This is a genomic window from Agromyces sp. NPDC055658 (genome assembly GCF_053618155.1).
Genome location: NZ_JBSHHD010000029.1, coordinates 1 through 53664, shown reverse-complemented (window position 1 = coordinate 53664; position 53664 = coordinate 1). Strand labels below are relative to the sequence as shown.

Annotated in this window: 54 protein-coding genes; 7 read left to right on the top strand and 47 right to left on the bottom strand. The window is 71.5% G+C overall.

Translation table 11 applies throughout. The features are described from left to right. The 21 genes from ACWGPE_RS14165 to pyrR form a co-directional block, all read right to left on the bottom strand. A partial coding sequence (locus tag ACWGPE_RS14165) for a Trp biosynthesis-associated membrane protein (protein WP_452048928.1) occupies nucleotides 1-486 on the bottom strand: 486 nt, incomplete at its 3' end. Beyond that, nucleotides 483-2006 carry an anthranilate synthase component I gene (locus tag ACWGPE_RS14160; protein WP_231430912.1) on the bottom strand — a complete coding sequence of 508 codons (1524 nt, stop codon included), beginning with the start codon at nucleotides 2004-2006 and terminating at the stop codon, nucleotides 483-485. The genes ACWGPE_RS14160 and ACWGPE_RS14165, both read right to left, overlap by 4 nt. A 42-nt stretch (nucleotides 2007-2048) precedes the next feature. Further along, nucleotides 2049-2438: a phosphoribosyl-AMP cyclohydrolase gene (gene hisI / locus ACWGPE_RS14155; RefSeq protein WP_231430911.1), complete on the bottom strand. Its 390-nt coding sequence runs from the start codon at nucleotides 2436-2438 to the stop codon at nucleotides 2049-2051. Next, nucleotides 2435-3196, bottom strand: a complete 762-nt coding sequence (gene hisF / locus ACWGPE_RS14150) for an imidazole glycerol phosphate synthase subunit HisF (protein WP_231430910.1) — start codon at nucleotides 3194-3196, stop codon at nucleotides 2435-2437. Before hisF ends, hisI begins: the two co-directional genes overlap by 4 nt. 9 nt (nucleotides 3197-3205) lie before the next feature. Further along, the gene (gene hisG, locus ACWGPE_RS14145; RefSeq protein WP_231430909.1) at nucleotides 3206-4048 is read right to left on the bottom strand and encodes an ATP phosphoribosyltransferase; all 843 of its coding nucleotides are present in this window, start codon (nucleotides 4046-4048) and stop codon (nucleotides 3206-3208) included. A 43-nt stretch (nucleotides 4049-4091) separates the two neighbouring features. After that, the gene (locus ACWGPE_RS14140; protein ID WP_157424159.1) at nucleotides 4092-4355 is read right to left on the bottom strand and encodes a phosphoribosyl-ATP diphosphatase; all 264 of its coding nucleotides are present in this window, start codon (nucleotides 4353-4355) and stop codon (nucleotides 4092-4094) included. A 29-nt stretch (nucleotides 4356-4384) separates the two neighbouring features. Next, on the bottom strand, nucleotides 4385-5044 hold the full coding sequence (rpe, locus tag ACWGPE_RS14135) for a ribulose-phosphate 3-epimerase (RefSeq protein WP_231430908.1): 660 nt from the start codon (nucleotides 5042-5044) through the stop codon (nucleotides 4385-4387). Nucleotides 5045-5111: 67 nt separating this feature from the next. Beyond that, complete coding sequence (locus ACWGPE_RS14130; protein WP_374201115.1) at nucleotides 5112-6527, bottom strand: RsmB/NOP family class I SAM-dependent RNA methyltransferase; 1416 nt, start codon at nucleotides 6525-6527, stop codon at nucleotides 5112-5114. A 43-nt stretch (nucleotides 6528-6570) separates the two neighbouring features. Next, nucleotides 6571-7503, bottom strand: a complete 933-nt coding sequence (fmt, locus tag ACWGPE_RS14125) for a methionyl-tRNA formyltransferase (RefSeq protein WP_452048930.1) — start codon at nucleotides 7501-7503, stop codon at nucleotides 6571-6573. A 58-nt stretch (nucleotides 7504-7561) separates the two neighbouring features. Continuing rightward, nucleotides 7562-9520 carry a primosomal protein N' family DNA-binding protein gene (locus tag ACWGPE_RS14120; protein ID WP_231430907.1) on the bottom strand — a complete coding sequence of 653 codons (1959 nt, stop codon included), beginning with the start codon at nucleotides 9518-9520 and terminating at the stop codon, nucleotides 7562-7564. A 1-nt stretch (nucleotide 9521) separates the two neighbouring features. Beyond that, complete coding sequence (gene metK, locus ACWGPE_RS14115; protein ID WP_231430906.1) at nucleotides 9522-10715, bottom strand: methionine adenosyltransferase; 1194 nt, start codon at nucleotides 10713-10715, stop codon at nucleotides 9522-9524. Further along, nucleotides 10712-11953: a bifunctional phosphopantothenoylcysteine decarboxylase/phosphopantothenate--cysteine ligase CoaBC gene (gene coaBC, locus ACWGPE_RS14110; protein WP_452048927.1), complete on the bottom strand. Its 1242-nt coding sequence runs from the start codon at nucleotides 11951-11953 to the stop codon at nucleotides 10712-10714. Before coaBC ends, metK begins: the two co-directional genes overlap by 4 nt. A gap of 13 nt (nucleotides 11954-11966) precedes the next feature. After that, nucleotides 11967-12224 (bottom strand): DNA-directed RNA polymerase subunit omega, encoded by a 258-nt coding sequence (rpoZ, locus tag ACWGPE_RS14105; RefSeq protein ID WP_231430904.1) that lies wholly within the window; start codon nucleotides 12222-12224, stop codon nucleotides 11967-11969. Nucleotides 12225-12300: 76 nt separating this feature from the next. Beyond that, nucleotides 12301-13221, bottom strand: a complete 921-nt coding sequence (gmk, locus tag ACWGPE_RS14100) for a guanylate kinase (RefSeq protein WP_231430903.1) — start codon at nucleotides 13219-13221, stop codon at nucleotides 12301-12303. After that, nucleotides 13214-14095, bottom strand: a complete 882-nt coding sequence (gene pyrF, locus ACWGPE_RS14095; protein WP_231430902.1) for an orotidine-5'-phosphate decarboxylase — start codon at nucleotides 14093-14095, stop codon at nucleotides 13214-13216. Before pyrF ends, gmk begins: the two co-directional genes overlap by 8 nt. Beyond that, nucleotides 14092-17382 (bottom strand): carbamoyl-phosphate synthase large subunit, encoded by a 3291-nt coding sequence (gene carB / locus ACWGPE_RS14090; RefSeq protein ID WP_452048926.1) that lies wholly within the window; start codon nucleotides 17380-17382, stop codon nucleotides 14092-14094. Before carB ends, pyrF begins: the two co-directional genes overlap by 4 nt. Continuing rightward, a complete protein-coding gene (carA, locus tag ACWGPE_RS14085) occupies nucleotides 17382-18554 on the bottom strand; it encodes a glutamine-hydrolyzing carbamoyl-phosphate synthase small subunit (protein WP_275506919.1) in 1173 nt (390 codons plus the stop codon). The genes carB and carA overlap by 1 nt, the downstream gene beginning before the upstream one ends. 13 nt (nucleotides 18555-18567) lie before the next feature. Further along, nucleotides 18568-19119, bottom strand: coding sequence for a PH-like domain-containing protein (locus ACWGPE_RS14080; RefSeq protein ID WP_231430899.1), 552 nt, complete (start codon nucleotides 19117-19119; stop codon nucleotides 18568-18570). Next, nucleotides 19112-20455, bottom strand: a complete 1344-nt coding sequence (locus ACWGPE_RS14075; RefSeq protein ID WP_231430898.1) for a dihydroorotase — start codon at nucleotides 20453-20455, stop codon at nucleotides 19112-19114. Before ACWGPE_RS14075 ends, ACWGPE_RS14080 begins: the two co-directional genes overlap by 8 nt. Next, the gene (locus tag ACWGPE_RS14070; RefSeq protein ID WP_452048925.1) at nucleotides 20455-21405 is read right to left on the bottom strand and encodes an aspartate carbamoyltransferase catalytic subunit; all 951 of its coding nucleotides are present in this window, start codon (nucleotides 21403-21405) and stop codon (nucleotides 20455-20457) included. The genes ACWGPE_RS14075 and ACWGPE_RS14070 overlap by 1 nt, the downstream gene beginning before the upstream one ends. Beyond that, entirely contained in the window at nucleotides 21402-21953 is a 552-nt protein-coding gene (gene pyrR, locus ACWGPE_RS14065) for a bifunctional pyr operon transcriptional regulator/uracil phosphoribosyltransferase PyrR (RefSeq protein ID WP_231430896.1), read from the bottom strand. Before pyrR ends, ACWGPE_RS14070 begins: the two co-directional genes overlap by 4 nt. A gap of 149 nt (nucleotides 21954-22102) precedes the next feature. On the opposite strand from pyrR, the gene ACWGPE_RS14060 reads away from it, so the two are divergent. Beyond that, nucleotides 22103-22810: a hypothetical protein gene (locus ACWGPE_RS14060; protein ID WP_452048924.1), complete on the top strand. Its 708-nt coding sequence runs from the start codon at nucleotides 22103-22105 to the stop codon at nucleotides 22808-22810. On the opposite strand, the gene ACWGPE_RS14055 is transcribed toward ACWGPE_RS14060, so the two are convergent. Then, nucleotides 22785-23300 carry a DoxX family membrane protein gene (locus tag ACWGPE_RS14055; RefSeq protein WP_452048923.1) on the bottom strand — a complete coding sequence of 172 codons (516 nt, stop codon included), beginning with the start codon at nucleotides 23298-23300 and terminating at the stop codon, nucleotides 22785-22787. The genes ACWGPE_RS14060 and ACWGPE_RS14055 overlap by 26 nt on opposite strands. A 200-nt stretch (nucleotides 23301-23500) precedes the next feature. Here ACWGPE_RS14055 and ACWGPE_RS14050 point away from each other — a divergent pair, with 200 nt between their 5' ends. Then, nucleotides 23501-23896: a hypothetical protein gene (locus ACWGPE_RS14050; protein WP_452048922.1), complete on the top strand. Its 396-nt coding sequence runs from the start codon at nucleotides 23501-23503 to the stop codon at nucleotides 23894-23896. 27 nt (nucleotides 23897-23923) lie between these two features. Continuing rightward, entirely contained in the window at nucleotides 23924-24370 is a 447-nt protein-coding gene (locus ACWGPE_RS14045; RefSeq protein ID WP_452048921.1) for a hypothetical protein, read from the top strand. Between the two features lie 148 nt (nucleotides 24371-24518). Here ACWGPE_RS14045 and nusB read toward each other — a convergent pair whose 3' ends face one another. Both nusB and efp read right to left on the bottom strand, forming a co-directional pair. Next, nucleotides 24519-24932: a transcription antitermination factor NusB gene (gene nusB / locus ACWGPE_RS14040; protein WP_231430892.1), complete on the bottom strand. Its 414-nt coding sequence runs from the start codon at nucleotides 24930-24932 to the stop codon at nucleotides 24519-24521. After that, complete coding sequence (efp, locus tag ACWGPE_RS14035; RefSeq protein WP_231430891.1) at nucleotides 24932-25495, bottom strand: elongation factor P; 564 nt, start codon at nucleotides 25493-25495, stop codon at nucleotides 24932-24934. The genes nusB and efp overlap by 1 nt, the downstream gene beginning before the upstream one ends. A gap of 160 nt (nucleotides 25496-25655) precedes the next feature. Here efp and ACWGPE_RS14030 point away from each other — a divergent pair, with 160 nt between their 5' ends. Beyond that, on the top strand, nucleotides 25656-26111 hold the full coding sequence (locus ACWGPE_RS14030) for a luciferase domain-containing protein (RefSeq protein WP_376930250.1): 456 nt from the start codon (nucleotides 25656-25658) through the stop codon (nucleotides 26109-26111). A 26-nt stretch (nucleotides 26112-26137) separates the two neighbouring features. Here ACWGPE_RS14030 and aroQ read toward each other — a convergent pair whose 3' ends face one another. The 12 genes from aroQ to ACWGPE_RS13970 form a co-directional block, all read right to left on the bottom strand. Next, complete coding sequence (aroQ, locus tag ACWGPE_RS14025; RefSeq protein WP_452048920.1) at nucleotides 26138-26593, bottom strand: type II 3-dehydroquinate dehydratase; 456 nt, start codon at nucleotides 26591-26593, stop codon at nucleotides 26138-26140. A gap of 114 nt (nucleotides 26594-26707) precedes the next feature. Next, nucleotides 26708-28285 carry an MFS transporter gene (locus ACWGPE_RS14020; RefSeq protein ID WP_231430888.1) on the bottom strand — a complete coding sequence of 526 codons (1578 nt, stop codon included), beginning with the start codon at nucleotides 28283-28285 and terminating at the stop codon, nucleotides 26708-26710. A gap of 95 nt (nucleotides 28286-28380) precedes the next feature. Further along, on the bottom strand, nucleotides 28381-29466 hold the full coding sequence (gene aroB, locus ACWGPE_RS14015) for a 3-dehydroquinate synthase (protein ID WP_452048919.1): 1086 nt from the start codon (nucleotides 29464-29466) through the stop codon (nucleotides 28381-28383). Next, complete coding sequence (locus ACWGPE_RS14010; protein ID WP_275506913.1) at nucleotides 29463-29981, bottom strand: shikimate kinase; 519 nt, start codon at nucleotides 29979-29981, stop codon at nucleotides 29463-29465. The genes aroB and ACWGPE_RS14010 overlap by 4 nt, the downstream gene beginning before the upstream one ends. Beyond that, complete coding sequence (gene aroC / locus ACWGPE_RS14005) at nucleotides 29974-31191, bottom strand: chorismate synthase (protein ID WP_231430885.1); 1218 nt, start codon at nucleotides 31189-31191, stop codon at nucleotides 29974-29976. The genes ACWGPE_RS14010 and aroC overlap by 8 nt, the downstream gene beginning before the upstream one ends. Nucleotides 31192-31212: 21 nt before the next feature. Further along, entirely contained in the window at nucleotides 31213-32067 is an 855-nt protein-coding gene (locus ACWGPE_RS14000) for a shikimate dehydrogenase (protein WP_452048918.1), read from the bottom strand. After that, complete coding sequence (mltG, locus tag ACWGPE_RS13995) at nucleotides 32060-33643, bottom strand: endolytic transglycosylase MltG (protein WP_376930254.1); 1584 nt, start codon at nucleotides 33641-33643, stop codon at nucleotides 32060-32062. The genes ACWGPE_RS14000 and mltG overlap by 8 nt, the downstream gene beginning before the upstream one ends. Before the next feature lie 278 nt (nucleotides 33644-33921). Next, nucleotides 33922-34395, bottom strand: a complete 474-nt coding sequence (gene ruvX / locus ACWGPE_RS13990) for a Holliday junction resolvase RuvX (RefSeq protein WP_452048917.1) — start codon at nucleotides 34393-34395, stop codon at nucleotides 33922-33924. 7 nt (nucleotides 34396-34402) lie between these two features. After that, on the bottom strand, nucleotides 34403-37060 hold the full coding sequence (alaS, locus tag ACWGPE_RS13985) for an alanine--tRNA ligase (RefSeq protein WP_452048916.1): 2658 nt from the start codon (nucleotides 37058-37060) through the stop codon (nucleotides 34403-34405). A 59-nt stretch (nucleotides 37061-37119) separates the two neighbouring features. Further along, entirely contained in the window at nucleotides 37120-37320 is a 201-nt protein-coding gene (locus ACWGPE_RS13980) for a hypothetical protein (protein ID WP_231430880.1), read from the bottom strand. Nucleotides 37321-37462: 142 nt separating this feature from the next. After that, nucleotides 37463-38086 (bottom strand): 30S ribosomal protein S4, encoded by a 624-nt coding sequence (rpsD, locus tag ACWGPE_RS13975; RefSeq protein ID WP_231430879.1) that lies wholly within the window; start codon nucleotides 38084-38086, stop codon nucleotides 37463-37465. Nucleotides 38087-38319: 233 nt separating this feature from the next. Continuing rightward, a complete protein-coding gene (locus ACWGPE_RS13970; RefSeq protein ID WP_452048915.1) occupies nucleotides 38320-39708 on the bottom strand; it encodes a replication-associated recombination protein A in 1389 nt (462 codons plus the stop codon). Here ACWGPE_RS13970 and ACWGPE_RS13965 point away from each other — a divergent pair. From ACWGPE_RS13965 to ACWGPE_RS13955, 3 genes are all read left to right on the top strand, one after another. Further along, nucleotides 39707-40624 (top strand): peptidylprolyl isomerase, encoded by a 918-nt coding sequence (locus ACWGPE_RS13965; protein WP_308191644.1) that lies wholly within the window; start codon nucleotides 39707-39709, stop codon nucleotides 40622-40624. The two genes, ACWGPE_RS13970 and ACWGPE_RS13965, sit on opposite strands and share 2 nt — an antisense overlap. Before the next feature lie 241 nt (nucleotides 40625-40865). After that, on the top strand, nucleotides 40866-42098 hold the full coding sequence (locus ACWGPE_RS13960) for a DUF349 domain-containing protein (protein WP_231430877.1): 1233 nt from the start codon (nucleotides 40866-40868) through the stop codon (nucleotides 42096-42098). A gap of 97 nt (nucleotides 42099-42195) precedes the next feature. Continuing rightward, nucleotides 42196-42813, top strand: coding sequence for a hypothetical protein (locus ACWGPE_RS13955; protein ID WP_275506908.1), 618 nt, complete (start codon nucleotides 42196-42198; stop codon nucleotides 42811-42813). Nucleotides 42814-42835: 22 nt separating this feature from the next. On the opposite strand, the gene ACWGPE_RS13950 is transcribed toward ACWGPE_RS13955, so the two are convergent. The 11 genes from ACWGPE_RS13950 to pdxT form a co-directional block, all read right to left on the bottom strand. Then, nucleotides 42836-45088 carry a RelA/SpoT family protein gene (locus ACWGPE_RS13950; RefSeq protein WP_275506907.1) on the bottom strand — a complete coding sequence of 751 codons (2253 nt, stop codon included), beginning with the start codon at nucleotides 45086-45088 and terminating at the stop codon, nucleotides 42836-42838. 76 nt (nucleotides 45089-45164) lie between these two features. Then, nucleotides 45165-46184: a protein translocase subunit SecF gene (gene secF, locus ACWGPE_RS13945; protein ID WP_231430875.1), complete on the bottom strand. Its 1020-nt coding sequence runs from the start codon at nucleotides 46182-46184 to the stop codon at nucleotides 45165-45167. Continuing rightward, the gene (gene secD / locus ACWGPE_RS13940) at nucleotides 46184-47806 is read right to left on the bottom strand and encodes a protein translocase subunit SecD (RefSeq protein ID WP_231432322.1); all 1623 of its coding nucleotides are present in this window, start codon (nucleotides 47804-47806) and stop codon (nucleotides 46184-46186) included. The genes secF and secD overlap by 1 nt, the downstream gene beginning before the upstream one ends. Nucleotides 47807-47998: 192 nt before the next feature. Beyond that, the gene (gene yajC, locus ACWGPE_RS13935) at nucleotides 47999-48409 is read right to left on the bottom strand and encodes a preprotein translocase subunit YajC (RefSeq protein ID WP_231430874.1); all 411 of its coding nucleotides are present in this window, start codon (nucleotides 48407-48409) and stop codon (nucleotides 47999-48001) included. A 72-nt stretch (nucleotides 48410-48481) separates the two neighbouring features. After that, entirely contained in the window at nucleotides 48482-49549 is a 1068-nt protein-coding gene (ruvB, locus tag ACWGPE_RS13930) for a Holliday junction branch migration DNA helicase RuvB (RefSeq protein WP_231430873.1), read from the bottom strand. Further along, nucleotides 49546-50169: a Holliday junction branch migration protein RuvA gene (gene ruvA / locus ACWGPE_RS13925; RefSeq protein WP_231430872.1), complete on the bottom strand. Its 624-nt coding sequence runs from the start codon at nucleotides 50167-50169 to the stop codon at nucleotides 49546-49548. The genes ruvB and ruvA overlap by 4 nt, the downstream gene beginning before the upstream one ends. Further along, entirely contained in the window at nucleotides 50166-50795 is a 630-nt protein-coding gene (ruvC, locus tag ACWGPE_RS13920; RefSeq protein WP_231430871.1) for a crossover junction endodeoxyribonuclease RuvC, read from the bottom strand. The genes ruvA and ruvC overlap by 4 nt, the downstream gene beginning before the upstream one ends. 10 nt (nucleotides 50796-50805) lie before the next feature. Further along, nucleotides 50806-51561, bottom strand: coding sequence for a YebC/PmpR family DNA-binding transcriptional regulator (locus ACWGPE_RS13915; RefSeq protein WP_231430870.1), 756 nt, complete (start codon nucleotides 51559-51561; stop codon nucleotides 50806-50808). A 111-nt stretch (nucleotides 51562-51672) separates the two neighbouring features. Beyond that, nucleotides 51673-52209 carry a DUF1697 domain-containing protein gene (locus ACWGPE_RS13910; RefSeq protein ID WP_231430869.1) on the bottom strand — a complete coding sequence of 179 codons (537 nt, stop codon included), beginning with the start codon at nucleotides 52207-52209 and terminating at the stop codon, nucleotides 51673-51675. 70 nt (nucleotides 52210-52279) lie between these two features. Further along, a complete protein-coding gene (locus ACWGPE_RS13905; protein ID WP_275506906.1) occupies nucleotides 52280-52993 on the bottom strand; it encodes a hemerythrin domain-containing protein in 714 nt (237 codons plus the stop codon). A gap of 73 nt (nucleotides 52994-53066) precedes the next feature. Continuing rightward, nucleotides 53067-53639 (bottom strand): pyridoxal 5'-phosphate synthase glutaminase subunit PdxT, encoded by a 573-nt coding sequence (gene pdxT / locus ACWGPE_RS13900; RefSeq protein ID WP_452048929.1) that lies wholly within the window; start codon nucleotides 53637-53639, stop codon nucleotides 53067-53069. Between the last annotated feature and the right edge of the window lie 25 nt (nucleotides 53640-53664).

The following is a 53664-nucleotide window of genomic DNA, read 5'->3' as shown; positions in this document are numbered from 1 at the left end:
CCAGCGGGGCCCTGTGGCCAGCACTAGTCCGCCGCGGGCGGCCACTACCACGCCGCCGACGACGGCGACGGCGGGCCAGGCGGTCGCCACGGCGGCGCCCACGAGCTCGGCCGTCGGTCCGTCGCCGGCGACGCCCGTCGCCTCGGTGACCGACGCCGAGACGGCGGCCACGGGGTCGGCGAGTGCGAGCCAGGCGGCGAGCACGAGGCATCCGCCCAGCACGATCTCGAGCACGCCGAGCACGACCCTGATCGCGGGACCGGCGAGGGCGAGCGCCGCGGCGAGGGCGAGGCCGGCGAGGCCGAGCGCGGCCAGCGCCGGGGAGGCGACGCTGCCGGGTACCGCGATGACCTCGGCGTTCACGTGCGCGCCGGTGCCGCTCGCGAGGACGAGGCCGAACCAGGTCTGGCTCCATGCCAGCAGGGCGAGGCCCGATCCGACCACGGAGGCGATGATCGCGGGGAGCTTCATGCGGGCGCGGCTCACGACTCCACCCTCCGCATCGCGTTGGCGACGGCGACGGCCCGAAGCGGCGCGGCCGCCTTGTTGCGCGACTCCTCGAACTCGCTCGCGGGGTCGGAGTCCGCGACGAGGCCCGCACCCGCCTGCACGCGGGCGACACCCCCCGAGATCGCCGCCGTGCGGATCGCGATCGCGAGGTCGGCGTCGCCGCCGAATCCGAAGTACCCGACCACTCCCCCGTACAGTCCGCGCTGGGCGGGTTCGAGCTCGTCGATGATCTCGAGCGCCCGCGGCTTCGGCGCGCCGGAGAGGGTGCCGGCGGGGAACGTCGCCCGGAACACCTCGATCGCGTTCACACCGGGCTCGAGGTCGCCCTCCACCGAGGACACGAGGTGCATGATGTGGCTGAACCGCTCGACCCGCATGAACTCGGTCACCTCGACCGAGCCGGCTGCGCAGACCTTCGCGAGGTCGTTGCGCGCGAGGTCGACGAGCATGAGGTGCTCGGCCTGCTCCTTCGGGTCGGCGACGAGCGCCGCCTCGAGGTCGGCGTCCTCCTCGGGGGTCGCACCGCGGGGCTTGGATCCCGCGATCGGGTGCGTGAAGACGCGTCCGTGCTGCACCTTGACGAGGGCCTCGGGCGACGACCCGACGATCCAGTAGGGCTCGCCCGCTGCATCCTCGAGGTGGAGGTAGTACATGTAGGGGCTCGGGTTGAGGCTGCGCAGCACCCGGTAGACGTCGAGCGCCGGCGCGGTCGCCTCGTGCTCGAATCGCTGGGAGATGACGACCTGGAAGACGTCGCCGTCGCGGATGAAGTCCTTCGACCGGTCCACCGCCGCCAGGAAGTCGGCCTCTGCGGTGCGATGCGTCGGCGTCGCGGCCCGGGCGAGGTCGATCTCGGCCAGCCACGCCTCCGCCGGGGTGGCGAGGCCCCGCTGCATGCGGTCGAGGCGCTCCTGCGCGTCGTCCCACAGCTCGCGGGCGTCGGCGCCGGTGTCGTTCAGCACCGAGGCGATGAGCTGCACGGTGCCCGTGCGGTGGTCGATGACCACGAGCTCGGCGACGAACGCGAACGCCTGCCCAGGGATCGAGGACTCGGCCGGCGGCCGGTCGGGCAGGTGCTCGATCTGGCGCACCGCCTCCCAGCCGATGAAGCCGACGAGGCCGCCGGTCAGCGGCGGCGCGCCCGGAACGTCCTCCGTGCGCCAGCGCTCGAACAGCGCCTCGAGCGCCGCGAGCGGCGGCAGCCGGGATGCCTCGCCGAGCGCCCGCTCCGCCGACAGCCCGTGGTCGTGCCATTCGACGCGGTCGTCGTGCTCGGTGATGACGCCGTACGACGAGACGCCGACGAACGAGTAGCGCGACCAGATGCCGCCCTGCTCCGCGGACTCGAGCAGGAAGGTGCCCGGGCGCCCCTCGGCGAGCTTGCGGTAGATGCCGACCGGGGTCTCGCCGTCGGCGAAGAGCTCGCGCACGACGGGCACCACCCGACGGCCGGCGAGCAGGCCCGAGAACTCGTCGAAGGTCGTCGTGGCGGTCATCGTGTCTCCTCGTCGCGTGTGTCGGTCGGGGTGGCCGGTCCGTCAGCCGACAGGCGCCGGATCATCGGGAAGCCGCCCCTGCACGACGTCGATCGGGTCGCCGTCGAAGCAGGTGCGGGTGCCCGTGTGGCAGGCCGCACCGATCTGCTCGACCTTCACGAGCAGGGTGTCTGCGTCGCAGTCGAGCGCGGCCGAGCGCACGTACTGGGCGTGGCCCGACGTGTCGCCCTTGCGCCAGTACTCCTGGCGCGAGCGCGACCAGAACGTGACCCGGCCCTCCGTGAGCGTGCGGCGCAGCGCCTCGCGGTCCATCCAGCCGAGCATGAGCATCTCGCCGGTGTCCCACTGCTGGATCACGGCGGGCAGGAGCCCCTGATCATTGAAGACGGCACGTTCGAGCGCCTGCTCCGCGGTCGACGGGTTCTCGTTCATCGCACGATCCTTCCGTCGGCCGCGAGCGCCTGCTTGACCTCGCCGATCGTCAGCTCGCCGTTGTGGAAGACCGAGGCCGCGAGCACCGCGTCGGCGCCCGCTGCGATCGCGGGCGGGAAGTCGGCGACGCGACCCGCGCCGCCGGAGGCGATGACGGGCACCGTCGACAGCTCGTGCATGAGGGCGGTGAGCTCGAGGTCGAAGCCCTGCTTCGTGCCGTCGGCGTCGATCGAGTTCACGAGCAGCTCGCCGGCGCCGAGCCCGATCGCACGCCGGGCCCACTCGAGCGCGTCGAGGTCGGTCTCGGTGCGGCCGCCGTGGGTCGTCACGACGAAGCCCGACTCGGTGCGTTCGGATCGCTTGACGTCGAGCGACAGCACGCAGACCTGCGCGCCGAAGCGGTCGGCGATCTCGGCCACGAGCGCGGGCCGGGCGATCGCCGCGCTGTTCACGCCGATCTTGTCGGCGCCGTGGCCGAGCAGCCGCGCGACGTCGTCGGTCGAGCGCACGCCGCCGCCGACGGTGAGCGGGATGAACACCTGCTCGGCGACGCGCTGCACCATGTCGTAGGTCGTCGACCGGTCGTCGACCGTCGCGGTCACGTCGAGGAACGTCAGCTCGTCGGCGCCCTGTTCGGCATAGCGGGCGGCGAGCTCGACGGGGTCTCCGGCATCGCGCAGGTTCTGGAAGTTGACGCCCTTCACGACGCGGCCGGCGGCGACGTCGAGGCACGGGATCACGCGGACGGCGAGGCTCATGCGCTCACCTCACAACCGTGCCGCGTGGATGGCGCTCACGAGGATCGCACGAGCGCCGAGGGCGTAGAGCTCGTCCATCACGTGGTTCATGTCGACGCGCGGGATCATGACGCGCACGGCGACCCACTCGGGGTCGTGCAGGGGCGACACCGTCGGCGACTCGAAGCCGGGCGCCGCAGCGGTCGCCTGCTCGAGGTGCTCGACCGGCACGTCGTAGTCGAGGAGAACGTACTGCCGGGCGACGAGGACGCCCTGGAGGCGCCGCAGCAGCGTCGCCGCGCCGGGCTTGTCGACGCCCGAGCCGATGAGCACCGCCTCGGACTCGAGGATGACGGGCCCGAAGATCTCGAGCCCGGCCTGACGCAGGGTCGCACCCGTCGACACGACGTCGGCGACCGCGTCGGCCACGCCGAGCCGCACGGCCGACTCGACCGCGCCGTCGAGCTTCACGAGCTTCGACGGGGTGACGCCCCGGCCCGTGAGGAAGGCGCCGACGAGGCCGGGATAGCTCGTCGCGACGCGGACGCCCTCGAGGTCGCCGAGCTCGGCGAACCGGCCGGCCGGGCCTGCGAACCGGAAGGTCGAGTCGCCGAAACCGAGCGGGGCGATCTCCGAGGCATCCGACCCGGAGTCGAGCAGGAGGTCGCGACCGGTGATGCCGACGTCGAGCGCGCCCGACCCGACGTAGGTCGCGATGTCGCGCGGCCGCAGGTAGAAGAACTCCACCCCGTTCCGCGGGTCGGCGGTGTGCAGGTCGCGCTGGTCCCGGCGACCGGTGTACCCGGCCTCCCACAGCATCTGCGCGGCGGTCTCGGCGAGCGAACCCTTGTTGGGCACGGCGATTCTGAGCATGTCTGAGCTTTCGTGTCGACGGAACTGATCGGGCATGGCGCGATCAGAGATGTCGGTACACGTCGGCCGGCGAGAGCCCCTTCGCGAGCATGAGCACCTGCAGGTGGTAGAGCAGCTGCGAGATCTCTTCGGCCGTCTCGGCGTCGCTCTGGTACTCGGCGGCCATCCACACCTCGGCGGCCTCTTCGACGATCTTCTTGCCGATGGCGTGCACGCCGGCGTCGAGCTCGCGCACGGTGCCGGAACCCTCTGGGCGGGTGCGGGCCTTGTCGCTCAGCTCGACGAAGAGTTCGTCGAAGGTCTTCACGCTCACAGACTACCGGTGGCGGCGAGGGGTCAGTGCGCGTGGGTCGCTGCGGCGGCCCGCAGGGCGGCGATCTGGTCCTCGGGGATGCCGCGGAACACCGCCGAGCCGGCGACGAACGTGTCGGCCCCCGCCTCGGCCGCGATGCCGATCGTGTCGACCGTGACGCCGCCGTCGACCTGCAGCCACACGTCGAGGCCGCGAGCGCGAACGGCGTCGGCCACGCGCCGCAGCTTCGGCATGGTCTCGGGCATGAACGACTGCCCGCCGAACCCCGGCTCGACCGTCATCACGAGCACCTGGTCGAACTCGTGCAGGACCTCGAGGAAGGGCTCGGCCTCGGTCCCGGGCTTCAGTGCGATGCCGGCTCGGGCCCCGATCTCGCGCAGGCGGCGAGCGACGGCGACGGGATCGCTCGCGGCCTCGACATGGAACGTCACACTCGCAGCGCCCAGCTCCGCGTAGCCGGGCGCCCAGCGGTCGGGATCGTCGATCATGAGGTGCACGTCGAGCGGGATCGGGCTCGTCGCCTGGATGCGCTCGACCATCTGCGGACCGAACGTGAGGTTCGGCACGAAGTGGTTGTCCATGACGTCGACGTGCACCAGGTCGGCGGTCGCGATGCGGGTGAGCTCGTGCTCGATGTTCGCGAAGTCGGCGGCCAGGATGCTCGGGTTGATGCGCGTCGTCATGGGCAGCAGCCTAGCCAGCGGCGGGATGCCTCGTGCCGGCGCCGACCTCGGCCGCGTGGTGCCGCCCTCAGGCGCTGCGGCGGACGAGCGCGATGAACATGGCGTCGGTGCCGTGCCGGTGCGGCCACAGCTGCACGGTCTCGGCGTCGCCGGCGAGATCGAGCTGCTCGCGCGCGACCGACTGCAGCACCGCGCGCGTGTCGAGCTGCTCGAGCTCGGGGTGGCGCTGCAGCCCCGCGCGGAGGGTGCCGCGCGTCTCGGCGGTGTGCGGCGAGCAGGTGACGTAGGCGAGGACGCCGCCGGGTGCGAGCAGGCGCACGGCATGGTCGAACAGCTCGCCCTGGAGCCTCGTGAGCTCGGGCACGTCGGCGGGCTGCTTGCGCCAGCGTGCTTCCGGCCGGCGCCGGAGCGCGCCGAGTCCGGTGCACGGCGCATCGAGCAGGATGCGATCGAAGCCGCCCTCCGCACCGAGTGCGACGGCCGCGGTCTCGCGTCCGTCGCCGACGGAGACGTGGACCTCGAGCGGGACGCCGGCGATCGCGCGGCGCACGAGTTCTGCCCGGGCGGGCACGAGTTCGTTGGCGACGAGCGTCGCATCGGCGGCGAGCGCCTCCGCCGCGAGGATCGCGGTCTTGCCCCCGGGGCCGGCGCAGAGATCGAGCCAACGCTCCCCCGGACGGACCGGCGCCGCCCTCGTGAGGGCGAGTGCTGCGAGCTGCGACCCTTCGTCCTGCACGCGGACGCGGCCCTCGTGCGCGGCGACGAGGGCGAGCGGCCGGTCGGCCGTGAAGCCGATCGGCGAGAAACGGTTCGGGGTGCCGAGCGCCGCGGCATCCTCGTCGCCGAGACCCGGCAGGGCGACGAGGTTCACCCGCGGAGCGGCGTTGTCGGCCTCGAGCAGGTCATCGAGTTCGTCGGCGCGACCTTCGCCGTCGAGCGCGGCGCGCAGGGCGCGCACGACCCACTCGGGGTGGGAGGCGAGCACGGCCGTGCGGGCGTCGCCGTCGTACTCGGCGGCGACCGCGTCGCGCCACTCCTCGGCGCTCGTGCGGGAGATCGTGCGGAGCACGCCGTTCACGAACCCGCTCGCCGTCGGCGCGACGCGCTTCGCGATGACGACCTGCTCGTTGACGGCCGCGTGCGTGGGCACCCGAGTCGAGAGCAGCTGGTGCACGCCGAGGCGGAGCACGTCGAGCACGGGCGGGTCGATGCGGTCGACGGGACGGCCCGCGGCGATCGCGATGACCGCGTCGTAGAAGCCCAGCATCCGGAGGGTCCCGTACGTGAGCTCGGTCGCGAGCGCGGCGTCGGCTTCGGTCAGACGGGAGCGCTCGATGCGATTCGGCAGCAGCAGGTTGGCGTACGCCTCGTCGTCGCGGACGGCCTCGAGCACCTCGAATGCGACGATGCGCGGCGGCGACACCCTGACCTGCGCGGGTGCGCGTCTGCGGTCGGGCCTGCGGGAGCGGCGTTCGTCGTTCACCCGTCAACTGTACGCGGCGCCGGCGCGGCCCGGCGATGCGCCGCTACTCGAGCTTGCGCGTCTCCGGCGCGAGTCCGCGTGCCCAATCGGCCCCGGCCATCGCGCCCTTGCCGGCGGGCTGCACGCGCACGAGCTCGACGGGCTCGGTCGCGGTGCCGACGAGCACGCGCCGGCGCTCGGGGCGCAGCTCGCCGGGGGCGAGCACGCCCTGCTCCCCCGCCTGCCCGAACTCGACCGGCCGCGCCTCGAGCACCTTGAGCCGTTCGCCGCCGATCGTCGTCCACGCACCCGGTTCGGGGGTCACCCCGCGGTACCTCGCGAGCACCGCGCGTGCGTCACCCGTCCAGTCGAGGCGGCCGTCGTCGATCGTGAGCTTCGGCGCGAAGCTCGGCTCGCCCGCCTGCGGCACCGCGACCGCCGTGCCGCCGGCGATGCCATCGACCACCGCGGCGAGCACCTCGGCCCCCTCGTCGGCGAGCAGCTCGAGGGCGCCGCCGGCGGTCAGCCCGTCGGCGGCCGGACGCCGGTGCACCGCGAAGACGTCGCCCGCGTCGAGCTCGGGCACCAGCTGGAAGACGGATGCCGCGAGCTCGGCGTCGCGGGCGATGATCGAGTGCTGCACGGGAGCGGCCCCGCGCCAGGCGGGAAGCGCCGAGAAATGCAGGTTGATCCACCCGTGTCGCGGCAGCGAGAGCAGCGGCTCGCGCACGAGACCGCCGTACGCGACGATGACGCCCAGATCGGGACGGAGCGCCTCGATGCCGGCCGTCGCCGCGTCGTCGAGTCGGGCGGCCTTCACGACGGGAAGCCCCAGCCGCTCGGCCGCGGCCGCCACCGGCGACGGCGTGAGCACTCGCTTGCGGCCGAGCGGGGCGTCGGGCCGCGTGACGACGCCGACGATCTCGTGGGGGCCCGCGGCGAGGCGTTCGAGGCTGGGCACGGCCGGGGCGGGCGTTCCGGCGAAGACGAGGCGCAGGGTGTTCACCCGGCCATTCTTCCGGATCCCGACGACGGGCTCGCTCGGCGACGTGCGGCTACGGCACGTCGGGATCGTCGAAGCGGACGCGCAGCACCCGGGGCCGGCGGGGCGGGCGACCGCCCACCGGTCGGCGCCGTTCGGTCGCGACCGTGATCATCTCGGCCCGCAGCGCCTTCGCGACGGCGTTGCCCGCACCGTAGTCGAAGCGGACGATCGCCCGCTCGAGGTCTTCTTCGGCGGGGGTCGGACCGAGCACGTCGACGCCGGGGGCGGCCGCCTTCGACGCGGTGATCGCCCGCTCGACGCCCGCGTGCGGGGCGGTGACGCTCGCCACCCGCACCGCGGGCGGGAATCGCAGCGCCCGGCGGGCGGCGAGCTCGGTGCCGGCCCATTCCAGCTGGCGCCAGCCGGCGAGCGTCTGCGCAAGCGCGCCCGCGACGCCGACGAGGAAGACTGGTGCGCCCGGCGCGGCGAGGGCCGCGGCGTTCGACCACCAGCGCAGGCAGTCCTCCGCGACGCGGAGCGATTCGCGCAGCAGCATCCGCTCGCCGTCGAGGAGCAGCACCGCACGATATCCACCGTCGGCGATGGGTTCGGCCCCGCGGGTCGCGACGACGAGTGCCGGTTCTGGACCGACCCGCAGCACGGGGCGCTCGCCGTCGGAGAGCACGACCTTCGCCCGAGGGAAGGCTCGCCCGAGCTCGTCGGCGGTGCGGGTGGCTCCGACGGTCGCGGCGCGGAGCTTCGTCGACTCGCAGACGGGACACGTCCAGGAGGCGGCGCTCGCGCCGCAGAGCGTGCAGCGCGGGACACCGCCCGACCGCGGCACGGCGAGGCCGCCGCCGCAGGCGGCGCACCGGGCGGGTTCGCGGCAGCGGTCGCACACGAGCATCGGCGTGTGCCCGGGACGGGCGACCTGCACGAGGACGGGGCCCTCCCGCACGGCCTCCTGCGCCTGACGCCACGCGGTCGACGGGATGCGCGCCGACCCCGGCTCGGGGCTCGACTGCTGCTCGGTCAGGATGACTCGGGGCCGGGTGTGCCGGTGCGACGCGACGTGGCGCACCCAGCCGATCTCGACGAGCCGTTCGACTTCGACGCTTCGCGTGTGGCCGAGGAAGATCAGCGCGGCACCCGACTGCTCCTGGCGGATGAGCGCCGCGTCGCGCGGGTGGACCCCCGGTGACAGCGGCTCGTGCTGGAGCGCGTCGCCGTCGTCCCACATCGCGATGAGCCCGAGGCGCGCGGCAGGTGCGTACACCGTCGACCGGTTGCCGATGATGATGCGAGCCGCGTCGCCGGTCGCGTCGAGGAAGGCCCGGAAGCGCGCGCCGCCCGATTGCCTGGCGTCGGTGCGCAGCACCCGTCTCGGGTCGACGACGGCGGCCAGCGCCGCCTCGAGCTGCTCCTGGTCGCGGTAGTCGGGCACGATGACGAGGCTCGACCGGTCGCCCGCGAGCGTGCGCGCGGCAGCCTGCGCGAGCGTGACCGCCCATGCCCCGACCCACTCGCCGTTCGGCAGTCGCACCGGTCGCGGGTCGGCGGCGAGCGACAAGCGCTCCCCGGCCGCGATGCCCGCCTCGACGGCACCGGGTTCGAAGCCGCCGACGGCGACGGCCTCGGAAGGCAACGGGCCGGCATCGGGTTCGGCGGCACGCCACGCGCGCTCGACCCGCACATACCGGCTCGGGATCGCGAGGCGCAGGATGTCGCTCGCATTGCCCGCGGCACGGTCGGCTGCCGCGCGGGCGAGCCTCCATACGTCGGGCGTCAGCAGCGGCACCTCGGACACGACGTCGTCGACGTCGGAGAGACGGCCCTCGTACTCGCTCGACGCGGCGAGCTCGACGAGCCAGCCGTCGGCGATCCGCCCCCCGGAACGCAGCGGAACCCGGACCCGGACGCCGGGCCGGGCGGCCTCGGCGAGGCGATCGGGCACGCGGTAGTCGAAGAGCTGGTCGAGCTGCGGCAGCGGCGAGTCGACGAGCACCCTGGCGACCGGGCCGCCCGTCACCTCAGAGCCCGGCGGCCGTGCGGAGATCGGCGACGCGGTCGAGCCGCTCCCACGTGAAGTCGGGCAGCTCACGGCCGAAGTGGCCGTAGGCGGCGGTCTGCGCGTAGATCGGGCGGAGCAGGTCGAGGTCGCGGATGATCGCGGCCGGGCGCAGGTCGAACACCTCGCGGATCGCCGCGATGATCTGCTCGTCGGGCAGCGCACCGGTGCCGAACGTCTCGACGTAGAGACCGACCGGCGAGGCCTTGCCGATCGCGTAGGCGACCTGCAGCTCGAGTCGGTCCGCGAGCCCCGCCGCGACGGCGTTCTTCGCGACCCAGCGCATCGCGTACGCCGCCGATCGGTCGACCTTCGACGGGTCCTTGCCGCTGAAGGCGCCGCCGCCGTGCCGGCTCGCGCCGCCGTAGGTGTCGATGATGATCTTGCGGCCGGTGAGACCCGCGTCGCCCTGCGGCCCGCCGATCTCGAAGCGGCCGGTCGGGTTGATGAGCACCGCGAGCTCGGGGCGGGCCAGTTCGACGGTGTCGAGCACCGGGCGGATGACGAGCTCTTCGACCTCTGCGCGCAACTGCTCGTTGGAGACCGCCGGCGAGTGCTGCGTCGAGAGCACGACGGTCTCGATCGTCTTCGGCACCTGGCCGTCGTAGCCGACGGTGACCTGGGTCTTGCCGTCGGGGCGCAGGTAGTCGAGCTCGCCGGCCTTGCGCACCTGCGCGAGCCGCTCGGCGAGGCGGTGCGCGAGCCAGATGGGCACCGGCATGAGCTCGGGCGTCTCGCGGGTCGCGTAGCCGAACATGATGCCCTGGTCGCCGGCGCCCTGCCGGTCGAGCGCGTCTTCGCTCGAACGCTCGCGTGCCTCGAAGGCGTGGTCGACCCCCTGCGCGATGTCGGGCGACTGGCCGCCGATCGACACCGAGACGCCGCAGGAGCGACCGTCGAACCACACGTCCGAGGAGTCGTACCCGATCGACGTGACCCGCTCGCGGACGATCGCGGGGATCTCGACGTAGCCCGAGGTCGTGACCTCGCCCGCGACGTGCACGAGGCCGGTCGTCACGAGCGTCTCGACCGCGACGCGGCTGTGCGGGTCGACCGCCAGCAGTGCGTCGAGGATCGAGTCGGAGATCTGGTCGCAGATCTTGTCGGGATGCCCCTCGGTCACGGACTCGGAGGTGAACAGTCGGAGGGCGCTCATGCGGGGTCGGCTTCTTTCGTGCGTTCGGCGGTGCTCGTCAGCTTCGAGACAACCACGTCGAGGATGCCACCGGCCACCGACGCCTTCGTTCCGTGAAGCCGTGTGACGATCGAGTCGTCGCCGTCGATGACGACGACCGCGTTCTCCTCGGTCGCGAAGCCCTCGCTCCAGCCGACCCGGTTCACGACGAGCAGGTCGGCGCCCTTGGCCCGGCGCTTGGCCCGGCCGAGTTCGAGCAGCCGGTCGTCGTCGGGCTCGGTCTCTGCGGCGAAGCCGACGAGCAGCGTGCCGTCGTGCGGTGCCGCGCCGAGGCCGGCCAGGATGTCGGGATTGCGGACGAGCTCGAGAGTGAGGCCGTCGTTCGAGGCATCCTTCTTGATCTTCGACTCGCTGACGCTCACGGGCCGGTAGTCGGCGACCGCCGCGGCCATGACGACCGCGTCGGCGCCCTGCGCCGCCTCGGTCACCGCCGCCTGCAGTTCGAGGGCGCTCGACACGCGGCGTACGTCGCAGCCGTCGGGTTCGGCGATCTCGAGGTTCGCGGCGACGAGCGTGACGCGGGCCCCGCGGGCCCGTGCCGCCTCGGCGATCGCGACGCCCTGCTTGCCGCTCGATCGGTTGCCGAGGAAGCGCACGGGGTCGAGCGGTTCGCGCGTACCGCCGGCCGTCACGACGATGCGGCGTCCGGCGAGGTCGCCCTCTGACGGGGATGCCGCGCGCTCGAGCGCCGCCGCGACGATGACCTCGGGCTCCTCCATCCGACCCGGTCCGCTGTCGGCGCCCGTGAGCTGGCCGACCGCCGGGCCGACGACGGTGACGCCGCGCGCCTCGAGGGTCGCGATGTTCGCCCGGGTCGCCGGGTTCCGCCACATCTCGGTGTGCATCGCCGGCGCGATCACGACCGGCGCCTCGCTCGCGAGGACCGTGTTGCCGAGCAGGTCGTCGGCGAGGCCGGCGGCGAGCTTCGCGATCGTGTTCGCCGTCGCCGGCGCGATCACGATGAGGTCGGCCGCCTGGCCGATCGCGACATGGCGCACTTCGGCGACACCCTCGTAGAGATCGGTGTGCACCGGGTTGCGCGAGATCGCCTCGAGCGTCGGGCGGCCGACGAAGCGCAGGGCTCCCTCGGTCGGCACGACGTGGACGTCGTGCCCGGCGAGCACGAGGGCCCGCACGACGCCGACGGCCTTGTACGCCGCGATGCCGCCGGTGATGCCGACGACGATGTTGAGGGTCATGCGGCCCTCGGCGTCACTCGCCGAGGGGGCGGAGCCGCAGCTTGTCTTCGTTGATCTCGTGCATGGCGACCGAGAGCGGCTTGTCGTCGATCGACGAGTCGACGAGCGGGCCGACGTTGTCGAACAGGCTGCCCTCGTGCAGGTCGGCGTAGTAGTCGTTGATCTGGCGCGCGCGCTTCGACGCGAAGATGACCAGCTGGTACTTCGAGTCGACCTTCGAGAGCAGGTCGTCGATGGGCGGGTCGATGATGCCGGACTGCTTCTCAGCCATGGAATGACTCCTTGATCGTGGGATGCGCTCGTGGCGCTCGAAAGCTCGTGGCGAGGGAGGCCGAACCGGGAACGGCTCAGCGTCGGCCCTTGCGAGGTCGCATCAAGTCTACGACCTTCTGGGCGGCCTCGCCGACGTCGTGGTTGACGACCTGGTGGTCGAACTCGTCGACGGCGGCCAGTTCGACCTTCGCCGTCTCGAGTCGACGCTGCTGCTCGGCGGCCGTCTCGGTGCCCCGGCCGACGAGCCGGCGCACCAGCTCGTCCCAGCTCGGGGGCAGCAGGAACACGAGGGTCGCGTCGGGCATCGCACGTCGCACCGAGCGTGCGCCCTGGATGTCGATCTCGAGCAGCACGCTCTGGCCGGCGGCGATCGCCTGCTCCACCGGCTTGCGAGGGGTGCCGTAGCGGTACGCGTTGTGCACGGTCGCCCACTCGAGCAGTTCGCCCGCCTCGACCATGCGGTCGAACTCGGCGTCGTCGACGAAGTAGTAGCTCTCGCCCTCGACCTCGCCCGGCCGCGGCGCGCGCGTGGTCGCCGAGACCGAGAGCCGGACCTCGGGGTGGTGCTGGCGGATGTACCCGGCGACGGTGCCCTTGCCGACCGCGGTCGGCCCCGCGAGCACCACGAGACGATCGCCGGTGCCGCCGTGGGCGGCGACCCACTCGGCGATGAACTCGCGCAACCGACGTCGCTGCAGGCGGCCGAGGCCGCCGAGACGCTTCGACGTCGAGATCTCGAGGTCCTGCATGATGCGGGCCGACTTCGTCGCGCCGATCGCGGGGATCGACGTCAGGAACTCGGTGACCCGGAGTCGCCCCTCGACGCCCTCCGGCTCTTCGTAGGCGACGCGGAGGACATCGAGCGGGCTCCTTCGCGAGGCGGCGACCTCGGCCTTGACGCCCGCGCGCGCCCGTCGCGCGGCGACGGCGGCGCGCGAGGCGGCGACGCGGTCGACCTCGGGCGGGTTGGCGGCGGTGACGGGACGATCAGACATCGATGGCGCCGATCTCGTCGATGCGGCGTGCGACGGCATCGGCGAGGCCGTCGGGACCGGCCGAGAGCAGCGACCGCGACTCACTCACGATGACGCCTGCCGAGAGGGCGCCGAAGATCGCGCGCAGGTCGCGGACTTCGCCGCCCTGGTGGCCGAACCCGGGAGCGAGGACCGGGAGACCCGGCCGGGGCACATCGCCGTGCACGTCGATCCCCGCTGCCGAGAGGTCGACGGTCGCGCCGAGCACGAGGCCGATCGAGGCGAACTCGCGCTCCGCCGCGTCGGGACGACCCTGGTTCCAGCTCGTCACGCCCGAGGCGATCGCGCCGGCGACCGTCGACCCCTCGCGGCTCGACTGGGTGAGCACGGCGCGCTGGATGGCGGCCGCCTCGGGGTTGGAGGTCGCCGCGAGGACGAAGAGTCCCTTGCCCCATCGCTCGGCCGCGCCCATGACCGATTCGATCGACCCGAGGCCCTGGAAGGCGCTGATCGTCATGGCATCGGCCTCGAGCGACGAGCCGGGCCGCAGCCACGCCTCGCCGTAGGCATCGACGCTCGTCCCGATGTCGCCGCGCTTCGCGTCGGCGATCACGAGGAGCCCGGCGTCGCGCGCCTCGGCGAGCACGCGCTCGAGGGCCGCGTAGCCGGCGGCGCCGTGCCGTTCGAAGAAGGCGACCTGCGGCTTGACGATGCCGGCGCGTCCGGCCGCGGCATCCACGGCGCGCAGCCCGAATTCGCGGACGCCTGCTGCCGAGTCGTCGTAGCCCCACGCCGACAGGAGCGAGGCGTGCGGGTCGATGCCGACGCAGAGCCGACCGTAGGCCGCGAAGACGGCGCCGAGCCGCTCGCCGAACGGGATGAGCTCGTCGGTCACGCCGTCTCCTCCCGCTTGCGGGCGTAGTCTTGCAGGCTCGTCACCTCGAAGCCGCCGTCCTTCGCGTCGAGCGACGCCACGGCGGCCGCCAGTTCGGCGATGGTCGTGAAGAGGGGGATGTCGGCGGCCACGGCCGCGGCACGGATCTCGTAGCCGTCGGCGCGCGAGCTGCGACCGCTCGGCGTGTTCACGACGACGTCGACCTCTCCGCGGTGGATGAGCTCGACCACGCTCGTCGCGTCCGCGGTGGGCTTGTCGTGGAACTTCAGCACTTCGCTCGCCCGGATGCCGTTGCGACGCAGCACCTCGGCGGTGCCCTCGGTCGCGGTGATCTCGTAGCCGAGCTGCTGCAGGCGGAGCACCGGCAGGATGATCGCGCGCTTGTCGCGATCGGAGACCGAGACGAAGACCGTGCCCGAGTCTGGCATGCCGCCGTAGGCCGCGAGCTGGCTCTTCGCGAAGGCACGCGGGAAGTCGCGATCGATGCCCATGACCTCGCCGGTCGAGCGCATCTCGGGGCCGAGGACCGAGTCGACCATGATGCCCTCGCGGGTGCGGAACCGGTGGAAGGGCAGCACGGCCTCCTTCACGGCGACCGGTGCGTCGAGCGGGACGCGCGACCCGTCGGACGCGGGCAGCATGCCCTCTGCGATGAGCTCGGCGACGGTCGCGCCGACCATGATGCGGCTCGCGGCCTTCGCGAGCGGAATGCCGAGCGCCTTCGACACGAACGGCACCGTGCGACTCGCGCGCGGGTTCGCCTCGAGCACGTAGAGCACGCCCGCGCCGATCGCGAACTGCACGTTGAGCAGGCCCTTCACGCCGACGCCCTCGGCGATCGCGCGCGTCGCCTCGCGCACGCGGTCGACCTCGGCGCGGCCGAGGGTCACGGGCGGCAGGGTGCAGCTCGAGTCGCCGGAGTGGATCCCGGCCTCCTCGATGTGCTCCATGACCCCGCCGATGTAGAGATCGGTGCCGTCGTAGAGCGCGTCGACGTCGATCTCGATCGCGTCGTCGAGGAAGCGGTCGACGAGGAGCGGATGGCTCGGCCCGACGATGCCCTGACCCTCGATGCGAACGAAGTAGTCGGCGAGCGAGGCCGTGTCGTAGACGATCTCCATGCCGCGTCCGCCGAGCACGTAGCTCGGACGCACGAGCACCGGGTAGCCGATGCCCTCGGCGACCTGCTGGGCACCGGCGAGATCGATCGCGGTGCCGTTGCGCGGCGCGAGCAGCCCGGCGCTCTCGAGGATGCCGGAGAAAAGCCCGCGCTCCTCGGCGAGGTCGATCGCGTCGGGAGTCGTGCCGAGGATCGGCACGCCGGCCGCCTCGAGGCCCTTGGCGAGGCCGAGCGCCGTCTGGCCGCCGAGCTGCACGACCACGCCGACGAGCTCGCCCGTCTGCGACTCGGCGTGGATGACCTCGAGCACGTCCTCGAGCGTGAGCGGCTCGAAGTAGAGGCGGTCGCTCGTGTCGTAGTCCGTCGAGACCGTCTCGGGGTTGCAGTTGATCATGATCGTCTCGAAGCCCGCGGCCGAGAGCGCGAAGGACGCGTGCACGCACGAGTAGTCGAACTCGACGCCCTGGCCGATGCGGTTCGGACCGGAGCCCAGGATGACGACCTTGCGACGCTCGCTCGGCTCGACCTCGGTCTCGACGTCGTAGCTCGAGTAGTGGTACGGGGTGAGCGCCGGGAACTCGCCCGCGCAGGTGTCGACCGTCTTGTACACCGGTCGGATGCCGAGGATGTGGCGCACCTCTCGTGCGTCCGCCTCGCTGCCGAAGCCGCGGAGCTCGGCGATCTGCGCGTCGGAGAACCCGTGGTCCTTCGCGAGCAGCAGCGTGTCGTGATCGAGCGCCTCGGCGGCCGCCACGTGCGCCGCGACCTCGTTGATGAGCACGATCTGGTCGAGGAACCAGGGGTCGATCTTCGTCGACTCGAAGGCCTGCTCGATCGTGGCGCCCTTGCGGAGCGCCTGCTGCACGAGGACGATGCGCCCGTCGGTGGGGACCGACGCGAGCTCGAGCAGCTCGTCGGCCGAGCGCTCCTCCTCACCCCAGTGGAAGGACGAGCCGCGCTTCTCGAGGGAACGCAGGGCCTTCTGCAGCGCCGTCGAGAAGTTGCGGCCGATCGCCATCGCCTCGCCGACCGACTTCATGGTCGTCGTGAGGGTCGGGTCGGCGGCCGGGAACTTCTCGAACGCGAACCGCGGAACCTTGACGACGACGTAGTCCAGCGTCGGCTCGAAGCTCGCGGGCGTCACGCGGGTGATGTCGTTGGGGATCTCGTCGAGCCGGTAGCCGATTGCGAGCTTCGCGGCGATCTTCGCGATCGGGAAGCCGGTCGCCTTCGACGCGAGCGCGCTCGAACGCGACACTCGCGGATTCATCTCGATGACGATGATGCGGCCGTCGGCCGGGTCGACCGCGAACTGGATGTTGCAGCCGCCGGTGTCGACGCCGACGGCGCGGATGATGTCGATGCCGATGTCGCGGAGCTTCTGGTACTCGCGGTCGGTGAGCGTGAGCGCCGGGGCGACGGTGATCGAGTCGCCCGTGTGCACGCCGACGGGGTCGACGTTCTCGATCGAGCAGACCACGACGGTGTTGTCGTGGGTGTCGCGCATGAGCTCGAGCTCGTACTCCTTCCAGCCGAGGATCGACTCCTCGAGGAGCACCTCGGTCGTGGGCGAGTCGTGCAGGCCCTGCGTGACGATGCGGACGAGATCGTCCTCGGTGTAGGCGAAGCCCGAGCCGAGGCCGCCCATCGTGAACGACGGGCGCACGACCAGCGGGTACCCCAGGTCTTCGGCGAACGCCTTCGCCTCGTCGAGCGTCTTGGCGACGTGCGAGCGGGCGACGTCGGCGCCCGCCTCGATCACGAGGTCCTTGAAGAGCTGGCGGTCCTCGCCCTTGCGGATGGCCTCGACCTTCGCGCCGATGAGCTCGACGCCGTGCTTCTCGAGGATGCCGGCGTCGTGCAGCGCGATCGCGGCATTGAGCGCGGTCTGCCCGCCGAGCGTCGGGAGCACCGCGTCGGGGCGCTCCTTGATGATGATCTGCTCGATGATCTCGGGCGTGATCGGCTCGATGTAGGTCGCGTCGGCGAAGTCGGGGTCGGTCATGATCGTGGCCGGGTTCGGGTTCACGAGGATGACGCGGACGCCCTCGGCACGGAGCACCCGGCACGCCTGGGTGCCGGAGTAGTCGAACTCGGCCGCCTGGCCGATGACGATCGGTCCGGAGCCGATGACGAGGACGGAGTTGATGTCGTCGCGCTTGGGCATTAGTTGCCTGCCTCCTGGCTGGTCTCGGTGGTTGGCGACTCGCCCTGGGCCTGTCGAAGGACGACCATGTCGCGGAACCGGTCGAAGAGGTAGTTCGCGTCGTGCGGGCCGGCCGCCGACTCGGGGTGGTACTGCACGCTGAATGCGGGGATGTCGAGGCAGTTGAGTCCCTCGACGACGTTGTCGTTGAGGCCGATGTGGCTGACCTCGACGCGCCCGAAGCCCTCGCTCGACTCGCTCACCGCGTCGATCGGCGCATCCACGGCGAAGCCGTGGTTGTGGGCGGTGATCTCGACGCGACCCGTCGCGCGGTCGAGGACCGGCTGGTTGATGCCGCGATGCCCGAAGGTCAGCTTGTAGGTGCCGAAGCCGAGCGCCCGGCCGAGCAGCTGGTTGCCGAAGCAGATGCCGAAGTACGGCACGCCGGCGCGCAGCGCGGTGCGCAGGATCTCGACGTGCTGGTCGGACGCCGCGGGGTCGCCGGGGCCGTTCGAGTAGAAGAGCGCGTCGGGCTGCATCGCGAGGATCTCGTCGGCGGTCGCCGTCTGCGGGAGCACGTGCACGTCGAACCCGCGCTCGGCGAGGTAGTGCAGGGTCGACGTCTTCACGCCCAGGTCGAGCACGGCGACCGAGCCGACGCGCTCGCCCTCCGCCGGCAGGGTGTAGGGCTCCGCGGTCGAGACGGCGGCCGACAGGTTCTGCCCCGCCATCTCGGCACCCGACTGCACGACGGCGAGCTGCTCGCCGGCGCTCAGGCGCGCATCGTCACCGGAGAAGATGCCCGCCCGCATGGCGCCGGCCGAACGAAGGTGCCGGGTGAGCGCGCGGGTGTCGATGCCCGAGATGCCCACCACGCCGGAGCGCACGAGGTCGTCGTCGAGGCTCCGCTGCGAGCGGAAGTTCGACACGACCCGGGAGGGATCGCGGACGATGAAGCCGGCCACCCAGATGCGGTTCGATTCCTCGTCGTCGTCGTTCATGCCCGTGTTGCCGATGTGCGGCGCCGTCATCATGACGATCTGCCCGGCGTACGACGGGTCGGTCAGCGTCTCCTGGTAGCCGGTCATGCCGGTGGCGAAGACGGCCTCGCCGACGGTGCGCCCGCGGGCGCCGTAGGCACGGCCCTCGTAGCGGGTGCCGTCCTCGAGGACGAGCACGGCCGGCTCTGACATTGGGGTGGCGGTCTCAGTCATCCGAGGCCTCGCTCTCGTGTTCCGGCCGCGGCGCGTCGGGCGCGGCGGCGATGTCGTCGATGGCCCGGATGATCCGGGCCTGGTCGCCCGGGTACCGGGCGCGGAGGTAGCTGTCGACGCGGGGAGGTTCGGCCTCCGCGTCGTCGAGGGCGGCGATCCAGCCGACGGCGATGAGGCCCTCGGGTTCGACCGCACGGTCGATCGCGTACGTCGCCGTGGACGCTCCGATCAGCTTGTCGGCCGGGATGAAGGTGACCGGCTCCCCCGCGATGCGGAGGACCAGCCCCTCCGGCACGATCTCGACACGTCCCGACCCGCGGAACGCGAGGCCGGGGATCGCGAGCCGCTCGAGCGGCTCGCCCGCCGGAGTCGTGGCGACGTAGAGCACCTCGGACTCGAGGGTCGCGACGCCGAGGTCGGCGGGCACCGGGTGCGCCGACAGCGTCGCGTCGCGTCGCGTTCGTCGGCGCCACGATCGGAGCACGAGCCAGGCGACGAGCGCGATGACCGCGACGGCGACGATCGCGCCGATCACCTTATCCATGCGCGCCTCCTGCGGCCTCGGCCGCGAGTCGCGCGACCTCGTCGGCCGGACGCGCACGTCCATCGAGGCAGGTCGCGTAGCCCGCATGGAAGGTCGCGACCACGCGACCGGGCAGGGTGCGGCCGAGGTAGGGCGAGTTCACGCTGCGGCCGGCGAGCCGGTCGAGGTCGAACACGCCGCTCGACTGCGGGTCGTAGAGCGTGAGCTCGGCCGCGGCGCCGGCGGCGATCGCCTCGCCGTGCCCGCGAAGCCGGCCGATGCGGGCGGGCGCCTGCGACAGCACCCGGGCGACGTCGGCCCAGCCGATGAGGCCGGTCTCGACCATCGCCGCGTGCACGACCGGCAGCGCCGACTCGAGCCCGACCATGCCGTTGGCCGCGGCGTCCCACTCGCTCTCCTTCGCCTCCACCGGATGCGGGGCGTGGTCGGTGGCCACGATGTCGATCGTGCCGTCGGCCAGGGCCTCGCGCAGCGCCAGCGTGTCCTCGGTGCGGCGCAGCGGGGGGTTCACCTTGAAGCGCGGGTCGTACCCGGCGACGAGGTCGTCGGTGAGGAGCAGGTGGTGCGGCGTGACCTCGGCGGTGACGTCGATGCCGCGGGCCTTCGCCCAGCGGATCACCTCGACCGAGCCGGCGGTCGAGACATGGCAGACGTGCAGGCGGCTGCCGACGTGCTCGGCGAGCAGCACGTCGCGCGCGATGATCGACTCCTCGGCGACGGCCGGCCAGCCGGTGAGCCCGAGCTCCGCCGAGAGCGGACCCTCGTTCATCTGCGCGCCCTCGGTGAGCCTCGGCTCCTGGGCGTGCTGGGCGATGACGCCGTCGAACGCCTTCACGTACTCGAGCGCGCGGCGCATGAGCAGCGGGTCGAAGACGCAGAAGCCGTCGTCGCTGAACACCCGCACGTTCGCACGCGACCGCGCCATCGCCCCGAGCTCGGCGAGTTCCGCGCCCTTGAGCCCGACGGTCACCGCGCCGATCGGCTGCACCGTCGCGAAGCCGGCGGCACGACCGAGGCTCGCCTCCTGCTCGACGACACCGGCGGTGTCGGCGACGGGGAAGGTGTTCGCCATCGCGAACACGGCGGTGAACCCGCCGACGGCCGCGGCCTGGGTGCCGGTCAGCACGGTCTCGCTCTGCTCGTAGCCGGGCTCACGGAGGTGCGTGTGCAGGTCGACGAGTCCGGGCAGTGCCACGAGGCCGTCGGCGTCGTGGACCGTCGCGCCCGAAGCATCCGTGATGGTGCCGACCTCGGCGATGACGCCGTCCGACAGCAGGATGTCGGCGCGTTCGCCGCTCGGCAGCGTGGCGCCGGTGATGAGGTGGCGCTCGCCCATCAGACCTCACCCCGTTCGCCCGACAGCAGCAGATAGAGCGCGGCCATTCTCACTGATACTCCGTTCGCGACCTGTTCTCGCACCGTCGACCGCGGCGAATCCGCCGCACGGGCCGAGATCTCGAGCCCGCGGTTCATGGGGCCGGGGTGCATGACCATCGTAGTCGGCGGCAGCGCGTCGAACCGGGCGTCGTCGAGCCCCCACGTGCGGGTGTACTCGCGGCTGTTCGGGAAGAACGCGGCGTGCATGCGCTCGGCCTGGATGCGCAGCATCATGACGACGTCGGGCGAGCTCGCGAGGGCGGCGTCGAGGTCGTAGCCGACCACGGCGGGCCAGGAGCCCGTCGCGACGGGAACGAGCGTCGGCGGCGCGACGAGTTGGACCTCTGCACCGAGGGTGTCGAGCAGCCACACGTTCGAGCGGGCGACCCGCGAGTGCAGGATGTCGCCGACGATGACGACGTGCACGCCGTCGAGCCCCTTCCCGCGCGACGCGGTGCCGTGCAGGCGCCGGCGCATGGTGAAGGCGTCGAGCAGGGCCTGAGTCGGATGCTCGTGCGTGCCGTCGCCGGCGTTGACGACGCCCGCGTCGATCCAGCCGCTCGTCGCGAGCGTGTGCGGGGCGCCCGACGCGTGGTGCCGGATGACGACGCCGTCGGCGCCCATCGCCTGGAGGGTCTGGGCGGTGTCCTTGAGGCTCTCGCCCTTCGAGACGCTCGAGCCCTTCGCGCTGAAGTTGATCACGTCGGCCGAGAGCCGCTTCGCGGCGGCCTCGAACGAGATGCGGGTGCGGGTCGAGTCCTCGAAGAAGAGGTTCACGACGGTCTTGCCGCGCAGCGTCGGGAGCTTCTTGACCTCGCGCTCCTGCACGGCGGCCATGTCCTCCGCGATGTCGAGCAGGGCGATCGCCTCGTCGCGTGCGAGGTCGCGCGTGCCGAGCAGGTGCTTCATTCGTCGCCCCCCTCGATCGTGACGGCGTCGTCGCCGTCGGTCTCGACGAGGCGCACGTTGATGCGCTCGCGCGTCGAGCTCGGGAGGTTCTTGCCGACGAAGTCGGCGCGGATCGGGAACTCGCGGTGCCCACGGTCGACGAGCACGGCGAGGCGCACCGCGCGCGCCCGGCCGAGGTCGGCGAGCGCGTCGAAGGCGGCGCGGATGGTGCGACCCGAGTAGAGCACGTCGTCGACGAGCACGACCGTCTTGCCGTCGATGCCGCCCGGGGGCAGCTGCGTCGGCGAGGGCGTGCGGGTGCGGGTGCGGCCGAGATCGTCACGGTACATCGTGACGTCGACGGCGCCGGCGAGCACCGCGGGCTCCGGCGCATCGGGTTCGATGCGCGCGATGGTCTCGGCGATGCGGCGGGCGAGGAACACGCCGCGCGTCGGAATGCCGAGGAGGACGAGATCGCGGCTCCCGCGATTCGATTCGAGGATCTCGTGCGAGATGCGGGTCAACGCCCGCTGGATGTCAGCCTGACTGAGCACAGCACGTGCCATCAACCGACTCCCTTCTCCGCCTCTCAGGACGGCCTTAAAGGTTGCCAAGTCCAGCCAGTCTACCGGGTCGGCCGCACGCAGCATGTCGCGGCGCGGCCGCACCGCGGTGCGCCGGACTGTCGCGGTGCGACGGTCGGCGCTAGGGTTCGGGCATGCGACGGCACCCTTCGAGACCCTGGTGCGTGGTCGCCGCCCTCGCGGCGGCGGCATGGGCCTTCTTCCTGCTTCCACCGCAGCAGGCGGTGTGGTCGGGCGCGGATTCGCCCGACTGGCTCGCGGCACTCGACGACTCCGCCGTCTACGACGCGCTGCGGTCGGCGCTCGCCTCGATGGGATGGGGCGACTTCTACCTCGTGTTCGGCGCCGCCTCGGCCCTGTCGTTCGTGCTCGTGTGGCTCGCCACGGGCCCGACCTTCGCGGCGCTCGGCTGGACCGGACGGGTGCTCGGCTGGCTCGTACTGGCCACTGCTCCGATCACCGCGCTCTCGTACGCGAACCATCCGCTGGACGCCCCGTGGCACGCGATCTGGGGCGCGGAGCTGTTCGCCCTCCTCGCGATCGGCGTCTGGGCGATCGTCGTCGCCCTGGCGAACGGCCGCGGTGCACCGCTCTGGGAGCGGCTGCTGCTCGCGGCGACGCTGCCGATCATCGTCGGTTCGACGGTGCTGCTCACGTACTGGCCGCACGGCAGCCTGGTCGGCCTCGGCCTCGTCGCCGCCGCCCTCGCGGCCTGGGGCGAGCGTGCCGACGATGCCGACGCCGGAACGGCTCCCGCACGGGGCGGGAGCCGTTCGGGCTCGGGCGAAGTCGGCCGGGGCGGTACGGCCCGTGCGCTCAACGGCGGCGGATCGGGCGCGTGAGCGCACCTGCGGCCACGACCATCGCCGCGGCCACGAGCACGACGTCCTTGAGGATGTACTGGGCCGTGAGCGTCGGCCCGGCGGTGCTGAAGAGCTCGCCGGTGAAGAAGACGAGCGGCGAGAAGATGCCGACGAACGTCGCCGCGAGGGCCAGCAGGCCGATGCGCAGGAACCAGCCGGTGATGAAGGTGAGGCCGACGAACACCTCGAGCGCGGCCGTGAGGGCCATCGCCGCGTAGCCGTCGACGATGCCGAACGAGAGCGCGTTCCACGTGCGCGTCACGAGTTCGTCGACGGGGCTCGCGCCGGGGATGAACTTGAGTGCGCCGAAGGCGGCGAACACGAGTCCGAGCGCGATCCGCAGGGCCGGCGCTCCGGTGCGGGCGAAGAAGCGCTGCAGCACGGCCTGGGCCGCGTCGGCGCGCTCGAGGACGTGGTCGAGGCCGGCGGTCGGTGCGGTGCGACCGGTGCCGAGAGTGGTGGAGGACATGACGGAGCCTTTCGGTTCTGGGTGATGGGATGCACGCCGAGGGGCGACGGTTCCCCATCCCATCGCGGGCTCGGGTCGCCGTCGCCCGGAGTACCGCTGAATCGCGCTCGGGGCGGACACCGAGCCCGCGCTCGGGGTCGGCCTCGCACTCCCCCCGTTCACGGGCCTCGGCCGTGGCACCGTCGGTGGTGGAATCGTGCATGGCCGACGTGATGATCGCCGTGACGCCGTTCCACGGTCACGCCGCTCCGATGGCCGCGGTCGCCGCGGCGTTCGTCGAGGCCGGCCACTCGGTTCGCGTCGACACCGGCGAGGTGTATGCGGCCCGATTCGAGGCGGTCGGCGCGGAGGTGCTGCGGTGGCGGACGGCGCCGGACTTCGACGAGCACGACCTCGCGGCGACGTTCCCCGCGCTCGCCGGCCGGAAGGGTCCCCGGCAACTGCTCCTCAACGTCGAGCACCTCTTCGTGCGCACCGGTTCGGGGCAGTTCGACGACCTGCGCGCGGCCTTCGCCGTGCGCCCATGGGACGTCATCGTCGCGGAGTCCACGAGCCTCGGGGCGGCACTCGTCGCCGAGTCGACGGGCACCCCGTAGGCGACGGTCGCACTCACGCCGCTCACGTTGCCGAGCATCGCGCTGCCGCCTCCGGGGCTCGCCCTGCGGCCCGCTCGCGGTGGCCCGGGCCGCGCGCGCGACCGCCTGCTGCACCGGGTCGCCCGGCTCGTGACGAGGCCCATCCAGCGGGCGTACGCCGAGCAGCGGCTCGCGGCGGGACTCCCGCCGACCGCGACGACGTTCGACGAGGCGTGCTACTCACCGCAGCTCGTCTGCGCGAACGGCGTCGCCGAGCTCGAGTACCCCCGCCCCGAGGCATCCGGTCGCCTTCGTTCCGTCGGCCGGCTGGCCCGACCGGGCGACGACGACCTCGAGCGGCCGGATTGGTGGCACGAGGTGCCGCCCGCGTCGCATGGGCGGGCGCCGGCGTCGACCTGCACACGGGGCGGCCGACGGCGCGAGCGGTCGCCCGCGCGGTTCGCCGGCTCGCACGGGGCCCCGCGTACCGGGTGAACGCGCGTGCGATCGGTCGGTCGCTCAGGACGCACGACTCCCCTCGCGAGGTCGTCGAGCACACGATGCGGATGCTTCGGGGCGTCCGCGACCCGCGGGCGTGAGCGGCGATCGAGCCGCCGAGTGCGGTAGGCGGCGGCGGTGGAGATCAGGCCTTGGCGTGCGAGACCGCGGCGAGCAGCCCGTTGACGAAGCCGGCGGAGTCGTCGGTCGACAGCACCGTCGCGGCCTCGACCGCCTCGGCGATCGCGACCGGGTCGGGCACCTCGTCGTTGTAGACGATCTCCCAGACGCCGATGCGCAGCAGGGCACGGTCGACCGCCGGCATGCGCTCGAGCGTCCACCCGCGCGAGTGGGTCTCGATGAGCTCGTCGATCTCGGTGCGATGGTCGACGATGCCGTCGACGATCTCGCGCGCGTAGAGCCACGAGGCGGCCCGCTCGGGCTCGTTCGCGGCCTTCTCCGCCTCGACGACGAGCATCTGCTCGACCGGCACCTGGCGCATGTCGGCCGAGTACAGCATGTCGAGCGCGCGCTTGCGCGCCTTCGTGCGTGCGCTCACTAGTCGTTCACGCGGCCGAGGTAGTCACCCGTGCGGGTGTCGACCTTGACCTTGGTGCCCGTCTCCAGGAAGAGCGGCACCTGGATCTCGTAGCCGGTCTCGACGGTCGCGGGCTTCGTGCCACCCGTCGAGCGGTCGCCCTGCAGGCCGGGCTCGGTGTAGGTGATCTCGAGCACGACCGACGCGGGAAGGTCGACGTAGAGCGGGTTGCCGTTGTTCAGGGCGATGGTGACGGCCTGGTTCTCGAGCATGAAGTTCGCGGCGTCGCCGACGACCGTCGCGGGCACGGTGATCTGGTCGTAGTCGGTCGCGTCCATGAACACGAAGCCGTCGCCGTCGTTGTAGAGGTAGGTGAAGTCGCGGCGGTCGACGTTCTCGATGTCGACCTTCGCGCCGGCGTTGTAGGTGCGGTCGACGGTCTTGCCGCTGACGACGTTCTTCAGCTTGGTGCGCACGAAGGCACCGCCCTTGCCGGGCTTGACGTGCTGGAACTCGATGACGCTCCAGAGCTGGCCGTCGATCGAGAGGACGACGCCGTTCTTGATGTCAGCGGTGCTTGCCATGCGTATACGATCCGTTCGGTTGCGAAGAGGCTCGGCCGGAGATCGGCCCGAGAGAGTTCAGTCGGTCGAGTTTAGTCGCTCGGCTCCGGCAGCGCCAACGCGCGCGGGCCGCAGGCGGATGCCTCGTGCCGGGCCTGCGCCGATGACCTACGCTGACGGGATGATCGCACCTCCCCGACGCGGCCCCCGGCCGCAGGTCTCCACCGAGGGCCCGCAGCGCCAGCTCACCCAGCAGGCTCCGCCCGAGATGTGGGGGCGGCTCGTCGCGGCCGTGTTCGCCCTCGACGGCGTCGTCGAGGGCCACAGCCAGGTGTCGCCGACGTCGTCGCGCGCGGTGTTCCTCACCGAGGTCGAGACCGCAGGCTCCCCCGAGACCTCGCTGTTCCCCGACGGCCGGCTCGAGCCCGTGCACCTGCACGGAGTCTCCGACACCTCGATGCACCTGGTGCTGCCCGCCTGGCGCGGGGCTCGGTTGACCGAGCTGGGGTGGGCCGAACCCCACCAGTACGAGGACCACGGGACGGAGTTCATGGTCTACGGTCCGCGCGACGAGGCCGAACTCGCGGTCGTCGTGGCGATCGTCGTCGAGAGCCTCGACTTCGCTCGGGGCGACTGAACGCCGGCCGGCCGGCCGGCATCGGGTCAGCCGTCGGCCCGGCCCTCGATCGCAGCGATGAGCCGGCGCACCGCGGTCGCGTAGCCGGCGACCCCCTCGCCGACGACGTGCACCACGGCCACGTCGGCGACGTACGAGTGGTGGCGGAACGGCTCGCGCTGCATGACATCGGAGATGTGCACCTCGGCGACGGGCAGTGCGACGCCCGCGAGTGCGTCGCGGAGCACGACCGACGTGTGCGTCAACCCGCCCGGGTTGATCACGATGCCGGCGCAGTCGGCGCGCGCATCGTGGATGGCGTCGATGAGCACGCCCTCGTGGTTGCTCTGCACGACCCGGACGTCGAAGCCGAGCACTGCCGCCGAATCCTCGACCAGCCGCTCGACATCGGCGAGCGTCTCGGTGCCGTAGACCTCGGGCTCGCGGGTGCCGAGCAGGTTCAGGTTGGGTCCGTTGACGAGCAGGAGCCGACGCCCGGTCATGCCGCGGGTCCCTTCGGGGCAGTGGTGTTCGTCATCCGGGCAGCCTACCGCTGCCGCGCGCGTCGGCCCGTTCTGCCCCGCGGCCCGCCGATGCTCACCGACTCGCGCACCACCTCACTCCGCGGGCTGCGGCTCCCCCTGATCCTCAGCGTGGTACTGCGCGAGCAGTTCGCGCTCCCGCTGGGCGTTCGGGAACTTCCAGATGACGAGCACCGCGCCGATCAGCACCGCGATGATGCCCGCGAGGTACGCCCAGTCCTGCCCCTGCTCGAACGACTGCTTCGCCCCCTGGATGATGGCATCGGAGTACTTCGGGTACTGCTCGGCGATGTCGGTCGCGCTCGCGAACGACTTCGTCAGCTGGCTCTGCACCGAGCTCGTGATCTGGTCGGCGTCGGGCGAGCCCTTCATGAGCGCGGTCGCCGACGCGGCGTAGCCCGCGGTGAGCAGCGCACCGAGGATCGACTGCATGATCGCGCCGCCGAGGTCGCGCTGCAGGTCGGCGGTGCCCGAGGCCATGCCCGCACGTCGCACCGGCACGGCACCGGTGAGCGACCTCGACGCCGGCGTGCCGGCGAGCCCGACGCCGGCGCCGACGAACGCGTAACCGAGGCCGACCACCCAGTACTGCGCGCCCTCGCGCCAGAGCAGCAGCATCGTCAGGAATCCGAGGAGCACGCCCGTGTAGCCGAGCAGCAGCGTGAAGCGGGCGCCCCGCGTCTCGACGAGCTTCGCCGACCGGGGTGCGAGCAGGACCATGAAGATCGCGGCCGGCAGGATCGCGAAGCCCGATTCGACGGTCGTGTACCCGAGCACGTTCTGCAGGTACTGCTGGCCGATGAACATGGCGCCCATGAGCGAACCGAACACGATGATCCCCGCACAGGCCGCGACCCAGAAGATCGGGCGAGCCGCGATCGCCAGATCGTACAGCGGGTTCTTGGCGAGGCGCTGGCGGATGACGAAGCCGATGAGCGCCGCCGCGCCGATGATCGACAGGCCGAGCACGAGGGTGCCCGAGTTCGGTACTGCCGCGAAGTTGATCGCCAGGATGAGGCCGCCGACCATGAGGGCCGAGAGCAGGCCGCCGAGGTTGTCGACCCGCTCGGTCGACTCGTTCACGTGCGCGGGCACGAACTTCAGCACCATCGGCACCGCGACGACGATCAGGGGCAGCGTCACGAGGAAGACCGACCCCCAGGAGAAGATCTCCAGCAGGAACCCGGAGATGAGCGGCCCGAGCGCGGAGATGGCGCCGCCGATCGCCGACCACAGCGCGATCGACCTGGTGCGTTCGGCACCCGACCACAGGGCCGTGATGAGCGCGAGGGTCGTCGGGTACGCCATGCCCGCGGCGAGGCCGCCGACGATGCGGGCGATGATGAGCACCTCGATCGTCGGCGCGAACGCCGCGACGAGGCAGGCCGGCAGCGAGAGCAGCACGCCGATGAGCAGCATCGACTTCCGGCCGTAGCGGTCGCCGACCGCGCCGAGCCACAGCACCGACGCGGCGAGGCCGAGCGAGTAGCCCACCGCGACGAGGTTGAGCTCCGTCTGGGATGCGTCGAACGCCTTGCCGATGTCGGGCAGCGCCACGTTCGCCACGGCGAGCGGCAGGTTCGCGACCGCCGCCACGAGGATGAGCGTGACGAGTGTCGCGCCCGTGGCCGTCTTCTTCATCGTGCTGCTCATGCCGTTCCCCCTCGGGCGCCCCTGCGCGGGCGCCAGTCTGGCACCGACGTCACGGGGCCGGCATCACGCGATCTCTGTGAATCGCGGCGGGGCGTTCAGCTCGCGATCTCCTGATAGGCGGCGAAGAGCAGCGACTGGTCGGGCGCCAGCATGACGGTGGGCTTCGCGAGGTCGTCGAGCACGATGAACCGAAGCTGGCCGGCTCGTGCCTTCTTGTCGCGCTGCATGGTCGCGAGCAGCGTGTTCCATCGCCCGGCCGGGTAGCTCGTCGGCAGGCTGAGCAGGTCGAGCACTCGCTTGTGGCGGTCGGCGACCTCGTCGGAGAGGCGGCCCGAGAGCCGTCCGAGCTCCGCGGCGAACGCGAGTCCGACCGACACCGCCGCGCCGTGCCGCCACTGGTAGCGCTCGGCATGTTCGACCGCGTGGCCGAGCGTGTGCCCGTAGTTCAGGATCTCGCGCAGGCCCTGCTCGGTGAAGTCCTCGGAGACCACGTCGGCCTTCATGCGGATCGACAACTCGATCACGCGACGGAACTCGGGCGTCGACGGGTCGGTGGCCCGCTCGGGGTCGGCCTCGATCGTGTCGAGGATCTCGGGGTAGCGGATGAAGCCGGCCTTCACGATCTCGGCGAACCCGGCGAGGATCTCGTTCTTCGGCAGGGTGTCGAGCAGGTCGAGGTCGCAGATCACCTCGGCGGGGGCGTGGAAGACGCCGACGAGGTTCTTGCCCTCGTTCGTGTTGATCCCCGTCTTGCCGCCGACGGCGGCGTCGACCATGCCGAGGACGGTGGTCGGCACCTGCACGACGCGCACGCCGCGCAGCCACGTGCCGGCGACGAAGCCCGCGAGGTCGGTGATCGCTCCACCCCCGAAGCCGACGATGGCATCGCTGCGCGTGAAGTCGGCCTGGCCGAGCACCTGCCAGCAGAAGGCCGCGACCTCGATGCGCTTTCCGGCCTCGGCGTCGGGCACCTCGGCGAGCAGCACCTCGAACCGGTCGGAGAGCGATTCACGCAGTTCGGCGGCGCGCGCGCCGAGCGTCGCCGGGTGCACGACGAGCACCTTCTTGACCGCCGATCCGAGTGCGTCGGCGATGCCGGCGGTGACGCCCCGTCCGACGATCACGTCGTAACCGGACTCGCCGCCGACCCGGATGCTCGTGCGCTCGTCGCCTGCGGTCATCGTGCTCCTCCGAAACGCTCGGTGATGTCGTCGACGATCCGCGCGACCGAGCGGCGCGAGGTGTCGATGGCGAGGTCGGCGACCGCCTCGTAGAGCGGTCGGCGCGCCTCGAGGATCGCCGCCCAGGCGTCGATGCCGCCGGCCGCGATCAGCGGCCGGTTGCCCCCGGTGAGCCGCGGCGTCACCGCCTCGCGCGAGACCTGCAGCCACACGACCGGCAGCGACGCGAGATCGTCGCGGGTGTCGGCGTGCAGCACGGCGCCGCCTCCGAGCGACACGACCGCCTCCTCGCGGAGCGCCTCGGCGACGACCTCGCGCTCGACGATGCGGAAGTACTCCTCGCCCTCGCGGTCGAAGATCTCGTCGATCGGGCCGTAGCGCTCGGCGATGCGCACGTCGGTGTCGACGAACGGCGCCCCGGCGTCGTTCGCGAGCCGCTGTCCGACGCGCGACTTGCCGGCGCCCATCGGCCCGACGAGCACGATCGGCAGCGCGAGGCGTGCGCGCTCAGACACCGGCGACCGTCGCACCGGTCGCGCCCTGGGTGCGGAGTGCTTCGGGGATGGCGGTGAGGTACGACTCGAGGTTGCGGCGCGTCTCGACGACGGAGTCACCGCCGAACTTCTCGAGGACGGCGTTCGCGAGGACGAGCGCGACCATCGCCTCGGCGACGACGCCGGCCGCCGGAACCGCGCAGACGTCGGAACGCTGGTGGTGCGCAGGAGCGGGCTCCCCCGTCGCGACGTCGATCGTGGGCAGGGCGTGGGGCACGGTCGCGATGGGCTTCATACCGGCACGTACGCGCAGGACGGTGCCGGTCGACATGCCGCCCTCGGTGCCGCCGGCCCGATCGCTGGCACGTTCGATCCGCCCGTCGGCGAGGTGCAGTTCGTCGTGCGCGGCCGACCCGCGACGACGCGTGGTCTCGAACCCGTCGCCGACCTCGACGCCCTTGATCGCCTGGATGCCCATGAGTGCGGCCGCGAGCTGGGCGTCGAGCCGACGGTCCCAGTGCACGTGCGACCCGAGTCCGGGCGGCACACCGTAGGCCAGCACCTCGACGACGCCGCCGAGCGTGTCACCCGACTTGTGCGCGTCGTCGACCTCGGCGACCATGCGGGCGCTCGTGTCGGCGTCGAAGCAGCGCAGCGGGTCGGCATCGACCGCTGCGAGGTCGGCCGGCAGGGGCAGCGCCGCGTCGTCGGGCACGCGCACCGGGCCGATCGAGAGCGTGTGGGCGATGGTCGTGATGCCGAGCTCCGCGAGGAACGACTTCGCCACCGCGCCGAGGGCGACCCGGGCGGCGGTCTCACGCGCGCTCGCCCGCTCGAGCACGGGGCGCGCCTCGTCGAAGCCGTACTTCTGCATGCCGACGAGATCGGCGTGTCCGGGGCGCGGGCGGGTGAGCGGTGCTCCGCGGCCACGACCGAGCTTCGCCGGGTCGATGGGCTCAGGGCTCATGACCTCCTGCCACTTCGGCCACTCCGTGTTGCCGACGCGCAGCGCGATGGGGCTGCCGAGGCTGAGCCCGTGACGCACGCCGCCCGAGATCGCCAGCTCGTCCTGCTCGAACTTCATGCGGGCGCCGCGGCCGTAGCCGAGCTTGCGGCGCGCGAGATCGTCGCGGATGAGATCGAGTGAGACGGGGGTGCCGGCGGGAAGACCCTCGAGGATCGCGACGAGCTCAGGGCCGTGCGACTCTCCGGCAGTGAGCCAACGGAGCATGCCTTCTATACTTCCACAGCGTCAGCGCACGGCTTCGCGCATGACGCGGAGCACGTCATCCTCGTCGGGCAGCTCGGTGAACGGGTCGCCGTGCACGAACACGCGCACCTGCAGCAGCGCCTGGTGCAGCAGCATGCCGAGTCCATGCACCACTCGCCCCGATCGCGCGAGCCAGGCCGCGCCGAGGGTGCTCGGCCACGGGTCGTAGGCCACGTCGAGCAGCACGCTGCCGTCGACGAGTACGGCCGACGGCGCGACCCCGAGGGCGGAGCCGCCCGGCACGGTCGCGATCACGAGCTCGGCATCACCGGCGCCGAGCTCCGCGAGCGCGTCGATCGGAAGCTCGTCGACGACGACCCCTGCACGCCGCCCGAGGTCGCCGAGCGCCGCGGCCGAACCCGGTCGGCGCACGAGCACCCGCACCTCACGGGCGCCGAGCTCGGCCATCGCGATGAGTGCCGATGCCGCCGTCGCACCCGCGCCGATGAGCGCACCCGTGCGGACCCGGCCGACGCCCGACTCCCCCAGCGCACGCACGATCCCGCCGACGTCGGTGTTGAAGCCCCGCCGCACACCGTCGTCGAAGACGACGGTGTTGGCCGCCCCCGTCAGCCGTACGAGCTCGTCGACCTCGTCGACGAGCGCCAGCACGTCCTGCTTAAGCGGCATCGTGAGCGACAGGCCGCGCCACGAGTCATCCAGCCCGTCGATGAAGCCCGGCAGTCGCTCACCGGTCATCTCGACCGCCGAGTACTCCCAGTCCAGGCCGAGCCGCGAGTAGGCGGCGCGATGCAGCGCCGGACTCTTCGAGTGCGCGATCGGCGACCCGAGCACCGCGAGGCGAGCGCGCGGTCGAGAAGGCAGCGGCTCAGCCATACTCGGGGTGGTCCTCCATCCAGGCGAGCCACTTCTCGACGGCGGCATCGTGCTCCTCGACGGTCGAGGAGAAGATCGTCTCGCCGGTGTCGAGGTTCCACGTCACGAAGAACAGCCACGGTCCGTCGGCGGGATGGACCGCCGCATCGATGGCGAGGTCGCCGGGGTTCGAGATGGGGCCGACCGGCAGGCCGGGGTGCACGTACGTGTTGTACGGGTTCGACGCGTCCTCGCGCTCGGCGTCGGTCGTCGTGACGAGGTGCGTGTTGCCGGTGCCGTAGGCGACGGTCGCGTCGGACTGCAGCAGCCCGCTCTCCCACTTCGCCGGGTCGAGCCGGTTGAGGAAGACGCGGGACACCTTGTAGTAGTCGTCCTTGAGGCCCGCCTCGCGCTGCACGAGGGCGGCGAGCACGATCGTCTTCCAGCGGTCCTCGGGGGCGACCCCCGCCTCGTCGAGCGCCTGGAACTGCCGGTCGACGAGCGTCTGCAGCACGGCACGGGCGTCGGCGTCGGGGTCGAGCGTGTACGTCGCCGGGAAGAGGAATCCTTCGAGGCTCTTCGCCTCGGCGGGCAGCCCGTACGACTGCGGCGACTCGGCCGCAGCGGCCTCGAGCTCCTCGAGCGGGATGCCGGTGCCCTCTGCGATCCTCGGCAGGGCGTCGACGGTCGCGGTGCCCTCGGGGATCACGAAGGTGTTCTCGAGCTTGCTCGCCGGGTCTTCGAGGGCGTCGAGCGCGGCCTGGGCGCTCATCTTCTCGGCGAGCTTGTATGCGCCCGGGTAGAAGATCGGCGACGGGTCGGCGTCGGCGACCGCCTCGAGGAAGGCGTCCTCGCTCGCGACGACCTTCTCGGCGACGAGGTTCGTGGCGATCGACTCGCCCGTGTCGCCCTCGTGGATCATGAAGACGACCTCGCCCGTGCCCTGGCCTTCGTAGTCGGCGGCGGGCTGGAACCGCTCGATGACGGCGTTGATCGGGCCCTGCAGGAAGAAGAAGGCGCCGACGCCGAGACCCGCGACCACGAGGAGGCCGATGAGGCAGCCCCAGCCTCCGCGGCGACGGGGCTTCTCGTGCCCATCGGGTTCGTGATGGTCGAAGGATGCCGCGGCGCGGCGTTCGGCGCGGGTGGGCTTGCGCCGCGGCGGCTCGGGACCGTCGCCGGTCTCGGGCCCGCCGAGCAGCGCCGCGAAGGCGGCGGCCGGAGCGTCGGGCGCGAGCGCGGTGGCGTCGGTCTGCGACGCGCCGGGTGCCGAGACCGGGGCGATCGACGGCACCGGGCCCGACGCCGCTGCGGCGGCGGAGACCGGCGCCGCGAACTGCTCGGCCACGGCCGGGAGGCCCTGACTCGTCGGGGCCGGTCCGGTCGGCGGCGTGGTCGGCGCGGGACCGGTCGCCGTGGGCCCGTCCCACGGCGCGGCCGTTCCGGCGCCGGTCGGTGCTGCGGCGGGGGCGGGGCCCGTCCAGGGCGCCGCCGGGGTGGGACCGGTCGAGGGGGCGACCGGCGCGGCGCCGTTCGATGTCGCGGCTTCGACGGCCGCCCGGCGCTGTTCGGCCTCGCGGGCTTCTCGACGGGTCATCTGCCGACCCTCGGGAGGTCCGTCGGGGGCCGCGGATCCCGGTGCGGGCTCGACGGGTGCAACCGGCCGGTCCGCAGCGGGTCGGACGGGCTGCCGGGGAGACGCCGGCGGTGCCGCCTGCGCGCCGGGCGAGGTCGACTGCGCCGGCGGAGCCGTGGGGAGCGGCATGACCGGCGAGGGCTTCGTCGTCGTCGGCTGCTGGCCGGCGAGCATCGCCTGCCAGTCGCGCATGAGCGCGTCAGCCTCTGGGTGCTCTGGGGGGAGCTGGGTCACAGGGGTCAGGGCCCTTCATCGGTGTCGAGGGTTCGACCCGGAGCGTGCCCGGAGGCGCGCTCGGCGTCGATCGCATGTTGCAGAATGATAACGGCTGCGACTTGGTCGACGATGGGACGCTGCTGCTTCGCCTTCTTCCCGGTCGCGCGCAGCGCCTGCTGCGCGCTCACGGTCGACAGTCGCTCATCGACGAGGCGCACCGGACGTCCGGGGCTCGCGCCCGCGAGCCGGCCCGCGAACTCGACGGCATCGTCCGTCGACGGCGTCGGCGCGCCCGAGAGCGACAGCGGGTTGCCGACGACGAGCTCGATCGCCTCGTACTCGTCGGCGATGGCGAGGATGCGTCGCACGTCGGCGTCGCCCTCGGCCGCGCGCGGCACCGTCTCGACCGGTACCGCGAGCAGCCCGCCGCTGTCGCATCGCGACACGCCGATCCGGGCGCGCCCGACGTCGATGCCGAGCCTCGCCCCGGATCGCATCGCTCGTCTACCCGCCGAGCCCGCGGCGCACGGCCTCGAGGGCCGCGGGGATCGCCGAGAGGTCGCTGCCGCCGCCCTGCGCGAGATCGGGCTTGCCGCCGCCACCGCCGCCGAGCGCGGCCGCGGCCGCCTTCGCGAGAGCGCCCGCGTTCGCACCGTGCTCGCGCGCACCCGCCGTCGTCGCGACGATCGTGAGCGGCTTGCCGCCGACCTCGCCCGCGAGGGCGACGACCGCGTCGACGTCGCCGAGCTGTGCGCGCACCGAGAGCGCGAGCGAGCGCAGCTCGTCGCCTGAGCCCAGTTCTCCGGCCGGCTCGGCCACGAGCAGCACGTCGCCGACACGCGTGGCCTTCACGGCCAGCGCCGGGACGCGGTCGTTCAGCGCCTTCGCCTCGAACGCCTGAATGCGCTTCTCCGCGGCCTTGAGGCTGGTCACCAGTTCGCCGACGCGGTCGACGAGCTGCTCGGGTCGCGTCTTCAGCGTCGAGGTGAGCTCCGTGACGAGTGCGCGCTCGGCAGCGAATCGCCGGAACGCCTCGAGACCGACGAGGGACTCCACACGGCGATTCGACGCACCCACCGACGACTCGCCGACGATGTTGATCATGCCGATCTCGGAGCTCGTCGACACGTGGGTGCCCGCGCAGAGCTCGCGCGACCAGGGACCGCCGATGTCGACGACGCGCACGACGTCGCCGTACTTCTCGCCGAAGAGCGCCATCGCCCCGAGCGCCTTCGCCTCGTCGAGCGGGAGCTCGCGCGTGACGACCTGCAGGTTGTCGCGAATCGCCGAGTTCGAGATCTCCTCGATCTCGCTGCGCGTCTCAGCCGAGAGCGCCGAGTTCCAGCCGTAGTCGAGGCGCAGGTAGCCGGCCTTGTTGAACGAGCCCGACTGGTGCGCGTTCGGACCGAGCACCTGACGCAGCGCGGCGTGCACGATGTGCGTCCCCGAGTGCGCCTGGGTCGCCCCTCGCCGGTAGTCCTCATCGACGAGGCTCGTCGCCCGCTCCCCGACGCCGACCTCGCCCGAGACGACCTTGACCGTGTGGCTGATGAGGCCCTTGACGGGCTTCTGCACGTCGAGCACCTCGAGCTCGTAGCCGTCGCCGACGATGCGCCCCTGGTCGGGCGCCTGTCCGCCGGACTCCGCGTAGAGCGCCGTCTCGGCGAGGATGACCTCGGCCGTCTGTCCGGCGACGGCGCGCTGCGCCGGCCGGCCGTCGACGAGCAGGCCGAGCACGCTCGACTCGGTCGCCAGTTCGGTGTAGCCCGTGAAGACCGTCTCGCCCTTGGCCCGGAAGTCGGCGTACACCGAGAGATCGGCGAGCACCTTCTTCTTCGACTTCGCGTCGGCCTTCGCACGGGTGCGCTGCGCCGTCATGAGTTCGTCGAACGCGGCACGGTCGACCGCGAGGCCGGCCTCGTCGGCCATCTCGAGCGTGAGCTCGATCGGGAAGCCGTACGTGTCGTGAAGGAGGAACGCCGTGTCGCCGGCGAGCTGCGCACGCCCGGCGTCCTTCGTCTTCTCGACGGCGAGGTCCAGGATCGACGTTCCGGCCGACAGTGTGCGGAGGAACGTCTCCTCCTCGCCGAGGGCGAGCTGCTCGATGTGCGCGTAGTCGCGCGCGACCTCGGGGTAGGCCGACTTCATCGCGTCGCGCGATGCCGCGAACAGCTCGCGGAACGTCGGGCCCTCGACGCCGAGCAGCCGCATGGCCCGGATGCTGCGGCGGAGGAGCCGTCGCAGGATGTAGCCGCGCCCCTCGTTCGACGGGCTCACCCCGTCGCTCATGAGCATCAGCGCAGAGCGGATGTGATCGGCGATGACGCGCATCCGCACGTCGTCCTCGTGGTCGGCGCCGTACCGGCGCCCGGAGAGCTCGGCGGCCTTGTCGAGCACCGGACGCACCTGGTCGATCTCGTACATGTTGTCGACGCCCTGCTTGATGAAGGCGACGCGCTCGAGCCCCATGCCGGTGTCGATGTTCTTCTTCGGCAGTTCCTTGACGATGCGGAAGTCGGTCTTCGACACCACGTCGTCGATGAGGTACTGCATGAACACGAGGTTCCAGATCTCGACGTAGCGGTCGTCGTCGGTCGCGGGACCGCCGTCGATGCCGTACTCGGGGCCGCGGTCGAAGAAGATCTCGGAGCAGGGTCCCGCGGGGCCGGGCTGCCCGGTGTGCCAGTAGTTCGTGTCCTTGCCGAGGCGCTGGATGCGCTCGTCGGGCAGGCCCGCAACGCGCTTCCAGATCTCGATCGCCTCGTCGTCGTCTTCGTAGACGGTCACCCAGAGGTCGTTCGGGTCGAAGCCGTAGCCGCCGCCGTCCTCGGGCGTGGTGAGCAGTTCCCACGCCATCGAGATGGCGCCTTCCTTGAAGTAGTCGCCGAACGAGAAGTTGCCGTTCATCTGGAAGAACGTGCCGTGACGCGGCGTCTTGCCGACCTCTTCGATGTCGTTCGTCCTGATGCACTTCTGCACGCTCGTGGCACGCGGGTACGGAGCGGGCACCAGCCCGGTCAGGTACGGCACGAACGGCACCATGCCGGCGACCGTGAAGAGCAGCGTCGGGTCGTCGGAGACGAGCGAGGCCGAGGGCACGACGGTGTGGCCGCGCTCGGCGAAGAAGTCCAGCCAGCGCTGGCGGATGTCGGCAGTCTGCATGGTTCCGTTCTGGGGTCGAGCCCGGGGTCGCCCGGGCCGGAAGGAGATGGGGTGGTGGCTCAGCGCTCGGCGGCGGGGCCAGCCTCGGCGCGCAGCTCGGCGTCGCGGGCGTGGTAGCCCTCGGCGATCGCGTGGCCGAACGCTCGGGCCTTCGCGTCGATCGACTCGAAGAAGTCGCGGCCCTGCTTGGTCTGGTTGACCTGGTGCGCGACCACGAATCCGGCCGCGACGCCGACGGTGAACCACAGAATGCTCTTCACGGGTGCTCCCTGTTCGATCTCTCGCCGACGCCATGGCGCTCGGCACGCCTCGGATCAGTCTAGTGGCGCGGGCCGGGCCGCCCGCCGAATGCGGAACAGGGGCCGCGGGAAACCCCGCGACCCCTGTTCGGTGCAGCCTGCGTCAGCGAGCCGCGTAGTACTCGACGACGAGCTGGACGTCACAGGTCACGGGGACCTCGGCGCGCTTCGGGCGACGGACGAGCTTGGCCTGGAGCTTGTCGAGCTCGACCTCGAGGTAGCCCGGAACCTTGGGGAGCACGTCGGCGTGACCGCCGGCGGCGGCGACCTGGAACGGCTCGGTGCCCTCGCTGCGGGTCTTCACGTGCACGAGCTGGCCCGGCTTCACGCGGAACGACGGGCGGTCGACGAGCTGGCCGTCGACGAGGATGTGGCGGTGCACCACGAACTGGCGGGCCTGCGAGATGGTGCGGGCGAAGCCGGCGCGCAGCACGAGCGCGTCGAGGCGCATCTCGAGCAGCTCGACCAGGTTCTCACCCGTCTGGCCGGCGGTGCGCTTGGCCTCGACGTAGGCGATCTTCAGCTGCTTCTCGCGGATGCCGTACTGGGCGCGCAGGCGCTGCTTCTCGCGCAGACGGACCGCGAAGTCGCTGTCGGCCTTGCGCTTGGTGCGGCCGTGCTCACCGGGAGCGTAGGGGCGCTTCTCCATGTAGCGGGCGGCCTTCGGGGTGAGGGCCACGCCGAGCGCACGGGAGAGGCGGGTCTTGCTGCGGGAACGGTTCGACACGAATGTCCTTTCGGAAGAATCTCAAGTGAAACCCGCGGCGCGTTCGTGCGCCGCAGATCTGTGTCAGAGGGATTCGCCAGGGGTGGATCGGCTACAGATCGCACCCACTCGCCGGTGACCCTCTCGCAGCCGCGCTCGAGGATCTGGCTTCAGGCCAGCGACCATCGTATCACGCCGGGGGCGCGTCGACCTCGAGGGCGCTGCCGTCTCGCGACGCCCGCCGGCGCCCCGACTCAGCGCTCGCCGCGCACGATGCGCCGGATCTTCGCGAGGCGTGCGGAGACCTCGCGCTCGTTGCCGTGCTCGGTCGGCTCGTAGTAGACCGCGCCGCGCAGGGTGTCGGGCAGGTACTCCTGCGCGACGACGCCGATCGCGTCGTCGTGCGGATACCGGTAGCCCTTGCCGTGCCCGAGCCGCTTCGCCCCCGGGTAGTGCGCATCGCGCAGGTGTTTCGGCACTCGCCCGGCCTTGCCCGCGCGCACGTCGGCGATGGCCTGGTCGATGCCGAGGTACGCGGCGTTCGACTTCGGCGCCGTTGCGAGGTGCACCACGGCCTGCGCGAGCGGGATGCGCCCTTCGGGCATGCCGATGTACTGCACCGCGTCGGCGGCGGCGACCGCGACGCCGAGCGCCTGCGGGTCGGCGAGGCCGATGTCTTCCGAGGCGAGCACGATGATGCGGCGCGCGATGAACCGCGGGTCTTCGCCCGCCTCGATCATGCGCGCGAGATAGTGCAGTGCAGCGTCGACGTCGCTGCCGCGCACCGACTTGATGAAGGCGCTGATCACGTCGTAGTGCTCGTCGCCGTTTCGGTCGTAGCGCAGGAGCGCCCGGTCGACGGCGCGCGCCACCACATCGGCGGTGATGACCGGCGAGGATGCCTCGGCCTCGCGCTCCCCCGACTCGGAGTCGCCGTCGGACGTCTCCGCCGCCACGGCCGGCTCGGCCGCGGCGGAGATCGCCGAGGCCTCGAGCGCGGTGAGCGCTCGACGGGCGTCACCCGAGGCGAGCCGCACGATCGCCGCTCGCGCCTCGGGGTCGAGCACGACCTTGCCCGCGAGCCCTCGCGGATCGGCGACGGCACGGTCGACGAGCACACCGAGATCGTCGTCGCTCAGGAGTTCGAGCGTCAGCAGCAGGGACCGCGACAGCAGCGGCGAGATCACCGAGAACGACGGGTTCTCGGTCGTCGCGGCGACGAGGATCACCCACCCGTTCTCGACGCCCGGCAGCAATGCGTCTTGCTGCGCCTTCGTGAAGCGGTGGATCTCGTCGAGGAAGAGGACGGTGGAGATGCCGTAGAGGTCGCGGCTGGCCTGGGCCTCCTCCATCACCTGGCGCACGTCGCGCACGCCGGCGGTGACGGCGGAGAGTTCGACGAACTTGCGCCCCGACGATCGGGCGATCGCCTGGGCGAGCGTCGTCTTGCCCGTACCGGGAGGCCCCCAGAGGATGACCGACACCGACCCGCTCTCGCCGGTGCGATCGCCGGCCAGCGCCACGAGCGGCGAACCGGGGGTCAGCAGATGCCGCTGCCCGGCGACCTCGTCGAGGCTAGTCGGGCGCATGCGCACTGCGAGCGGGGTCGCGCCCGAGCGCAGTCCCGGGCCGGAATCCACCATGCGATCAAGCGTAGCCGCGGCATCCGACACCGCCTTCTGCGCCGCCGTGCAGCGCGGCGATTGGTGCACGCCCGAGGGCTTTTGTAGAGTCGGCTCGCAGCAGCACTCCCACGAGGGGGTCGGCCGAGAAGGAGCAGGCGTGGCATCGAACGACCGTCAGGCACGCGAGGAACGCGCACGCCTCCGCACCTACCAGGCCAGGCAAGAGGTGCACGCCGGCAAGCAGCGGCGTCGCACGCGCGACAACGTCATCGCGAGCATCACGCTCGTCGTCGTGCTGGCCCTCGCCGTCGGTGCGCAGCTCTTCTTCTTCAACGGCGGCCCGGGGAGCCCGGAGCCCGAGGCCTCGGCCACGCCGACGCCGTCGGCCGCCGCCGGCGAGAACCAGGGCGACGTGCCCTCGGCCGACCTGGCCGAGGACCGGACCTGGACCGGGACGCTGACGCTCAACGAGATCCCGCTCGGGGTCGAGCTCGACGGCGCCGCGGCACCGCAGGCGGTGTCGAGCGAGATCAGCCTCATCCAGTCGGGCTTCTACGACGGCGTCAGCTGCCACCGACTCACGAAGGACTCGATCTGGGTCCTGCAGTGCGGCGACCCGAACGGCGACGGCAGCGGTGGCCCGGGCTACAGCTACGGCCCCATCGAGAACGCGCCGGCCGACGGGGTCTACCCCGCCGGCACGATCGCGATGGCGCGCCAGCCCGGAAACACGTACAGCCAGGGCAGCCAGTTCTTCATCGTCTACGAGGACACGACGCTCCCGACCGACGACGGCGGGTACACGGTGATCGGTCGGGTGACGAGCGGGCTCGACGAGCTGCGGGCGGGCATCACCGATGCCGGACCGGCCGATGGAGCGTCCGACGGCGCCCCGACCGTCCCCACGACGATCACCTCCGTCACGATCGAGTGAGCGCGGCGCCGTCTTCGACCGGTGCAATAGGCTTGACAGCACATCGCCGCCGATGGCGGCATCCGACCTACGACGCGGCGGCGCAGCCCGTGACCGCCGCTCAGTAGGCTTGACCGCAGCATCGCCGCCGATGGCGGCATCCGACCTACGACGCGGCGGCACAGCCCGTGTCCGCCGCTCAGTAGGCTTGACCGCAGCATCGCCGCCGATGGCGGCATCCGACCTACGACAGGGTGAGGCCGTGACCGAATCAGATCAGCAACCGTGGGGCCGCGTCGACGAGACGGGCACCGTCTTCGTCCGCACGAGCGACGGCGAACGCGAGGTCGGCCAGTACCCCGATGCCACGGCTGAGGAGGCGCTCGCGTACTTCGAGCGCAAGTACGCCGACCTCGCCGGTCAGGTCACGCTGCTCGAGCAGCGCGTGCGTCGCGGCGCGCCCGCGGCCGACGTGGCGAAGGCCGTGGCTGCGCTCACCGACTCCGTCGCCGATGCCCACGCGGTCGGCGACCTCGACGCACTCTCCCGTCGGCTCGAGGCCCTCTCGGGCACGACGAAGGAGCTCACCGAACAGCAGCAGGCCGAGGCGAAGGCGGCGCTGGGCGAGGCGATCACCGAGCGCACGCGCATCGTCGAGCAGGCCGAGCGGCTCGCTGCTCAAGACCCGGCGAAGACCCAGTGGAAGCAGACCTCCGCAGAGCTCGACGCCCTCTTCGCGAGCTGGCAGCGCCACCAGCAGGAGGGCCCCCGGCTTCCCAAGGGCGAGGCGAACGACCTGTGGAAGCGGTTCCGCGCCGCACGCTCGACCATCGAGCAGCATCGCAAGGCCTTCTTCGCCGAGCTCGACGCGAGCCACCGCGATGTGCGCGCTCGCAAGCAGCGACTCATCGAGCGCGCCGAGGCGCTCGCACCGCGCGGCGCCGACGCGGTCGGCGACTACCGCAGTCTCCTCGACGAGTGGAAGCTGGCCGGACGCGCCGGCAAGAAGCTCGACGACCAGCTCTGGGCACGCTTCAAGGCCGCGGGCGACGTGCTCTTCGACGCCAAGGCCGAGATCGACGCGAAGGAGGACGAGGCGTACCGCGCGAACCTCGACGAGAAGCTCGTGCTCCTGACCGAGGCCGAGGTCCTGCTCGGCGAGAAGGACCCGAAGCCCGCGCGCGCCGCGCTCAACCGCATCCAGCGCCAGTGGGACGAGATCGGCCGCGTCCCCCGCGATCAGGTCCGCCCGATCGAGGATCGCCTCCGCAAGGTCGAGAACCATGTCCGCTCGCTGGAGGACGAGCGCTGGCAGCGCGAGGACCCCGAGAAGAAGGCGCGTTCCGAGGGCATGCTCGGTCAGCTCCAGGAGGCGATCGAGAAGCTCGAGTCCGAGCTCTCCGCCGCAGAGGCGGCCGGCGACGACAAGGCCGCCGCAGAGGCACGCGAGGCGCTCGAGGCTCGCCGTGCCTGGCTGAAGGCCGTCGGCGGCTGAGGTTCGACTCCTCCGCGACATCCACGTGTGATCGGCCGTTCTCCACAGGACGGCCGATCGCCCGTTTCCGGCACCGCGGATACCGCAGCATGGGGTGATGGCGCGACTTCCCGCAGTGCTCGGCACCGATGACCTGCCGCTCGCCGAGCTGTGCGCGGCCCGCATCGACGGCGAGCTCTTCCATATCGACGACGCCTGGGCGCCGATCGACGAACCCGACCTGCCGAGCCTGCGCGCGGCGGTCGTCGCCCGCCGCGCGCCCCGCGCACTCATCATCGAGCGGTTGTCAGCGGCCTGGGTGCACGGCGCGCTCGACGCTCCGCCGGAGGTCGCGCAGTTCTGCGTGCCGCACGAGGCCCGCGTCGCCGTCGTCTCCGCCCGTGCCGCGGTGGTCCGCGAGGTGTCGATCGGCGACGACGAGATCGTGCGCCACGACGGCATCGCGTGCACCGACGACGTGCGCACGGCGTTCGACCTGCTGCGCGATCCGACGATCGGCGACGAGCCGGTCGAGCAGGTGCTGGCGCGCATGATCGCCGCTCGCGACGGCTTCGCCGGACGGGTGCGCGATCGTCTCGCCGACGCACACCGGCTGCCGCACCGTGCCCGAGCGCTCGAGCGCCTCGGCCGCGCCGAGACGGCGGTACGCGTCGAGGGGAGGCTGCGTGCGGAGTTCGCGCGCGAACCGTCCTCGGCGCGGTTCGGCCGTCGCTGACGGTTCGGCCGTCGCTGACGCTTCAGCCGTCGCTGACGCGGTAGACGTCGTAGACGGCGTCGATGCGGCGGACGGCGTTCAGCACCCGGTCGAGGTGCGTCGTGTCGCCCATCTCGAAGACGAAGCGGCTGAGCGCGAGACGGTCGGTCGACGTCGAGACGTTCGCCGAGAGGATGTTGACGTGGTGCTCCGAGAGGACGCGCGTCACGTCGGAGAGCAGGCCCGATCGATCGAGCGCCTCGATCTGGATCTGCACGAGGAAGACGCTCTTCGAGCTCGGCGCCCACTCGACGTCGATCATCCGCTCCGGCTCGCGCATGAGCGACTGCACGTTGTGGCAGTTCGCCTGGTGCACCGAGACGCCGGCACCTCGGGTGATGAAGCCGACGATCTGGTCGCCCGGCACGGGCGTGCAGCAACGAGCCAGCTTGACGAGGATGTCGGGCGCTCCGCGCACGAGCACTCCGGAGTCGGAATGTCGCGGAAGCGGCCGCGAACGGGCCGGCAGCGGAAGGTCGGGCTCGTCGACGTCGTCGATGTCGCGCACGAGCGAGACGACCTTCTCGAGCACCGACTGCGTCGAGACGTGCCCCTCGCCGACGGCCGCATAGAGCGAGGAGACGTCGTCGTAGTGCAGCTGCGCGGCGACCTCGGCGAACGACTCCTGGCTCATGAGCTTCTGGAGCGGCAGGTTCTGCTTGCGCATCGCGCGGGCGATCGCGTCGCGGCCCTGCTCGATCGCCTCGTCGCGGCGCTCCTTCGTGAACCACTGCCGGATCTTGTTGCGGGCGCGCGGACTCTTGACGAACCCGAGCCAGTCTTTGCTCGGGCCGGAGTCGGGGTTTTTCGAGGTGAACACCTCGACGACGTCGCCGCTCGACAGCTCGCTCTCGAGCGGGACCAGTCGCCCGTTGACCTTGGCGCCCATCGTGCGGTGGCCGACCTCGGTGTGCACCGCGTACGCGAAGTCGACCGGCGTGGCTCCTGAGGGAAGGCCGATCACACGCCCCTTCGGCGTGAACACGTACACCTCTTTCGCACCGATCTCGAACCGGAGCGAATCGAGGAACTCCCCCGGGTCGGCCGTCTCGGCCTGCCAGTCGGAGATGTGGGCGAGCCAGGCCATGTCGGTCTCGTTCGCGAGCGCCGGACCGCCGGCCGACTTGCCGGTCGTCTGCTCCTTGTACTTCCAGTGCGCGGCGACGCCGTACTCGGCGCGCTGGTGCATGTCGTGCGTGCGGATCTGGATCTCGACCGCGCGGCCCTTCGGCCCGATCACCGTCGTGTGCAGCGACTGGTAGAGGTTGAACTTCGGAGTCGCGATGTAGTCCTTGAACCTGCCGGGCAGCGGGGTCCAGCGGGCGTGGATGGCACCGAGCACGGCGTAGCAGTCGCGCACCGAGTTGACGAGCACGCGGATGCCGACGAGGTCGTAGATCTCGTCGAAGTCGCGGCCCCGCACGATCATCTTCTGGTAGATCGAGTAGTACTGCTTCGGACGCCCGACGACCTTGCCGCGGATCTTCGCAGCCTTGAGGTCGTCATTGACGAGGTCGATGACGTTCTGCACGAACTCCTCGCGCTGCGGGGTGCGCTGCTTCACGAGGCTCTCGATCTCGGCGTAGAGCTTCGGGTAGAGCACCGCGAACGAGAGGTCCTCGAGCTCCCACTTGATCGCCTGGATGCCGAGGCGATGCGCGAGGGGCGCGTAGATCTCGAGCGTCTCGGTCGCCTTGCGCGCCGCCTTCTCGGCCGGCACGAAGCCCCACGTGCGTGCGTTGTGGAGTCGGTCGGCGAGCTTGATGATCAGCACGCGGATGTCCTTCGACATCGCGACGATCATCTTGCGCACCGTCTCGGCCTGGGTGGAGTCGCCGTACTTGACCTTGTCGAGCTTCGTCACGCCGTCGACGAGCATCGCGATCTCATCGCCGAAGTCGGCACGCACCTCGTCGAGCGTGTATGCCGTGTCTTCGACGGTGTCGTGCAGCAGCGCCGCCGCCACCGTCTTGGAGCCGATGCCGAGGTCGGCGAGGATCTGCGCGACGGCGATCGGGTGCGTGATGTACGGCTCGCCGCTCTTGCGCTTCTGCCCCTCGTGCGCCCGATCGGCGACCGTGTACGCGCGTTCGATGAGCGCGACGTCGGCCTTCGGGTGGTGCATGCGCACCGTGCGGATGAGCGTGTCGACCGCACCCGACGGCTGCGCCTTGGAGAAGATCCGCGGCACGAGACGGCGCAGCGACGCCGTCGAATTGACCCCGGTCTCCGTCACCCGCGCACCTCCAGAACTCAATTATCACCGCTCCGGAGGGTGCGGCGTGCACGAGGGCGCACGCCGGGGGCGAACGTCATGCGCTGGGCAGCGCCTCGACCGTGCTCGCCGACGACCCCGCGCGCTCCCGCTCCTTGAGGACCTTCTGGTCGTGGCGCTTGATCTCGGGCTCGCCTTCGCGGAGCAACGAGTACAGTGGCGCCGCGAGGAAGACGGTCGACCAGGTGCCGACGAGGATGCCGATGAGCAGTGCGAGCGAGATGTCGCGCAGGGTGTCGGCACCGAGCACGCCCGCACCGATGAACAGGATCGACGCGACCGGGAGGGCGGCCACGACGCTCGTGTTGATCGAGCGAACGAGGGTCTGGTTGACCGCGAGGTTCACCGACTCGGCGAAGGTGCGCCGCGACTCCTGCCCGTCTTCGGCGGTGTTCTCGCGGATCTTGTCGAACACGACGACCGTGTCGTACAGCGAGTAGCTGAGGATCGTGAGGATACCGATCATCGCCGCCGGGCTGATCTCGAAACCGACCGCGGCGTACACGCCCGTCGTGATCACGAGGTCGGCCATGAGCGCGAGGATCGCGGCGAGCGACATCTTCCACGTGCGGAAGTACAACGCCATGACGAGCGCGGCCAGCAGCACGAACGCGATGAGGCCGACGACGGCCTGGCGCGTGACGTCCGCGCCCCAGCTCGGGCCGACGAACGAGGTCGTGACCTCGGACTCGGGCACGTCGTACGCCTCGGCCAGCGCCGAGGCGACCTCGTGCGAGTCGTCCTGCGAGAGCTGGTCGGTCTGCACGCGAACGCCGACGTCGCCGACGATGGTCACCTTGGTGGTCGTGTCGGGGACGACCGATTCCACCGCATCGATCGCCGGCTGCGCCGTCGCGTTGTCGACGCCGGAGATCTGGAACTGCGACCCGCCGCGGAACTCGATGCTGAAGTTCACGCCGGTCAGGAGCGGGATGACGACCGAGAGCAGGACGATCACGCCGGCGATCGTGAACCACTTCTTGCGGCCGCCGACGAAGTTGAACGAACGCTTGCCGGTGTAGAGGTCGTTACCGAAGGTCGTGAGACGGTTCGCCATCAGGAGTCCTTCCCCTCGTTCTCGGTACTGCCGGCCCCGACGGCGGCCGCCTTGCGCTCGGCGATCGTCTGCCGGCGCTGCGCCTCCTTGGCGCTCGATGCGGCCTTCTTGGCGGGCAGGGCCGTCGGCTTGCGGAACTCGGCACGACCGCGGTACACGGCGCCGAGGGCGTTCGGGTCGAGACCCGACCACGGGTTGCCGCTCGAGAAGAACTTCGTCTGCGCGAGCAGCTGCAGCATCGGGTGCGTGAACAGGATGACGATGACGACGTCGATGATCGTCGTGAGGCCGAGGGTGTAGGCGAAGCCCTTCACGCTGCCGACCGCGAGGATGAACAGCACGATCGCGGCGAGCAGGTTGACGCCCTTCGAGGCGAGGATCGTGCGGAAGGCGCGCTTCCACCCGGCCTCGACCGCCCCGACGAGCGGACGGCCGTCGCGCAACTCGTCTCTCACGCGTTCGAAGTACACGATGAACGAGTCGGCGGTGAAGCCGATCGCGACGATCAGACCCGCGATGCCGGCGAGCGACAGTCGGTAGCCCTCGCGCCACGACAGGATCGTGATCATCAGGTAGGTGATGAGCGCCGCGATCATGAGCGACGCGATCGTCACCGAGCCGAGCGCGCGGTACTGGAACAGGGTGTAGATCACGACGAGGATGAGACCGATGAGACCGGCGACGAGCCCCGACTGGAGCTGGGAGGAGCCGAGCGTCGCCGAGATCGTGTCGGACGACTGCACCGTGAAGCTGATCGGCAGGGCACCGAACTTCAGCTGATCGGCGAGGGCCTTCGACGACTCCTGCGTGAAGCTGCCGGTGATCTGCGGGCGACCGTCGGTGATCGCGCCGTTCATCGCGGGCGCCGTGAGGACGGCGCCGTCGAGCACGAACGCGAACTGGTCGCGCGGCGTCTGCCCCGACAGGGCGAAGAGCCGCGTGCTGACCTTGGCGAACTCGTCGGTGCCCTTCTCGTCGAAGGTGATGTTCACGGCCCACTGGCCGGTGGAGGCACCGGTCTGCGTGGTGACCATGCCGTTCGTCGCGTCGACGATGTTCTCGCCGCTCGCCTCGACGGGGCCGAGCAGGTACTTCGCCGTGCGGGTCACGTCGCACGTGACGAGCGGCTCGTCGGCCGGCGCGACGCTCGCGTCGGTCTCGTCCATCTGCGAGCAGTCGAACGAATCGAACTCCTCCTGCAGCGCGGGCGTGATCCACGCGGGGTCGCTGCCGTCGGTCGGCACGGCCGTCGGCGTCGATTCGAGCTCCTCCGCAGGGGCCTCGGTCGGCGACGGGCTCGCGCTCGGGTCGATCGTCTGGTTCGTCGCCGCATCGGCGAGCAGCACCGCGCGCAGTTCGAGCTTCGCGGACTGCTCGATGCGAGCACGGGTCTGGTCGTCGAGCTCACCGGGGATCCGAACGACGATGTTCTGGCCCTCGGTGTTGATCTCGGCCTCGGCGACACCGGACGCGTCGACGCGCTGGCGGATGATCGACACCGCCTGGTCGAGCTGCTCCTGCGACGCCGTGTCACCCGTCTCGAGCTTCGGCGCGAGGATGATCTGCGTGCCGCCCTCGAGGTCGAGGGCGAGCTTCGGCGTCCACGAGCCGCCGCCCCACATCACGCCGGCCGCGTTGATGCCGAACAGGAGGGCGATGATGACCCCGAGCCAGATGAGGGATCGCCATGCCTTGCGGACGGGCGTCGGCCGGGATGACCGCTTCGATGGTGCAGCCACGTGTTCTGCTTTCTCTGCAGGAGCCCGCGCGACATCGCGCGGGCCGAGCCTCGTTGGGTGAGTCTGAGCCGCCGACTACTTGGTGTCGGGCGTCTCGTCGGTGTTCGACTGGTCGGTGCCCGACGTGTCGCTCGGCGTCTCGTCGGCCGGCGCCTCCGACACGCGCTCGCCGAACTCCGGCTCGCCGTCATCGGTCGTCGCGGACTCGTCAGCGACCGCGGTCGGCTCCACGACGCGCGCGATCGTCTGGCGGTGCACGGTCAGGATCGTGCCGGGCGAGGTCTCGAGCAGCACCTGGTTCTCGTCTTCGTCGATCGAGAGGATGGTGCCGAAGACGCCGAAGTTCGTCATCACCTGCGCACCGGGCTGGACCTTCGACTGCATCTCCTTCGCGTCGGCCTGGCGCTTCCGCGAGTTGCGGAACATGAAGAAGATCAGCACCGCCAGGACGGCGAGCATGATGATGGTGATCGGATCGAACGTCATGAGGGTGAAATACCTTCCGGGGTGCGCTTCGCGCACGAAGTCGAGTGGCGTTGAGGGTGACGCCTCAAAGGATTATAGGTCATCGATCGGAAGGACCGCTGCCGCACTCTCGACGCCCTCGGAGAGCCCGAAGTGCCGCCAGGCCGCAGGGGTCGCCACCCGCCCCCGCGGCGTGCGTGTGATGAGGCCGATGCGCACCAGGAACGGCTCGACGACCGCCTCGATCGTCTCGGCCTCCTCGCCGACGGACACCGCGAGCGTGTTGAGGCCGACCGGGCCGCCGCCGAAGCGGGTGAGGATCGTCTCCATCACCGCGCGGTCGAGCCGGTCGAGGCCGAGGGCGTCGACGTCGTAGAGCTCGAGCGCAGCGCGCACGGCTTGGATGTCTGCCCGGCCGGTGCCGTCGAACGAGCCCGACGACGTGTGCACGAGCGCGTAGTCGCGCACCCGGCGCAGCAGGCGGTTCGCGATGCGCGGCGTGCCGCGACATCGGCCGGCGATCTCCGCGAGAGCCGCGCGATCGATGTCGAGCCCGAGCAGCTCGGCGGCGCGGCCGAGCACCTGCTCGAGCTCCGACTCGTCGTAGAACTCGAGATGCGCCGTGAAGCCGAACCGGTCTCGGAGCGGGTTCGGCAGCAGCCCCGCGCGCGTCGTCGCCCCGACGAGCGTGAACGGAGCGAGGTCGAGCGGCACCGACGTGGCACCGGCGCCCTTGCCGACCATGATGTCGATGCGGAAGTCCTCCATCGCGAGGTACAGCATCTCTTCGGCCGACCGCGCCATGCGGTGGATCTCGTCGATGAACAGCACCTCGCCCGGCACGAGCGAGCTCAGGATCGCGGCGAGGTCGCCGGCGTGCTGGATCGCCGGACCGCTCGACATGCGCAGGGGGCGGCCGCCCTCGTGGGCGACGATCATCGCGAGCGTCGTCTTGCCGAGCCCGGGCGGCCCCGCGAGCAGGATGTGGTCGGGAGTACGCTGCTGGAGCGTCGCCGCGGTGAGCAGCAGCTGCAACTGGCCGCGAACGCGGGTCTGCCCCACGAACTCGGCGAGGCTCCGGGGTCGCAGCGCACCCTCGAACGCGAGTTCCGCCTCCGACGCGAGCCCGGGGTCGGTGAGGTCTTCACCGGGGCGGCTCATCGACCGCCCCTCCCCGACTGCTGGGCCGGACCGAGCCGGGCGAGCGTCAGTCGCAGGAGGGTCGGCACCGACGTGGACTCGACCTCGCCCGCCGTGGCGAGCGTCTCGTCGAGTGCCTCTGCGGCCACCCGCTCGGACCACCCGAGCCCGGTGAGCGCTGCGAGGACGCTTTCGGCGACGCCGCCCGATGCGACCGGCGCCGTCGTCGGGCGAGCGGCCGGCGCCGCGAGCTTGCCCGCGAGCGAGACCGTGATGAGCTTCGCCGTCTTCGGCCCGATGCCGCTGACCTTGCGGAACACCGCATCGTCTTCGCGGTGCACGGCCTCGGCGACCTGCTCGGGCGAGAGCGAAGACAGCACGCCGAGCGCCGACTTCGGGCCGACCCCGGTCACGCCGATGAGCAGCTCGAACACGTCGAGCTCGTCGCGGGTGCCGAACCCGAAGAGGGTCAGCGAGTCTTCCCGCACGATCAGCGAGGTGTGCACCGCGAGCTCGTGCCCCTCGCGGCTCGCGAGTACGAGCGCCGGGGTGGTGTTGACCTGGAAGCCGACGCCGCCCACGTCGATGACGACGGAACTGCCGGCGGCGGCGAGCACGCGCCCACGGAGAGAGGAGATCACTCCTTCACCCTACGGGCCGCCCCCGACACGGCGGCGGAGCGCTCCGCGGCGAGCCACGCGCGTTGCGCCGGGGTCAGCGCCGAGGCATCCGCCGTCGCCGCGCCGCCCCGCGCGCGACCGAGCGCCTCCTCGCGGATGGCCGCCCCCGCGACGCCGCCGGTGCGCCAGGCGTGGCAGATCGCGAGCGCGAGCGCATCCGCGGCGTCGGCGGGCTTCGGCACCGCCTCGAGCCCCAGGATGCGCGCCACCATCGCCCCGACCTGCTTCTTGTCGGCGCGGCCGTAGCCGGTGATCGCGGCCTTCACCTCGGACGGCGTGTGCAGCGCGACGGGCAGTTCCCGGCGCGCAGCGATGAGCATCGCGACGCCCGAGATCTGCGCCGTGCCCATGATCGTCGACACGTCGGACCGGGCGAACACCCGCTCGAGCGCGACCGCCTGCGGCCGGTGCTCGTCGAAGATCGCCTCGAGCCCGTCGGCGATGCGCGCGAGGCGACGCTCGATCGGCGCGTCGGTCGGCGACCGCAGCACGACGACGTCGACCAGCCGCGCCGTGCGGTCGCCCTGGACGTCGACCACGCCGACGCCGCAGCGGGTGAGCCCGGGGTCGATGCCGAGCACCCGCATGGCGATCGACCTACTCCGCCTCGAGCTCGGCCTGCACCTCGGGCGTCAGGTCGAAGTTGCTGTAGACGTTCTGCACGTCGTCACTGTCTTCGAGCGCGTCGATCAGGCGGAACACCTTGCGCGCCGTGTCGGCGTCGATCTCGACCTTGAGGTTCGGCACGAACTCGATGTCGGCCGACTCGTAGTCGAGGCCGGCCTCCTGCAGCGCCTTGCGCACCTCGACCATGTCGGACGGGTCGGTGATGACCTCGAAGCCCTGCGCGTGCGGCTCGATCTCCTCAGCACCCGCCTCGAGCGCCGCCATCATGACGTCGTCCTCGGTGGTGCCCTCGCCCGAGACGACGATGACGCCCTTGCGGGTGAAGTTGTAGGCGACCGAACCGGGGTCGGCGAGCGTGCCGCCGTTGCGGTTGAGCCCCGTGCGCACCTCGGCGGCGGCACGGTTCTTGTTGTCGGTCAGCACCTCGACCATCAGGGCGACGCCCGACGGGCCGTAGGCCTCGTACGTGATGCTGAGGTACTCGACGGCTTCGCCGCCGATGCCCGCGCCGCGCTTGATCGCGCGATCGATGTTGTCGTTCGGCACCGAGGTCTTCTTGGCCTTCTGCACCGCGTCGTACAGGGTCGGGTTGCCGTTCAGGTCGGCGCCGCCGAGCTTGGCCGCGACCTCGATGTTCTTGATGAGCTTCGCGAACGACTTCGCGCGACGCGCGTCGATGACGGCCTTCTTGTGCTTGGTCGTCGCCCACTTGGAATGCCCGGACATGCTGCTCCTGTATCGACTTCTCGGCGGGGGCGCCCGCCGACGGTTCATTCTAGTCGAGCGCGCGGGTCGCGCTCGGGCGCACGGTCCGGATGTCTCGCCCGCGCTCCGTGCTCACGCGGCGAGCTTGCGCAGCGTTCGCAGGTTGCGCGTCGTGATGCTCGGTTTGAACCGCGCCTTCGCCGTGACCTTCGAGAACGCGCTGTCGACCCCGCGTGCGCGACGGTTGTGCCAGTAGAGCACCCCGTCGCCCGGGGCGACGACGTCGTCGGCCGCATCGACCCCGACGGCCGCCGCGAAGAGTTCGTCGAGCGCGGCCTGCGACGACGAGAAGACCACGTACGGGTGCCAGCCTTCGCGCTCGTCGTCGAACGGGAACGATGCGATGACCCGCTCGAGCTCGTCGCGCGAGACGAGCACGATCCACGCCTCGTACCCGAACCGATCGGAGAGCGCCCGCTCGATGGTCGACTTCAGCGCCGAGGCATCCGCCTCGCCCGCCGCGCCCGTCGAGAACGCGACGTTGCCGCTCGCGAGCACGGTGCGCACGGCATCGAAGCCGAGCCCCCTGAAGAGCTCGGCGAGCTCGGCCGACCGCACGGTGATGCCGCCCACGTTGACCCCGCGCAGCAGGGCGATCCATTCGCTCACGTGGGCGAGCGTAGCGCGCGCCGCCGACGGGCGGAGCGCGCGCCGCCGCGCCCGGCGACCGGGCACGGGCTCACACGAGCGCGGGCATCCCCTCCGGGAACAGCTCACGCTGCCACGCCGTGTACTTGCGGCGCATGAGCAGCACCCAGAGCAGGCGGATCGGCGCGGGCAGGTTCGAGCGCACCCATTCGTCACGCTCCGCCGTCGGCACGGCGTCGATCATGAGGCCGAGCTGGACGGGCATCGCGTCCTTCGGCAGCGCCCTGCGTCCGTGCTCGCCGATCTCCTCCCACTCGGCCTGGCTGAGCACCCGCGCGGCGACCGGCACCATGTCCGCCTCCTCTCGGCCGAGGTGCACGCCGAGGGTCGAGCCGACGTCGTCGAGCGCCGCGGCGAGCCGCTCGGCCGTCGCCGGATCGGCCGTCGTGCGCCACTCGGCGACGATCGGGTCGACGAGTGCGAGCAGCTCGGCGACCTGCGCATGCTGCGCCTTCATCACGTCGACGTGCATCGAGCACCCTGGCTCGCGCCGCTCGAGGCGATCCCAGAGCAGCTCGTCCTCGCCCTCGTGATGGACGTGCAGGCCCTGGTCGATCCGGTCGACCGCCTGCGCGACGGTCTCGGCGCGACGGACGTCGCCCGCCGGGACCTCGCGCACGGCCTTCGGCAATTCGCGATACCCCCAGCGGAAGATGCGGTGGATGAGGAAGATGTCGCTCGTGTCGCACCCGGTCTCGTCGACGATGCGGTCGTCGGCCCCGGTGCTCGGCAGTCGTCTGGTCATGCGGGCGACGCTATCGACGCATCCCGCCGCCGGAATCGGTGCCGGCACTGAGAACCGCTCCCCCGTTCGGGGCTCAGACGCGCGCTCGCACCTTCGACAGGAAGTACTCGTGGAAGCGGTGCTCGCCGTTGATCTCAGGGTGGAAGCTCGTGCCGAGGAGGCTCCCCTGCTCGACCGCGACGACCCGGCCGTCGTCGAGCGTCGCGAGCGCGGTCGCCGCGGGACCGACCGACTCGACCACCGGCCCGCGGATGAACACGGCGTGCACCGGCGCGTCGCCGAGTTCGGGGATCGCGAGGTCGGTCTCGAACGACTGGTTCTGCGAGCCGAAGGCGTTGCGCCGCACCACGACGTCGAGGCCGCCGAGGGACTGCTGCCCCTCGATCGCGTCGAGCACGGTGTCGGCGAGCATGATGAGGCCGGCGCACGTGCCGTAGACCGGCAGTCCGGCGGCGATCGCGGCCTTGAGCGGAGCGGCGAGGCCGAACGTTCGCGACAGCTTGTCCATCACACTGGACTCGCCGCCGGGGATCACGAGGCCGTCGACCTCGGCCAGCTCTTCGGGACGTCGCACGAGCGTGACGCGCGCACCGAGCGCGGCGAGCACGTGCGCGTGCTCGCGGAAGTCGCCCTGCAGGGCGAGCACGCCGACGCGGGGTCCGGCCGTGGCC

Coding starts and splice junctions, on each gene's coding strand:
- mltG (WP_376930254.1), bottom strand. CDS start 33,643: ATGACCCGTCGAGAAGCCCGCGAGGCCGAACAGCGCCGGGCGGCCGTC.
- ruvC (WP_231430871.1), bottom strand. CDS start 50,795: ATGCGGGTGCTCGGCATCGACCCCGGGCTCACCCGCTGCGGCGTCGGC.
- ACWGPE_RS14020 (WP_231430888.1), bottom strand. CDS start 28,285: ATGAGCAGCACGATGAAGAAGACGGCCACGGGCGCGACACTCGTCACG.
- ACWGPE_RS14075 (WP_231430898.1), bottom strand. CDS start 20,455: ATGGGCGAGCGCCACCTCATCACCGGCGCCACGCTGCCGAGCGGCGAA.
- ACWGPE_RS13970 (WP_452048915.1), bottom strand. CDS start 39,708: ATGGTGGATTCCGGCCCGGGACTGCGCTCGGGCGCGACCCCGCTCGCA.
- ruvX (WP_452048917.1), bottom strand. CDS start 34,395: ATGCGATCCGGGGCGAGGCTCGGCATCGACGTCGGGCGCGCCCGGATC.
- ACWGPE_RS13965 (WP_308191644.1), top strand. CDS start 39,707: ATGCGATCAAGCGTAGCCGCGGCATCCGACACCGCCTTCTGCGCCGCC.
- ACWGPE_RS14080 (WP_231430899.1), bottom strand. CDS start 19,119: ATGGATAAGGTGATCGGCGCGATCGTCGCCGTCGCGGTCATCGCGCTC.
- efp (WP_231430891.1), bottom strand. CDS start 25,495: ATGGCAAGCACCGCTGACATCAAGAACGGCGTCGTCCTCTCGATCGAC.
- hisG (WP_231430909.1), bottom strand. CDS start 4,048: ATGCTCAGAATCGCCGTGCCCAACAAGGGTTCGCTCGCCGAGACCGCC.
- ACWGPE_RS13955 (WP_275506908.1), top strand. CDS start 42,196: ATGGCGCGACTTCCCGCAGTGCTCGGCACCGATGACCTGCCGCTCGCC.
- aroC (WP_231430885.1), bottom strand. CDS start 31,191: ATGCTCCGTTGGCTCACTGCCGGAGAGTCGCACGGCCCTGAGCTCGTC.
- ruvB (WP_231430873.1), bottom strand. CDS start 49,549: ATGAGCCGCCCCGGTGAAGACCTCACCGACCCCGGGCTCGCGTCGGAG.
- ACWGPE_RS14050 (WP_452048922.1), top strand. CDS start 23,501: ATGGCCGACGTGATGATCGCCGTGACGCCGTTCCACGGTCACGCCGCT.
- ACWGPE_RS14000 (WP_452048918.1), bottom strand. CDS start 32,067: ATGGCTGAGCCGCTGCCTTCTCGACCGCGCGCTCGCCTCGCGGTGCTC.
- coaBC (WP_452048927.1), bottom strand. CDS start 11,953: ATGACCCTCAACATCGTCGTCGGCATCACCGGCGGCATCGCGGCGTAC.
- ACWGPE_RS14055 (WP_452048923.1), bottom strand. CDS start 23,300: ATGTCCTCCACCACTCTCGGCACCGGTCGCACCGCACCGACCGCCGGC.
- yajC (WP_231430874.1), bottom strand. CDS start 48,409: ATGACGTTCGATCCGATCACCATCATCATGCTCGCCGTCCTGGCGGTG.
- ACWGPE_RS14160 (WP_231430912.1), bottom strand. CDS start 2,006: ATGACCGCCACGACGACCTTCGACGAGTTCTCGGGCCTGCTCGCCGGC.
- rpe (WP_231430908.1), bottom strand. CDS start 5,044: ATGACGACGCGCATCAACCCGAGCATCCTGGCCGCCGACTTCGCGAAC.
- metK (WP_231430906.1), bottom strand. CDS start 10,715: ATGAGCGCCCTCCGACTGTTCACCTCCGAGTCCGTGACCGAGGGGCAT.
- ACWGPE_RS14030 (WP_376930250.1), top strand. CDS start 25,656: ATGATCGCACCTCCCCGACGCGGCCCCCGGCCGCAGGTCTCCACCGAG.
- aroQ (WP_452048920.1), bottom strand. CDS start 26,593: ATGACCGGGCGTCGGCTCCTGCTCGTCAACGGACCCAACCTGAACCTG.
- alaS (WP_452048916.1), bottom strand. CDS start 37,060: ATGCAGACTGCCGACATCCGCCAGCGCTGGCTGGACTTCTTCGCCGAG.
- hisF (WP_231430910.1), bottom strand. CDS start 3,196: ATGAGCCTCGCCGTCCGCGTGATCCCGTGCCTCGACGTCGCCGCCGGC.
- rpoZ (WP_231430904.1), bottom strand. CDS start 12,224: ATGGCTGAGAAGCAGTCCGGCATCATCGACCCGCCCATCGACGACCTG.
- gmk (WP_231430903.1), bottom strand. CDS start 13,221: ATGTCTGATCGTCCCGTCACCGCCGCCAACCCGCCCGAGGTCGACCGC.
- ACWGPE_RS14060 (WP_452048924.1), top strand. CDS start 22,103: ATGCGACGGCACCCTTCGAGACCCTGGTGCGTGGTCGCCGCCCTCGCG.
- carA (WP_275506919.1), bottom strand. CDS start 18,554: ATGTCAGAGCCGGCCGTGCTCGTCCTCGAGGACGGCACCCGCTACGAG.
- ACWGPE_RS13905 (WP_275506906.1), bottom strand. CDS start 52,993: ATGACCAGACGACTGCCGAGCACCGGGGCCGACGACCGCATCGTCGAC.
- secD (WP_231432322.1), bottom strand. CDS start 47,806: ATGTGGGGCGGCGGCTCGTGGACGCCGAAGCTCGCCCTCGACCTCGAG.
- ACWGPE_RS13915 (WP_231430870.1), bottom strand. CDS start 51,561: ATGTCCGGGCATTCCAAGTGGGCGACGACCAAGCACAAGAAGGCCGTC.
- secF (WP_231430875.1), bottom strand. CDS start 46,184: ATGGCGAACCGTCTCACGACCTTCGGTAACGACCTCTACACCGGCAAG.
- hisI (WP_231430911.1), bottom strand. CDS start 2,438: ATGAACGAGAACCCGTCGACCGCGGAGCAGGCGCTCGAACGTGCCGTC.
- ACWGPE_RS14070 (WP_452048925.1), bottom strand. CDS start 21,405: ATGAAGCACCTGCTCGGCACGCGCGACCTCGCACGCGACGAGGCGATC.
- carB (WP_452048926.1), bottom strand. CDS start 17,382: ATGCCCAAGCGCGACGACATCAACTCCGTCCTCGTCATCGGCTCCGGA.
- aroB (WP_452048919.1), bottom strand. CDS start 29,466: ATGACCGCAGGCGACGAGCGCACGAGCATCCGGGTCGGCGGCGAGTCC.